This is a genomic window from Brenneria sp. L3-3C-1 (assembly GCF_016456245.1).
Classification (GTDB): Bacteria; Pseudomonadota; Gammaproteobacteria; order Enterobacterales; family Enterobacteriaceae; genus Brenneria.
This window is the reverse complement of record NZ_JAEMHF010000015.1, coordinates 1-48,988: the sequence shown is the minus strand read 5'-3', so window position 1 is coordinate 48,988 and position 48,988 is coordinate 1. Positions and strand designations below refer to the sequence as shown.

At 56.3% G+C, this 48,988-nt stretch carries 37 protein-coding genes, 1 pseudogene and 1 riboswitch; of the genes and pseudogenes, 25 read left to right on the top strand and 13 right to left on the bottom strand.

The window, feature by feature from the left end; translation table 11 throughout:
- A pseudogene (locus JG725_RS19420) lies at positions 1–110 on the bottom strand (type VI secretion system tube protein Hcp); the annotation flags it as partial.
- 534 nt (positions 111–644) lie between these two features.
- On the opposite strand from JG725_RS19420, the gene JG725_RS19415 reads away from it, so the two are divergent.
- Positions 645–860, top strand: a complete 216-nt coding sequence (locus JG725_RS19415; protein ID WP_172291746.1) for a YfgG family protein — start codon at positions 645–647, stop codon at positions 858–860.
- 377 nt (positions 861–1,237) lie between these two features.
- On the top strand, positions 1,238–2,662 hold the full coding sequence (gene mgtE, locus JG725_RS19410; RefSeq protein WP_172291745.1) for a magnesium transporter: 1,425 nt from the start codon (positions 1,238–1,240) through the stop codon (positions 2,660–2,662).
- A gap of 62 nt (positions 2,663–2,724) precedes the next feature.
- Here mgtE and galK read toward each other — a convergent pair whose 3' ends face one another.
- Together galK and galT are read right to left on the bottom strand one after the other, a co-directional pair.
- Complete coding sequence (gene galK / locus JG725_RS19405) at positions 2,725–3,888, bottom strand: galactokinase (RefSeq protein ID WP_199379516.1); 1,164 nt, start codon at positions 3,886–3,888, stop codon at positions 2,725–2,727.
- 8 nt (positions 3,889–3,896) lie between these two features.
- Complete coding sequence (gene galT, locus JG725_RS19400; protein ID WP_199379518.1) at positions 3,897–4,940, bottom strand: galactose-1-phosphate uridylyltransferase; 1,044 nt, start codon at positions 4,938–4,940, stop codon at positions 3,897–3,899.
- A 131-nt stretch (positions 4,941–5,071) separates the two neighbouring features.
- Between galT and galR the strand changes: the two genes are divergently transcribed.
- Positions 5,072–6,082: an HTH-type transcriptional regulator GalR gene (gene galR, locus JG725_RS19395; RefSeq protein WP_172291743.1), complete on the top strand. Its 1,011-nt coding sequence runs from the start codon at positions 5,072–5,074 to the stop codon at positions 6,080–6,082.
- A 65-nt stretch (positions 6,083–6,147) separates the two neighbouring features.
- On the opposite strand, the gene JG725_RS19390 is transcribed toward galR, so the two are convergent.
- Entirely contained in the window at positions 6,148–7,113 is a 966-nt protein-coding gene (locus JG725_RS19390; protein ID WP_199379514.1) for an aldo/keto reductase, read from the bottom strand.
- A 235-nt stretch (positions 7,114–7,348) separates the two neighbouring features.
- On the opposite strand from JG725_RS19390, the gene JG725_RS19385 reads away from it, so the two are divergent.
- Positions 7,349–8,545: a NupC/NupG family nucleoside CNT transporter gene (locus tag JG725_RS19385; RefSeq protein WP_172291741.1), complete on the top strand. Its 1,197-nt coding sequence runs from the start codon at positions 7,349–7,351 to the stop codon at positions 8,543–8,545.
- Between the two features lie 41 nt (positions 8,546–8,586).
- Here the strand turns inward: JG725_RS19385 and edd are convergent, their stop codons facing one another.
- Positions 8,587–10,398 carry a phosphogluconate dehydratase gene (edd, locus tag JG725_RS19380; RefSeq protein ID WP_199379512.1) on the bottom strand — a complete coding sequence of 604 codons (1,812 nt, stop codon included), beginning with the start codon at positions 10,396–10,398 and terminating at the stop codon, positions 8,587–8,589.
- A gap of 793 nt (positions 10,399–11,191) precedes the next feature.
- Between edd and idnO the strand changes: the two genes are divergently transcribed.
- The 11 genes from idnO to yegS all read left to right on the top strand — a co-directional run bounded on the left by idnO (position 11,192) and on the right by yegS (position 28,175).
- Complete coding sequence (gene idnO / locus JG725_RS19375; RefSeq protein WP_199379510.1) at positions 11,192–11,956, top strand: gluconate 5-dehydrogenase; 765 nt, start codon at positions 11,192–11,194, stop codon at positions 11,954–11,956.
- 34 nt (positions 11,957–11,990) lie between these two features.
- Positions 11,991–12,518, top strand: coding sequence for a gluconokinase (locus JG725_RS19370; RefSeq protein WP_172291738.1), 528 nt, complete (start codon positions 11,991–11,993; stop codon positions 12,516–12,518).
- Between the two features lie 261 nt (positions 12,519–12,779).
- Positions 12,780–14,006 carry an MdtA/MuxA family multidrug efflux RND transporter periplasmic adaptor subunit gene (locus tag JG725_RS19365; RefSeq protein ID WP_199379508.1) on the top strand — a complete coding sequence of 409 codons (1,227 nt, stop codon included), beginning with the start codon at positions 12,780–12,782 and terminating at the stop codon, positions 14,004–14,006.
- Positions 14,006–17,128 (top strand): MdtB/MuxB family multidrug efflux RND transporter permease subunit, encoded by a 3,123-nt coding sequence (locus tag JG725_RS19360; protein WP_172291736.1) that lies wholly within the window; start codon positions 14,006–14,008, stop codon positions 17,126–17,128. Before JG725_RS19365 ends, JG725_RS19360 begins: the two co-directional genes overlap by 1 nt.
- A complete protein-coding gene (gene mdtC / locus JG725_RS19355; RefSeq protein WP_199379506.1) occupies positions 17,125–20,211 on the top strand; it encodes a multidrug efflux RND transporter permease subunit MdtC in 3,087 nt (1,028 codons plus the stop codon). Before JG725_RS19360 ends, mdtC begins: the two co-directional genes overlap by 4 nt.
- Positions 20,212–20,670: 459 nt before the next feature.
- Positions 20,671–22,074 (top strand): MFS transporter, encoded by a 1,404-nt coding sequence (locus JG725_RS19350; RefSeq protein ID WP_199379504.1) that lies wholly within the window; start codon positions 20,671–20,673, stop codon positions 22,072–22,074.
- 7 nt (positions 22,075–22,081) lie between these two features.
- Positions 22,082–23,455: a two-component system sensor histidine kinase BaeS gene (baeS, locus tag JG725_RS19345; protein WP_199379503.1), complete on the top strand. Its 1,374-nt coding sequence runs from the start codon at positions 22,082–22,084 to the stop codon at positions 23,453–23,455.
- An 11-nt stretch (positions 23,456–23,466) separates the two neighbouring features.
- On the top strand, positions 23,467–24,189 hold the full coding sequence (gene baeR, locus JG725_RS19340) for a two-component system response regulator BaeR (protein ID WP_172291732.1): 723 nt from the start codon (positions 23,467–23,469) through the stop codon (positions 24,187–24,189).
- Positions 24,190–24,309: 120 nt separating this feature from the next.
- A complete protein-coding gene (locus JG725_RS19335) occupies positions 24,310–25,275 on the top strand; it encodes a glutathione S-transferase family protein (protein ID WP_172291731.1) in 966 nt (321 codons plus the stop codon).
- Positions 25,276–25,431: 156 nt separating this feature from the next.
- Positions 25,432–26,793: a tRNA 5-hydroxyuridine modification protein YegQ gene (gene yegQ / locus JG725_RS19330; RefSeq protein ID WP_172291730.1), complete on the top strand. Its 1,362-nt coding sequence runs from the start codon at positions 25,432–25,434 to the stop codon at positions 26,791–26,793.
- A 482-nt stretch (positions 26,794–27,275) separates the two neighbouring features.
- Positions 27,276–28,175, top strand: a complete 900-nt coding sequence (gene yegS, locus JG725_RS19325) for a lipid kinase YegS (RefSeq protein WP_172291729.1) — start codon at positions 27,276–27,278, stop codon at positions 28,173–28,175.
- A gap of 47 nt (positions 28,176–28,222) precedes the next feature.
- Here the strand turns inward: yegS and psiE are convergent, their stop codons facing one another.
- The 3 genes from psiE to thiM form a co-directional block, all read right to left on the bottom strand.
- Positions 28,223–28,630 carry a phosphate-starvation-inducible protein PsiE gene (gene psiE / locus JG725_RS19320; RefSeq protein WP_172291728.1) on the bottom strand — a complete coding sequence of 136 codons (408 nt, stop codon included), beginning with the start codon at positions 28,628–28,630 and terminating at the stop codon, positions 28,223–28,225.
- Positions 28,631–28,811: 181 nt separating this feature from the next.
- The gene (thiD, locus tag JG725_RS19315) at positions 28,812–29,615 is read right to left on the bottom strand and encodes a bifunctional hydroxymethylpyrimidine kinase/phosphomethylpyrimidine kinase (RefSeq protein ID WP_172291727.1); all 804 of its coding nucleotides are present in this window, start codon (positions 29,613–29,615) and stop codon (positions 28,812–28,814) included.
- Positions 29,612–30,406 carry a hydroxyethylthiazole kinase gene (gene thiM / locus JG725_RS19310; RefSeq protein WP_199379501.1) on the bottom strand — a complete coding sequence of 265 codons (795 nt, stop codon included), beginning with the start codon at positions 30,404–30,406 and terminating at the stop codon, positions 29,612–29,614. Before thiM ends, thiD begins: the two co-directional genes overlap by 4 nt.
- Positions 30,407–30,439: 33 nt before the next feature.
- Positions 30,440–30,531: riboswitch (TPP riboswitch) on the bottom strand.
- A gap of 324 nt (positions 30,532–30,855) precedes the next feature.
- Between thiM and cybB the strand changes: the two genes are divergently transcribed.
- The 7 genes from cybB to JG725_RS19275 all read left to right on the top strand — a co-directional run bounded on the left by cybB (position 30,856) and on the right by JG725_RS19275 (position 39,529).
- Entirely contained in the window at positions 30,856–31,410 is a 555-nt protein-coding gene (cybB, locus tag JG725_RS19305; RefSeq protein WP_199379499.1) for a cytochrome b561, read from the top strand.
- A gap of 243 nt (positions 31,411–31,653) precedes the next feature.
- A complete protein-coding gene (locus tag JG725_RS19300; RefSeq protein ID WP_199379497.1) occupies positions 31,654–32,397 on the top strand; it encodes a FadR/GntR family transcriptional regulator in 744 nt (247 codons plus the stop codon).
- Positions 32,398–32,478: 81 nt separating this feature from the next.
- Positions 32,479–33,990 (top strand): ABC transporter substrate-binding protein, encoded by a 1,512-nt coding sequence (locus tag JG725_RS19295; RefSeq protein ID WP_172291723.1) that lies wholly within the window; start codon positions 32,479–32,481, stop codon positions 33,988–33,990.
- Between the two features lie 78 nt (positions 33,991–34,068).
- A complete protein-coding gene (locus JG725_RS19290; protein WP_199379495.1) occupies positions 34,069–35,016 on the top strand; it encodes an ABC transporter permease in 948 nt (315 codons plus the stop codon).
- Complete coding sequence (locus JG725_RS19285; RefSeq protein WP_172291721.1) at positions 35,013–35,885, top strand: ABC transporter permease; 873 nt, start codon at positions 35,013–35,015, stop codon at positions 35,883–35,885. Before JG725_RS19290 ends, JG725_RS19285 begins: the two co-directional genes overlap by 4 nt.
- Positions 35,886–35,906: 21 nt before the next feature.
- Positions 35,907–37,691: a gamma-glutamyltransferase family protein gene (locus JG725_RS19280; RefSeq protein ID WP_199379493.1), complete on the top strand. Its 1,785-nt coding sequence runs from the start codon at positions 35,907–35,909 to the stop codon at positions 37,689–37,691.
- Positions 37,692–37,696: 5 nt separating this feature from the next.
- The gene (locus JG725_RS19275; RefSeq protein ID WP_199379491.1) at positions 37,697–39,529 is read left to right on the top strand and encodes an ABC transporter ATP-binding protein; all 1,833 of its coding nucleotides are present in this window, start codon (positions 37,697–37,699) and stop codon (positions 39,527–39,529) included.
- 26 nt (positions 39,530–39,555) lie between these two features.
- Here JG725_RS19275 and JG725_RS19270 read toward each other — a convergent pair whose 3' ends face one another.
- The 3 genes from JG725_RS19270 to JG725_RS19260 form a co-directional block, all read right to left on the bottom strand.
- Positions 39,556–40,329, bottom strand: a complete 774-nt coding sequence (locus tag JG725_RS19270; protein ID WP_172291719.1) for a DUF3750 domain-containing protein — start codon at positions 40,327–40,329, stop codon at positions 39,556–39,558.
- 210 nt (positions 40,330–40,539) lie between these two features.
- Positions 40,540–42,204, bottom strand: coding sequence for a methyl-accepting chemotaxis protein (locus tag JG725_RS19265; RefSeq protein WP_172291718.1), 1,665 nt, complete (start codon positions 42,202–42,204; stop codon positions 40,540–40,542).
- Between the two features lie 288 nt (positions 42,205–42,492).
- On the bottom strand, positions 42,493–43,389 hold the full coding sequence (locus JG725_RS19260) for a LysR family transcriptional regulator (protein WP_199379489.1): 897 nt from the start codon (positions 43,387–43,389) through the stop codon (positions 42,493–42,495).
- Positions 43,390–43,475: 86 nt separating this feature from the next.
- Between JG725_RS19260 and JG725_RS19255 the strand changes: the two genes are divergently transcribed.
- On the top strand, positions 43,476–44,261 hold the full coding sequence (locus JG725_RS19255) for an NAD(P)H-dependent oxidoreductase (RefSeq protein ID WP_199379487.1): 786 nt from the start codon (positions 43,476–43,478) through the stop codon (positions 44,259–44,261).
- Positions 44,262–44,319: 58 nt separating this feature from the next.
- On the opposite strand, the gene JG725_RS19250 is transcribed toward JG725_RS19255, so the two are convergent.
- Entirely contained in the window at positions 44,320–45,618 is a 1,299-nt protein-coding gene (locus tag JG725_RS19250) for an SGNH/GDSL hydrolase family protein (protein WP_199379486.1), read from the bottom strand.
- A 111-nt stretch (positions 45,619–45,729) separates the two neighbouring features.
- Between JG725_RS19250 and JG725_RS19245 the strand changes: the two genes are divergently transcribed.
- On the top strand, positions 45,730–46,671 hold the full coding sequence (locus JG725_RS19245; protein WP_199379484.1) for a LysR family transcriptional regulator: 942 nt from the start codon (positions 45,730–45,732) through the stop codon (positions 46,669–46,671).
- Positions 46,672–46,851: 180 nt separating this feature from the next.
- Here JG725_RS19245 and JG725_RS19240 read toward each other — a convergent pair whose 3' ends face one another.
- The gene (locus JG725_RS19240; RefSeq protein ID WP_199379483.1) at positions 46,852–47,598 is read right to left on the bottom strand and encodes an SDR family oxidoreductase; all 747 of its coding nucleotides are present in this window, start codon (positions 47,596–47,598) and stop codon (positions 46,852–46,854) included.
- 313 nt (positions 47,599–47,911) lie between these two features.
- Here JG725_RS19240 and JG725_RS20930 point away from each other — a divergent pair, with 313 nt between their 5' ends.
- Complete coding sequence (locus JG725_RS20930; RefSeq protein ID WP_199379481.1) at positions 47,912–48,721, top strand: helix-turn-helix domain-containing protein; 810 nt, start codon at positions 47,912–47,914, stop codon at positions 48,719–48,721.
- The last annotated feature ends 267 nt before the right edge of the window (positions 48,722–48,988 follow it).

Below are 48,988 nucleotides of genomic sequence, written 5' to 3'. Positions count from 1 at the left end.
TCTTCGTGGCCCTGCACGTAGATGTTGCCGACAGAGTCAGAGGTGAAGGCGCCGGCGGTGATATTGCCCTGAGTTTTCCCTTCGATGCTGATATAACATGGGGTTGGCATGGTCTTGCTCCTTGTTGATTAAAAACATTGATTGAACAGGTGCTTGATTGCACCGGCTCGTATAGCAATGACCATGCCAAACTTTATCTTTTTGTTTTTTAAGGAAATTGCCTTAAATCAAATTTTCCCTAAGTCAAATTTGAGCAAAAAGTTGCGCAGACTTCCCATATCGTTTGCAAACATTGCGCAAAAAGTGATTTATGCTGGAAAGTGAGCAAGAAGTTGCGCAGATTTTGCATTTATTCTGAAAGTTTGAGTTAGATATATGAGGGGGTGGTCTTTTTGAAAGGTATTGACGATGAATAATGAAAATATCCACACTAAAACATTCACATCAAGCCGGTCAGCTTGCGCGGCTTCCCCGTAGCCCGCACCTAGTGCGCAATTTACTGGAAAATGAAATCAAACTAATCGCGGGAATGCGAAAACCGTCCGGCATTTAATCTTTTTTCACCCCGACAGATTGACCTCCATCAATGCTTGTGCCTAAATAAACAACAGCGAATGTTCGCTTTCACAGGAGATTTTCCGGTAATGTCCACGCTTACCCATAAACGACGAATATCAATGCGCCCGCGACGAAGTAGTTCACGCATTGCCCGTGCCGTTTTATTAATCAGCTTTATTATCCTCTTAGGTCGTTTCGCCTACTCCACCATCAGCGCGTTTGCCCATCATCAGGACAAACAGCAACAGCGTATCGAACAACCCCTTGCTAGCTCAGATGTGCTAATCAACAAAAAAGAATAGCGCCAGCAGCCTGACTCACTTTCTTTCTGATATCTGATATCGCCGCAAATGCGATAATCTTTGCTTCGTCGTACCGTTTATTCATGGTAAACGCTTTCGTTTATGCTCTATTCCTTCCGCTTCTTTCGCCAGATAATCGCCAGCGCTTGAATTATCCAGCGTCGCTTAGGGCGTCGATCGGCTAATCGTCCTATTCTTAATTCACTGATTTCGCGCTACGTTGATACCTGTCATCGCTCAGATTGCCGGGATTGGCTTCCCTTACCTGGAAATCTATTGGCTATATTCTCAGTTCGTTTAATTGACTGATTGTCCGTATGTGATGAGATACGCGAGATCAAGCCACTATTAAAAAATACACCGAGCATAAGAAACCCATGTCGAATGCAAACAAACTCACCGCTCTGAGACGTCGTATTTCTTTTTTACTTTTAGAAAACAAGGAACTGGTTGCTGATATCCTGAACGCGCAGCCGCGCGACAGCGATACAGACAAAAAAGCGCTGCTCGACCAGACGGCTGAAATCAGCCAGTTAATCACCGAACTGCACGCTGCCGACCTCGCCGATTTGCTGGAGTCTCTGCCGCATGATGAACGTCTGGCGCTCTGGCGGCTGATCCCCATAGACCAACGCGGACGCGTGCTGATCGAAGCCTCCGACAGCATCTCCGGCGATCTCATCGACGATATGCCGAATAGAGAGATCCTGAAGGCCGTCCGCGTATTGGATGTTGATGAGCAGGCCCAGCTTTCACGCCTGCTGCCTCGTCATCTGCTGGGCCGAATACTGACATCGCTGGAACCGAAACAGCGGGCGCAGTTACGCGGAGCGATCAATTATGACGAAGATTGCGTCGGCCACATCATGGATTTCAAACTTATCACCATCCGGGAGGACGTCACGCTTGCCGCCGTCCAACGTTATCTGCGCTATCGAAAAGTCATTCCAGACTCCACCGATAAACTGTTCGTCACCGATCGCAAAAATATGCTGATTGGGGAGCTGTCGCTGGCGAATATCTTGCTTAACGCGCCGGGAACCCCGGTCTCCGCCATTATGGATAAACAGCCCGCCACATTTCAGCCTGAGGGCCAGGTCACGGACGCCGCAGGTGCTTTTGAACGTTATAACTTGATCTCCGCCGCGGTAGTGGATAGCAAAGGGAAACTAATGGGTCGCCTGACGGTGGAAGATATCGTGAATGTCGTTAATAAAGAGAGCGACAGCCACATGCGTCGTTCCGGCGGGCTAACGCCCTCTGAAGATGTGTATGCGCCGGTCTACAAGGCCGTGCGTAACCGCTGGTCCTGGTTGGCGATCAATCTGTGCACCGCGCTGGTGGCGTCACGCGTTATCGGCCTGTTCGAAAACACGCTGTCACACCTGGTGGCGCTGGCTACCTTGATGCCTATCGTGGCGGGAATTGGCGGCAATACCGGCAATCAGACGATTACCATGATTGTGCGCGCCCTGGCGCTGCATCAGTTGGAACACGGCAGGAAATCCTATCTGCTGTTAAAAGAACTGGGGGTCGCGCTGTTCAATGGTTTGATATGGGGCAGCGTCATGGGGCTGATCACTTTCGCGCTCTATGGCAGCGCCGAGATGGGCGGCGTCATGATGTTGGCTATTCTGCTGAACCTGCTGCTGGCGGCGCTGATGGGGGTGCTGATCCCGCTGGTGATGGTAAAGTTCGGTCGCGATCCCGCTATCGGCTCCAGCGTGATGATTACCGCCATCACCGATACCGGCGGATTTTTTATCTTTCTCGGCTTGGCGACGCTATTTCTGCTGCCTTGATCGCCGGCTCCGCCACATTATCGCTATCGCCCCGCCAAATTGACGAAGAAACAGGCGGTGAATCAGGTCAGTCGGCCAGCCCCGTCGGACGGACGGCACAGGTGGATGGACGGCGGCAAGCCGGTGCGCGCCGGGTATTCACGCTCCAGCATCCGGCAAATCTCGCCGGTCATCGCCGCAGGCACCAGCGAAACCACGCAACCGCCGAAACCGCCCCCGGTCATTCTGGCGCCGCCCTGCTCACCCACATATGTCTGGATCAGATCCACCAGCGTATCAATCGGTGCAACCGTGATCGCAAAGTCGTCACGCATTGATACATGTGACTCGGCCATCAGGGTAAACAGCCGTTTGACATCCTGCCGCGCCAGAGCGTCAGCGGCATCCAGCGTACGGCGGTTTTCGGCGATCACATGGCGGGCACGGCGGGCGACCAGCGGATCCAACCCGGTCGCGCCGGCTTCGAATTGCGATAAGGAAACATCGCGCAGCGCCTTAACGCCAAAATGACGCGCCGCCGCCTCACACTGCCGACGGCGGGTATTATACTCGCTGTCCACCAACCCACGGCGCACATTGGAATTAACAATCAGAAGATCGAACCCGTCCGGCATACGAACCGCCCGACCTTCCAGCGAGCGGCAGTCGATCAATAACGCATGTCCTGACTGCCCCTGCGCCGCAATAAATTGATCCATGATGCCGCAGCTACAACCGACAAACTCGTTCTCTGCCTGCTGGCCGACAAGCGCCAGCGTCAGCGGGCTGATATCCAGGTGATTTAGCGTCTTGAACGTTTGCCCGATAGCCACCTCGAGGGAAGCTGAGGAGCTTAACCCCGCGCCCGACGGCACATTGCCCAAAATCACCATATCCATACCGCTGAGCGGCAATCCGCGCGCCTGCAAACATTTTATCGTGCCCCGCACATAGTTTGCCCAGCGGTATTCAGGGTGCGGCGCAATCGCCGTCGTCAGATCAAACGTATCCTGCTGGTTATCAACGGTGGCCGCCACCACCCGTACCAGGCTGTCCTGCCGGACAGCCGCGCCGATCACCGTCTGATAATCAATGGCGCAGGGTAAGACAAAACCATCGTTATAGTCGGTATGTTCGCCGATCAGGTTCACCCGCCCAGGCGCCTGAATCATTGCCTCCGGCGCGTAGCCAAACTCATGCTTAAAGATCGACTCGGCAGCCTGGCGCAGAGAATCAATACGGCTCATCACATGCCTCACATTTGCTCTCGAAAATGGATATCGCTGACGGCACGCAGACGTTCCGCGGCCTGTTCCGCCGTCAGATCGCGCTGGGCTTCCGCCAACATTTCGTAACCGACCATAAACTTACGCACGCTGGCGGAACGCAATAGCGGCGGATAAAAATGGGCATGCAATTGCCAGTGGGGATTCGCCTCTCCGTTAAATGGCGCGCCGTGCCAGCCCATGGAATAGGGAAACGAACACTGAAACAGGTTGTCGTAACGGCTGGTGAGTTTTTTCAACGCCAGCGCCAAATCCTTACGCTGAGGCTCGCTCAACTGCGGCAACCGCCGTACGGCAAACTTCGGCAACAGCAGGGTTTCAAACGGCCAGGATGCCCAATAGGGCACCACCGCCAGCCAGTGTGCGGTTTCCACTACCGACCGGCTGCCGTCCGCCTGCTCACGCCGCACATAATCCAGCAGCAACGGCGCGGCGTAGCGTTCGAAATAAAGACGCTGTTCCCGATCTTCACGCTGCGCTTCGTTGGGTAAAAAGTCGTTGGCCCAGACCTGCCCGTGCGGATGTGGATTAGAACATCCCATCATGGCGCCTTTATTTTCAAAAACCTGTACCCAGGGATAGCGCGCCCCCAAATCCGCTGTCTGCTCGCTCCAGGCATCAATCACCGATTTCAACGCGGGCAGCGAGAGTTCAGGCAGCGTTTTGCCGTGATCTGGCGAAAAGCAGATCACGCGGCTGACGCCTCTGGCGCTTTGTCTGCGAAACAGCGGGTCGTCACCGGTTGATACAGTCGGGGTATCTTCCATCAGCGCCGAAAAGTCATTGGTGAACACAAAAGTTCCCGGGTACGGCGGATTCACATCACCGGAAATGCGCGTATTTCCGGCGCACAGATAACAGCCTGGATCATAGGATGGCGGCGTGCCGCGCGCCGGTTCCTCCTGCTGACCTTGCCACGGACGCCTGGCCCGATGCGGGGAAACCAGCACCCATTCGCCTTTCAGGGGGTTGAAACGGCGATGCGGGTGCTCTGTTGGGTTAAAGGATATCAAGGTCATTTGTTCCGCTCGCCCGATAAGTGTAACCGATTACCCTCAATTTAAACCGCAGGATGACTTTTGGAAAGTGCGACGTTATCCTTGCTGTTGATACCGATCACATAAGCCGTTTTCAGGAACCCTACATGGCTACAATAAAGGATGTCGCTCGTCTGTCGGGCGTATCAGTTGCAACGGTTTCACGGGTAATCAATGATTCGCCCAAAGCCGGCAAGGCCTCACGGGAAGCTGTGCATAAAGCCATGGCTGAATTGCAGTATCATCCTAACGCCAACGCCAGAGCGCTTGCCCATCAGGGCGCCGAAACGCTGGGTCTGGTGGTTGCCGATGTCTCCGATCCTTTCTTTGGCGCGATGGTAAAATCGGTGGAGCAAATCGCTCAGGCGACGGGCAACTTCCTGCTCATCGGCAACGGTTATCACCATGCCGAGCAAGAAAAGAAAGCCATTGAGCAGTTAATCCGTCACCGCTGCGCCGGGTTGGTGGTGCACGCCAAAGTGATTTCAGATCAGGAGTTGGCCGTGTTGATGAGCCACATTCCAGACATGGTGTTGATCAACCGCATGCTGCCGGGCTATGAAACCCGCTGCGTGGCGCTGGACGACCGCTACGGCGCCTGGCTGGCTACCCGCCATTTGATTCAGGAAGGCCATCGGAAGATTGGTTTTCTCTGTTCGAATCACCCGATTTCCGACGCTTTCGATCGGTTGCAGGGCTATAAGGATGCGCTGACTGAGCACGGCCTGCCGGTTGATGCGCGGCGGATTGCCCGAGGCTCCCCGGATGAAGTCGGCGGCGAATCGGCCATGACCGAATTGCTGACGCGCAACGGCGGCCTCACCGCCGTCGTCTGTTACAACGATCCGATGGCGGCGGGCGCGCTGTCGGTACTCAGCGATAACAGCATTAATGTCCCGCAGGATATGTCGGTGGTGGGGTTTGATGATGTGTTGATCGCCCGCTATCTGCGGCCGCGTCTGACCACGGTGCGTTACCCGGTGGCGGCGATGGCGATGCAGGCGGCCGAACTGGCAATCGCGCTGTCTCACGGTAAGCCGTTAAAAGAAACGACCAATATGTTCAGCCCGACGCTGGTTCGCCGCCACTCCGTCAGTCCGCCTGCCCACAAGACGTGACGATCCCCGCTTTGTGAAAACGATTACAATCAACGTGCATCACGCTCGGCATTCAACGCCGGCGTCTAATACGCGCTGGCTTTATTCAGCAATTCAATATCTTCCGGCGGCAGTATCAGTCGCGTCGCGTCAGCCAATTGATTTACCTGCTCCAATGACGTGGCGCTGGCGATAGGGGCGGTGATGCCCGGCCGGGCAATCAACCACGCCAGCGCGACCTGCGATTGCGTGGCCTGATGAATGTTGGCGATACTGTCCAGCGCTTCAAGTATCGTTTTACCCCGCTCATTCAGATACTGTTTGACCACCCCCTGACCGCGCGCGCTTTTTGAGGCATCGGCAGGCTGGCGGTATTTGCCGGATAAAAACCCGCTCGCCAGCGAATAGTAGTTAATCACGCCAAGGCCCTGCTCACGCGCCAACGGCTCCAGTTCAGCTTCATAGCCCTGCCGGTCATACAGGTTGTATTCGGGTTGCAGGGTTTCATAACGCGCCAGGTGGTTATCCGCGCTGACTTTAAGCGCCTGCGCCAGCCGCGGCGCATCGTAGTTCGATGCGCCGATCGCGCGAACTTTCCCCTCTTTAATCAGGGCGTCAAATGTCGCCAGCGTTTCTTCCAGCGGCGTCTCTTTATCATCATCATGCGACTGATAAAGATCGATATAATCCGTTTGCAAACGTTGCAACGACGCTTCCACCGCCTGACGGATATAGCGCGCCGACAGCCCTGTCTTGTTGTCGCCCATGTCCTTACCGACTTTGGTGGCGATAATCACCTTGTCGCGCCGGCCGGTTTTTTTCAGCCAGTTGCCGATAATGGTTTCAGATTCACCGCCTTTATTGCCGGGAACCCAGGTGGAATAGACGTCCGCGGTATCAATAAAATTCAGCCGATGCTCCAGCAAAGCATCAAGAATGCTAAAAGAAGCGGGCTGGTCGATGGTCCAGCCAAACACATTGCCACCGAAGGTCAACAAAGGAACCTTGATCCCTGAGCGACCCAATTCACGGACAGATTCAGACGCGGGCATAACTCACTCTCCTTTTGTTACACAGCCATATGCTGCCAATCGATGAAAATATCGCCGTTAGCCACTGATATCAAAATAATGAATGGATAAAAGTGTAGAGATAACAAGACGCACTGTTTAGTTTAGGCATTTTCTCACGATATAATTACGTTTTTGCGTTCTTCCTCTCATTTTTAGTGTACGCGTTACATAGAATGACGTGGAAAACTTGGCCTGCCTCAAATTTGGAGCACACATGTCCCTTTCCCACATCGCGCAATTCGTATTGGCGCTAGTCGTTGTTATCGCACTGGCGCTAGTTATCTGCCGCGACCGTAAAAGCATCCGTATCCGCTTTATTATTCAACTGTTGGTGATTGAAATCCTGCTTGCCTATTTTTTCCTCTACTCGAATATCGGGTTGGGTGCGGTCACAGGAGTAGCGACGCTGTTTGACAAACTGCTCGGGTTCGCCGGTCAGGGGACGGACTTTGTCTTTGGCGATATGGTCAATAGCGAGAAAAACCTGATTTCTTTCTTTTTTAAAGTGCTCTGCCCCATCGTGTTTATTTCCGCGCTGATCGGGATTTTGCAGTACATCAAGGTATTGCCGATCGTCATCCGTCTGGTGGGTACGGTGCTTTCCAAAGTTAACGGTATGGGTAAACTGGAGTCGTTTAACGCCGTCAGTTCACTGATCCTCGGCCAGTCTGAAAACTTTATCGCCTACAAAGATATCCTCGGCAAAATGTCCGAGAAACGCATGTACACCATGGCGGCTACCGCGATGTCGACCGTTTCCATGTCCATCGTCGGCGCCTATATGTCGATGCTGGACGCCAAATTTGTGGTCGCCGCCCTGATATTGAACATGTTCAGCACCTTTATCGTGCTGTCGCTTATCAACCCTTACAAAGTAAGCGACGAGCCTGAATTGCAGCTCGGTAATCTGCATGAAGGCCAAAGCTTCTTTGAAATGCTGGGAGAATATATTCTGGCGGGCTTTAAGGTGGCGGTCATCGTCGCCGCCATGCTGATTGGTTTCATCGCATTGATTGCCGCCATCAACGCCATCTTCAGCGCGATTTTTGGCGTCAGCTTTCAGGAGATCCTCGGCTACGCGTTCTATCCTTTCGCCTGGATTATGGGAATCCCCTCCCATGAGGCATTGCAGGTGGGCAGCATTATGGCGACCAAACTGGTTTCCAACGAATTTGTCGCCATGCTGGAACTGCAAAAGGTTGCCGCCGAGCTTTCACCGCGCAGCGTGGGGATCCTGTCGGTATTCCTGGTGTCTTTCGCCAACTTCTCCTCTATCGGCATCATTGCCGGCGCCATCAAGGGTCTGAATGAGCATCAGGGTAACGTGGTTTCCCGCTTCGGGCTGAAGCTGGTGTATGGCTCAACGCTGGTGAGTATTCTTTCCGCGTCCATTGCCGGACTGGTGCTGTAACAGGCTGATAAACCGGGAACGGCGTGTTCCCGGTTTTACCTTCAAAACGGAATGCAGCAGGCGCCCTGCTCCGCGCCGGAAAGCCGCTCGCGTAGTGCGGTAAACAGTTCTCTTCCGCATCCCTGATGATAGGGCGTTAAATCGTAAGGTTGCGCGGCGCGGCGCGCCAACTCCGCATCATCAATCAGCAACGCGATTTCTCCCCGACGCCCGTCAACGCGCACTCTGTCGCCGGTACGGACTTTCGCCAGCACACCGCCGTCGCAGGCTTCCGGCGTAACATGTATCGCCGACGGCACTTTCCCCGATGCGCCCGACAGGCGGCCATCGGTCACCAGCGCCACGCGGAATCCCTTATCCATCAGCACGCCAAGCGGGGGCATCAATTTATGCAACTCCGGCATACCTATCGCCTGCGGTCCCTGATAGCGCACCACCACGACACAGTCTTTATCAAGCTCGCCGGCTTCAAACGCCGCGCCGACATCATGCTGGCTGTCAAACACCACCGCCGGCGCTTCAACGATCAATGCGTCATCCGGCACCGCCGAGGTTTTCATCACCGCCCGGCCTAAATTGCCGGACAAGACTTTCAATCCGCCGTGCGGCGCATAAGGCTGGCCGGTCGCGGCAATCACCGCAGGATCCAGCGACGTTTCAGGGCCGACTCGCCACTGTAGACCTTCGTCCGTAAGATGGGGTTCCTGGATATAACGCTGTAATCCCCGTCCGACGACCGTTTCCACATCCTCATGCAACAGACCGCTGCGTAACAATTCGCGCACCAACAGCGATACGCCGCCGGCGGCCTGGAAATGGTTAATATCCGCCGGCCCGTTCGGATAAATTCGACACAGCTGCGGCACCACCTCGGACAACCGTGAAAAGTCATCCCAGTTGATGATAATACCGGCCGCCCGGGCGATGGCGACCATATGCATGGTGAGGTTCGTCGATCCTCCGCTGGCCAGCAACGCCACGATGCCATTGACAATCACCTGCTCGTTTAGCAGATGACCAATCGGCAGATAGCGCCCGGCGCCCTCGGTCATGCGGACGATCTGGCGGGCCGCCGCGTCATTCAGCGCCTGACGCAACGGTGTGTCGGGATGCACAAACGAAGCGCCGGGCAAATGCAGCCCCATTACTTCCATCACCATCTGGTTGGAATTAGCCGTCCCATAAAACGTACAGGTTCCAATGCCATGATAGGACGCGGCTTCAGACTCCAGCAACGCCTGACGATCGACCTTGCCCTCGGCATAAAGCTGCCTTATCCGCACTTTTTCCTTATTGGACAGACCGCTGCTCATCGGCCCGGCGGGAACGAACACCGCCGGCAGATGACCGAACGACAGCGCCGCCATCAGTAAACCGGGCACAATTTTGTCACAGATGCCGAGATACAACGCGCCGTCAAACATGTTGTGCGACAGCCCTACCGCCGCGGACATGGCGATCACATCGCGGCTCATCAGCGACAGCTCCATGCCATCCTGCCCCTGGGTGATGCCGTCGCACATGGCGGGAACGCCCCCGGCGACCTGCCCCACCGCGCCTACCTTACGCAAGGCCGCTTTTAGCCGCTCAGGGTAGTTTTCGTAAGGCTGGTGAGCGGAAAGCATATCGTTATAGGCGGTGATAATCGCAATGTCGCTGTGAACCATATTTTTGAGCGCCGCTTTATCATCCGGCGTGCAGGCGGCAAAACCGTGCGCCAGATTACCGCAGGCCAGCTGCGAACGATGCACCTTACTGTCCCTGGCGGCATCGATCCGCTTAAGATAGGCCCGGCGCGAGGCGGCTGAACGTGCAATAATCTGCTGTGTGACCTGTAATACAACCGGGTTCATACTGCCTCCTGGGTCTGAGTCAACGTTGACCTGTAATGAAAAGCGCCATCAAGAACGGCATAAGGGGAACGACGACACGTCACCCGCGAGCATGGAGGATGTTATTTTTTCCACACTGAATGCGCCCTTTCTGAATAAAACACCCCCCTCCCCTGTTAATTAAAAAAACAGAAGCGTGTGTTGGTAAAAATTTAATAACAAGCTGCGGCGGTATTAAATTTTCTGACGCCATCTTAACGCATTTTAAATGATGTTAACAAAAAATGTTACCGGTAACGTGATCGCTTCGACATTTCATCGTGATGATGAGATTCAGCACCTTACTCGCAGCGTAAAACCGCGCTTTTGCTCAAAACCCGGCGGGCGAACAGGCATGATGTTACCGGTAACTAAAAAAGCAGCGGCGACGCCAAAGTAAAAAATAATCACCATAAATATCATATAATTAAATTTTAATTTCCGCATTTCCCCTACGATTCCCTTCCGCCATCGGACGGATACCCTCCAATATTGGGCGGATGGACGTCACGTAATCTGTAACAGCTTGCAGTAACATAGTTTAAAGTGATCTTCATCACAGTTTTACCCGGCATAAAACGGTTTCATAGCCCCACGTCATTTACGCTGATATGTCGTTATTGCGCCGAGCGGAATACATTAAAAAAACCATTCTGTTATTTTTCAGTATGGCCGAGAGAAGCGATCGATTATTTATTATCTCCGTCGTCAATGACGCCAGGAAATATAACGACCTTTTATAAAAACATTAGAAGGCAGCCATCAGGAATTATTTATGAAAAATATTTTTTCACTGTCCCACAAGAAAGTGCTGATTACAGGTTCCGCACAAGGCATCGGTTTTCTGCTGGCTAAAGGTTTATCTGAATTTGGCGCGGAGATTATCGTTAATGACATTACCGCTGAACGCGCGGAGAAAGCCGTTGGGCAATTACGCGCTGCGGGTTTTCAAGCCTATGCGGCGGCATTTGATGTTACCGACCATGATGCTGTTCAGGAATCGATTCACCATATTGAAGAAAATATCGGCGCCATTGATGTATTAATTAATAACGCCGGGATCCAGCGCCGCCATCCGTTTACCGAGTTTCCGGAAAAAGAGTGGGATGACGTGATTAATGTTAATCAAAAATCGGTGTTTTTGGTTTCCCAAGCCGTGTCGCGATATATGGTCAAACGTCAGCGCGGAAAAATCATCAATATCTGTTCCATGCAGAGCGAACTAGGCCGGGACACCATCACCCCGTATGCCGCCTCCAAAGGCGCGGTAAAAATGCTGACCCGCGGCATGTGTGTGGAACTTGCGCGTTATAACATTCAGGTCAACGGTATCGCCCCCGGCTATTTTAAAACCGACATGACCAAAGCCTTGGTGGATGACCAGGCGTTTACCGACTGGTTATGCAAACGCACTCCCGCCGCCCGCTGGGGCGATCCGGAAGAGTTAATCGGCGCGGCCGTCTACCTCTCATCCAAAGCATCAGACTTTGTCAACGGGCACCTGCTGTTCGTTGACGGCGGCATGCTGGTCGCGGTGTGACGAACACCGCCAACTGACTCTGAAAGGGGATATTATGTCCGGTAAATGCATTATTATCATGGGCGTATCCGGCACCGGGAAATCCAGTGTCGGCGAAGCGTTAGCCAGCCGCCTCAACGCCAAATTCATCGACGGAGATGACCTGCACCCGCGCGCCAACATTCAGAAAATGGCCTCCGGCCGTCCATTAAACGACGACGATCGGCAGCCCTGGCTTGAACGCCTGAGCGATGTGGCCTATAGCCTACAGCAAAAAAACGAAACCGGCTTTCTGGTCTGCTCCGCATTGAAAAAGCGCTACCGCGACCGGCTGAGAACCGGGAGCGGCAATCTGATCTTCCTGTGGCTGAACGGCGACTACCAACTGGTATTAAATCGTATGCAACAGCGCGTGGGTCATTTTATGCCGGAAAGCCTGCTGAAAAGTCAGTTTGCCGCGCTAGAGTCCCCCGATACGCAGGAAACCGACGTGATCCCGATTGATATCTCCACATCATTCGACGGCGTGGTCAACCGCTGCATCGGCGCACTGCATCAGGAACTGACGCCGCAATGCGCCTGACCGGACACCGGTTCGATCGCGCGCGATAACGCTACGCTTTACCCATGCCGCCTTGCTATCTACCCTGCCGGAACAAGGCGGCATTTTTGTTACTCGCCCCCCGTTTTTGTCAATAACTTCCGCTCCGGCCGACAATCCCTGACATATCTTCCATATTTCCTTCATTTTTGCCCTGCATACGCTGCTTAAACTAGTATGATAAACACCTTGTTTCAGTAACCTGCCTTGTGTCCGCGTGATCTGGAGATTTACCCCATTACCATGAATGCCAAACTCGTCTTACGGTTGTTGATCTTCGTCGCCGTCATTGCCGTCGCCTTGTTGCTCTGGCGCCATTTTTTTTCTCCATCGTCTACCGCTTCCGGCCCGAGTGGAACCGCTCATTCCCAGCCGTCGCGGGCGGGCGGCGAAAGCGGCCGTCGTGCGGCCATGAACGCCTTGTCTCCCGTACAGGCCGCGCAGACGCAATCCGTGTCCGTTCCCTACTATCTGTCCGGGCTGGGAACCGTCACGGCAGCCGGCACCGTGACTATCCGCAGCCGGGTTAACGGCGAACTGATGGCGCTGCATTTTCAGGAAGGGCAACAGGTCAACGCGGGCGATCTGCTGGCGGAAATCGATCCCCGTCCTTATCAGGTCGAACTGACTCAGGCTCAAGGGCAACTGGCGAAAGATCAGGCGATACTCGCCAACGCCCGGCAGGATTTGGCCCGCTATCAGCAGTTGGTGAAAACCAATCTGATCTCCCGTCAGGAACTGGATGCGCAGACGGCGCTGGTACGGCAGGCGGAAGGCAGCATCAAAGCCGATCAAGGCGCGGTGGCCAGCGCTGAACTACAGCTGGCCTACAGCAAAATTACCGCCCCGATCAGCGGCCGGGTCGGTTTAAAACAGGTTGATATAGGGAATTACATCACCAGCGGCGATACCGACGGTCTCGTGGTTATCACCCAAACGCACCCGATCGATGTGGTTTTTACCGTACCTGAAGACGAAATTGCCACCATCCTTAAGGCGCAGAAATCAGATCAGTCACCGGTGGTTGAAGCCTGGGATCGCGCCAATCAGCAGAAGCTGTCGCAGGGCAGCCTGCTCAGTATGGATAACCAGATCGACGTCACCACCGGCACCATCAGGCTTAAGGCCCGTTTCGAAAATAGCGACGACGCGTTGTTCCCCAATCAGTTCGTCAATATTCGTATGAAGGTCGATACGCTGCAAAATGCGGTCGTCGCTCCCGTCGCCGCCGTGCAAATGGGCAATGAAGGCCACTTTGTCTGGATACTGAATGATAAACATGAGGTCAGTAAACGCCAGATCACCACCGGTATTCAGTACGGTCAGCAAGTGGTGATTACCGCGGGCCTTAGCCCCGACGTCATGGTGGTCACCGACGGTATCGATCGTCTGACCGAAGGGGTCAAGGTTGAGGTGCTGCCCTCTGCCGCGACGGAGAAAACACCGGTCACCACCGGGGAGAAACCCTGATGCAGGATACCGTTCCAGCCAACGGCGGCGGGCCATCGCGGCTTTTCATACTGCGTCCGGTGGCGACCACGCTGTTAATGGTCGCCATCCTGCTGGCGGGTATTATCGGCTACCGCGCGCTACCGGTTGCCGCGCTGCCGGAGGTGGACTATCCCACCATTCAGGTGATCACGCTCTATCCCGGCGCCAGCCCGGAAGTGGTGACGTCGGCGATTACCGCGCCATTGGAACGCCAGTTCGGACAGATGTCCGGGCTGAAACAGATGTCGGCCCAAAGCTCCGGCGGCGCATCGGTGATTACCTTGCAATTCCAGCTCGAACTCTCGCTGGATATTGCCGAACAGGACGTACAGGCGGCCATCAACGCCGCCGCCAATCTGTTGCCGAGCGATCTGCCCTATCCGCCGACCTACAGTAAGGTCAACCCCGCCGACCCGCCGATTATGACGCTGGCCGTTACCTCCAGCGCCATGCCGATGACGCAGGTTCAGGATCTGGCCGATAACCGCATCGCGCAGAAAATTTCGCAGGTGGCGGGCGTCGGTCTGGTTTCGCTGGCCGGCGGCCAACGCCCGGCCGTGCGAGTCAAACTGAATGCGCCGGCGCTGGCGGCTTACGGGCTGACCGGCGAAACGATCCGCAGCGCCATTACCGCCGCCAACGTCAATTCGGCCAAAGGCAGCCTCGACGGCCCGACCCGCTCGGTGATCCTGTCCGCCAACGATCAAATGAAATCCGCGGAGGATTATCGTCAGTTGATCGTCGCCTGGCGTAATGACGCCCCGGTACGCCTGCGCGATGTCGCCACCATTGAACAGGCGGCGGAAAATACCTATCTGGCCGCCTGGGCGAATCGTCAGCAGGCGATCATTATCAACGTTCAGCGCCAGCCGGGCGCCAACGTGATCACCACCACCGACAGCATTCGCCAGATGTTGCCCGGCTTAACCGCCAGCCTGCCGAAATCGGTTGAAGTCTCCACGCTGACCGATCGCACCGTCAGCATCCGGGCATCGGTAAAGGACGTGCAGTTTGAATTGCTGCTGGCCATCGCGCTGGTGGTCATGGTGATTTACCTGTTTCTGCGTAATGCCGTCGCGACGTTGATCCCCAGCATCGCCGTGCCGCTTTCGCTAATCGGCACCTTTGCGGTCATGTATTTCCTGGGTTTCTCCATCAATAACCTGACGCTAATGGCGCTGACCATCGCCACCGGGTTTGTGGTGGATGATGCGATCGTGGTGATTGAAAATATCTCCCGTTATATCGAAAAGGGAGAAAAACCGCTCAATGCCGCGCTGAAAGGCGCCGGGGAAATTGGTTTTACCATTATTTCACTGACTTTTTCACTGATTGCCGTGCTGATCCCGCTGCTGTTTATGGGCGATATCATCGGGCGGCTGTTCCGCGAGTTCGCCATTACCCTGGCCGTCGCCATTCTGATTTCGGCGGTCGTCTCGCTCACGCTGACGCCAATGATGTGCGCCCGGATGCTCAGCCACCGGTCGCTGAATAAACAGAACCGTTTTACTCGCGCCAGCGAACGCTTTTTTACCCGTGTGGTAGAGGGTTACGGCGTCTGGTTGCGCAAGGTGCTGAACCACCCGTGGCTGACGCTGAGCGTGGCGTTAGGCACGCTAGTGCTGACCGTGCTGCTGTATCTGTGGATCCCCAAAGGATTCTTCCCGGTGCAGGACAACAGCATTATTCAGGGAACGGTGCAGGCCCCGCAGTCGGTATCATTCAGCAATATGGCCGAGCGTCAGCAGCAGGTTGCTTCCATCATCATGAAAGATCCGGCGGTACAGAGCGTGTCCTCTTTCGTCGGGGTCGACGGCACCAACGCCGCGCTTAACAGCGGCCGGCTGCAAATCAATCTGAAACCGCTCAGTGAACGCAGCGAGCGCATTCCTGAAATCATCGCCCGACTGCAACAGCAAACCGCGCAGCTCCCCGGCATTCAGCTTTATCTGCAACCGGTGCAGGATCTTACTATTGATACGCAGGTCAGCCGGACGCAATATCAGTTCACATTACAGGCGATGTCGCTGGATGAACTGAGCCGGTGGGTGCCGGAATTGATGACCGGGCTACAGAAATTGCCGCAGTTGGAGGATGTCAGCAGCGACTGGCAGGACAAAGCCGCGATCGCTTATGTGAACGTCAACCGCGACAGCGCCAGCCGTCTGGGCATCAGCATGGCGGAGGTGGACAGCGCGCTATATAACGCTTTCGGTCAGCGCCTGATCTCCACCATCTATACTCAGGCCAGCCAGTATCGCGTGGTGCTTGAACACGACACCGCCCACAATAACGGGCTGGATGCGCTGAACGATATCCGCTTACTCAGCAGCGACGGCGGGAGCATTCCGCTGAGCAGCATCGCCAGCGTCGAGGAGCGTCAGGGGCCGCTGGCGATCAATCATCTCGATCAGTTCCCCTCGACCACAATCTCCTTCAACGTCGCCGACGGCTATTCGCTGGGCGAGGCGGTGGACGCCATCACCCAGGCAGAGCGGCAAATGAACCTGCCGGCGGATATCACCACTCGTTTCCAGGGAAGTACGCTGGCATTCCAGTCTTCTCTGGGCAACACGGTGTGGCTGATTGTCGCCGCGGTTGTCGCCATGTACATCGTCCTCGGCGTGCTGTACGAGAGCTTTATTCATCCGGTGACCATCCTGTCGACGTTGCCTACCGCCGGGGTCGGGGCGCTGCTGGCGCTGATGATGGCCGGCAACGAGCTGGATGTGATCGCCATTATCGGCATCATTTTGCTGATCGGTATCGTGAAGAAGAACGCCATCATGATGATCGACTTCGCGCTGGCCGCCGAACGCGGGCAAGGCATGAAACCGTATGATGCTATCTATCAGGCCTGTTTGTTGCGTTTCCGACCGATTCTGATGACCACCATGGCGGCGCTGCTCAGTGCACTGCCGCTGATGTTGAGCACCGGGGTCGGCGCGGAATTGCGGCAGCCGCTGGGGATCTGTATGGTCGGCGGTCTGATTATGAGCCAGATACTGACGCTGTTTACCACCCCGGTCATTTATCTGCTGTTTGACCGGCTGGCGCAGCGCTTCCGTCGCCTCCCGCGGCAGGAGGAAGAAACCGAGTGAAGTTCTTCGCCCTGTTTATCCATCGGCCGGTCGCCACCATTCTGCTGACCCTGGCTATCACCCTGTGCGGCGCCATTGGCTTTCGCCTGCTGCCGGTGTCGCCCCTGCCGCAGGTGGATTTCCCGGCGATCGTGGTCAGCGCCTCGCTGTCCGGCGCGTCGCCGGAAACCATGGCTTCGTCGGTCGCCACCCCGCTGGAACGGGCGTTAGGCAGGATCGCCGGCGTCAGTGAAATGACCTCCATGAGTTCGCTGGGCAGCACGCGCATTATTCTGATCTTTAATCTCGACCGGGATATCAACGGCGCGGCACGTGACGTGCAGGCCGCCATCAATGCCGCACAGCATCTGCTGCCGTCGGGCATGCCCAGCCGCCCGACCTATCGGAAGGTGAATCCTTCCGATGCCCCGATCATGATCCTGACGCTGACATCGGAGACCTACGATCAGGGGCAGTTGTATGACTATGCCTCCACCCGGCTGGCGCAGAAAATTTCCCAGATGGAAGGCGTGGGCGATGTCTCCGTCGGCGGCAGTTCGCTGCCGGCGGTACGCGTGGCGCTTAATCCGCAAGCGTTGTTTAATCAAGGCATTTCGTTGGATGAGGTGCGGCAGGCCATCAGTCAGGCCAACGTGCGTCAACCGCTCGGCAACGTTGAAAGCCGTCAGCAACGCTGGCAGATAAAAACCAATGACGAGTTGAAAACCGCTGCCGCCTATGAACCGCTGATTATTCGCTATAACAACGGGGCGGCCGTGCGACTGAGCGACGTGGCGACGGTGCGGGATTCGGTGCAAAACTCGCGTAACGCCGGGATGACTAACGCCAAACCTGCCGTTCTGGTGGTGATCAGCCGCGCCCCCGGCGCCAATATTATTACCACCGTGGACAGTATCCGCGCCGCCTTGCCCGATCTGCGGGGCAGCCTGCCGGCAGCCATTCAGCTTGCCGTCGCCCAGGATCGTTCGCCGACTATCCGCGCCTCGCTGGCTGAAGTGGAACAATCGCTGGTGATAGCCGTGGCGCTGGTGATTCTGGTGGTTTTCCTGTTCCTGCGCTCAGGACGCGCGACCTTAATCCCCGCGGTAGCGGTGCCGGTTTCACTCATCGGCACCTTTGCCGCCATGTATTTGTGCGGTTTCAGCCTGAATAATCTGTCGCTGATGGCGCTAACCATCGCCACCGGTTTCGTGGTGGATGACGCCATCGTGGTGCTGGAAAATATTTCACGTCATATTGAGGCGGGCATGAAGCCCTTGCAGGCCTCGCTACAGGGGGTGCGCGAAGTCGGTTTCACCGTGCTGTCGATGAGTCTCTCGCTGGTGGCGGTGTTCATCCCGCTGCTGTTGATGGAAGGACTGCCGGGGAGGTTGTTTCGTGAATTCGCCGTTACCTTGTCGGTGGCCATCATTATCTCACTGCTGGTTTCGCTCACCCTGACGCCCATGATGTGCGCCCGGTTATTGCGCGCCGTGCCGAAGCGCAGCCAGCCGCGGTTGCGTGGTTTCAGCCGCGTCCTGCTGGCAATGCAGCAAGGCTACGGGCGTTCGCTGAAGTGGGTGCTCAACCACGCCCGTTGGGTGCTGGTGGTGTTGCTGGCGACCATCGCCCTCAATGTCTGGCTGTATATCAGCATCCCGAAAACGTTTTTCCCGGAGCAGGATACCGGCAGGCTGACCGGGTTTATTCAGGCCGACCAAAGTATTTCGTTCCAGGCCATGAAGCTGAAACTACAGAACTTCATGACCATCGTACGCAGCGATCCGGCGGTGGACAACGTCACCGGCTTTACCGGCGGATCGCGAACCAACAGCGGTTCGATGTTTATTTCACTCAAGCCGCTATCGGAACGGGACGTCAGCGCCCAGCAGGTGATCGCCCGCCTGCGCGCCAAACTGTCGAAAGAACCGGGGGCGACGCTGTTCTTAATGCCGGTACAAGATATTCGCATCGGCGGGCGTGAAGCCAATGCCAGTTATCAGTACACGCTGTTGTCCGACGATCTTGATGAGCTGCGCGTCTGGGAGCCGAAAATCCGTGAAGCGCTGAGCAAATTGCCCCAACTGGCCGACGTCAATTCCGATCAACAGGATAAAGGGTCGGAAATGGCGCTGACCTACGATCGCGATGCCATGGCCCGACTGGGGATCGATGTCGCCAGCGCCAACGACTTACTGAACAATGCTTTCGGTCAACGACAGATTTCGACGATTTACCAGCCGTTAAACCAGTACAAAGTGGTGATGGAAGTGGACGCCGCCTACACGCAGGATGTCAGCGCGCTGGACAAAATGTTTGTCATCAACGGCGAAAGCAAACCCATCCCGTTGGCCTACTTTGCCCGCTGGCAGCCGGTGAACGCGCCGCTGTCGGTCAATCATCAGGGACTGTCCGCCGCATCAACCATCTCCTTTAACCTGCCGCCAGGGTCAACGCTTTCCGACGCCACTGTGGCGGTGGAAAGAGCCATGACCTCGCTGGGCGTGCCGTCAACGGTGCGCGGCCAGTTCTCTGGAACGGCGCAGGCATTCCAGCAGTCGCAAACATCACAGCTGTTATTGATTCTGGCGGCGATTATTACCGTGTATATCGTGCTGGGCGTGTTGTACGAAAGCTACGTGCATCCGTTGACCATTCTTTCCACCCTGCCCTCTGCCGGCGTGGGCGCCTTACTGGCGCTGGAATGGTTTGGCGCGCCGTTCAGCTTGATTGCGCTAATCGGCATCATGTTGCTGATTGGCATTGTGAAAAAAAATGCCATTATGATGGTCGACTTTGCGCTGGTGGCGCAGCGTACCGGCGGGCTCAGCGCCAGAGACGCCATATTTCAGGCCAGCCTGTTGCGTTTTCGCCCGATTATGATGACCACGCTGGCGGCGCTGTTCGGCGCATTGCCGTTGGTGATCACCAGCGGCGACGGCGCGGAGCTGCGCCAGCCGCTCGGCATCACCATCGTCGGCGGGCTGGTGATGAGTCAACTTCTTACACTGTATACCACGCCGGTGGTGTATTTGTTTTTCGACAAACTGCGGAACGTGCGGCGCACCGCGCCGGCGCGGCGAATAATAGAAACGAAAAGCTAACGGGTAACTTGCCGGTCAGTTATGCCAGTTGGCGTAAATTGCAAAACATATTGGTTTCCGTAAGAGGAACATGTCATCTCAGGGGAAAGTTTCGTGCGCGAAAGACGCAATATTTTTCTGTTAGCCCCCCATACGCGCCCGACCAAGGGCGGTTCAATCGCCGTCGCCCTTGAAACCCTGGCTTTTGGCGGGAAATTGTGCCGCCGCGCGGTACTTTCGGGAAAAGCATCCTCTTTTCGGACCGCCGCTGACGCGGGATACTCGCCCCATCCATGGGGCTCGCCCTTACGGGCCAGCGCAAGACAAAAACGTTCTAGACGTTTTTGTCTTGCGCGGCATACATGCCGCTTATCCGGAAGGTCTGCGTTTCCCTCAGCACAATTTACGCCACAGGGTGTCAACCTATATATTTACTCACTATCTACAAATTACCTTATCCGCTCAGGAGCATCCTGAAACATGCTGACTCAGCCCGCCTCCGTTCGCTGGCAGTTGTGGATTGTCGCCTTTGGCTTTTTTATGCAGACGCTGGATACCACTATTGTGAATACCGCGCTGCCGTCGATGGCCGCCAGCCTGAACGAAAACCCGCTGCATATGCACTCGGTGATTGTTTCCTATGTGCTGACCGTCGCCATCATGCTGCCCGCCAGCGGTTGGCTGGCGGATCGTATCGGGGTCAAAAATATCTTCTTCTCCGCCATCCTGCTGTTCACGCTGGGATCGCTGCTGTGCGCGCGTTCGGAAACCCTGAATGAACTGCTGATTTCCCGCGTCATTCAGGGGATTGGCGGCGCCATGATGGTGCCGGTCGGGCGTCTGACGGTAATGAAAATCGTGCCGCGCAATCAGTATATGGCCGCCATGACTTTCGTGACCTTGCCCGGCCAGATCGGGCCGTTGCTGGGGCCGGCCCTCGGGGGTTTTCTGGTGGAGTACGCCAGTTGGCACTGGATTTTTCTCATCAACCTGCCGGTGGGTATTGCCGGGGCAATCGCCACCTGGCTGCTGATGCCCAATTACACCATGCAAACCCAGCGCTTTGATATGCGTGGTTTTTTATGGCTCGCCGTGGCGATGGCCACCCTGACGCTGGCGCTGGACGGACACAACAATCTTGGCATCCCGCCGCTAGTGATTTTCACCCTGATCGCCGCGGGGCTGATTTCCCTGCTGAGTTACTGCCTGCATGCCCGTAATAACCGCCGCGCCCTGTTCAATCTGCGTTTGTTCAATACCCCGACCTTTTCCGTCGGGTTAAGCGGCAGTTTCCTGGCGCGCATCGGCAGCGGCATGTTGCCTTTTATGACCCCGTTATTTTTGCAGTTAGGCATGGGATTTTCGCCGTTTCACGCCGGGATGATGATGATCCCCATGGTGCTGGGCAGTATGGGGATCAAGCGGGTGGTGGTGCAGATTGTCAACCGCTTTGACTACCGCCGGGTGCTGATCGCCTCAACGCTGCTGCTGGCGCTGGTGACCCTGTTGTTTGCGCTGGTGGCGATGATGAATTGGGTCTGGCTGATGCCTGTGGTGCTGTTTTTCCTCGGCACCGTAAACTCAATCCGTTTTTCCACCATGAATACGCTGACGCTTAAAGATCTTCCCGATGACCTCGCCAGCGGCGGCAACAGTCTGCTGTCAATGACGATGCAGTTGTCCATGAGCGTGGGGGTCAGTATTTCGGGGATATTGCTGGGGATATTTTCACAACCGCACCTGACGATGGGATTCGAGGAAACACACTCTATGTTCCTTTATAGCTATCTCGCCATGTCGGTCATTATTGCGTTGCCCGCGTTAATCTTTAATCGCGTGCCGCCGGACACCGTTAAACAATCGACGCTTCCCCGTCGGTCATGAGGCTACTATGAGATTCGGCATCACCGCTAAATTGTTTCTGGCGATTTTCGCCACCTGTATGCTGGTGCTGATTACCATGCACTGGGGCATGCGCGTCAGCTTTGAGCGCGGATTTATCGACTACCTCAAACAGGGTAACGAACAACAAGTGGTGCAGTTGAGCGACGCCCTGGCGGAGCAATACCAGCAGAACGGAGACTGGACTTTTTTGCGCAGCAACGGACGTCTGGTCGCCAAGATATTGCATTCGATGGAGCAAAACAGCGACCGTGGCGCCAATAACGCCCTGCACGGCTGGCGGGTTCGTACCTGGGTGCTGGACGCCGACAAACACCAGTTGTTCGGCCCCCCGGCGTTGGCCCCGGCGGAAGGAATATGGCAGGCGATTACTGTGCAAAATCACACCGTCGGCTGGGTGGTCGCCTCCCCTGTCGAACGCCTGACCCGCAATGCCGATATCAATTTCGACCGGCAACAACAGCGAACCAGTTGGCTTATCGTGGCGTTGTCCACCCTGCTGGCGATCCTTGCCACCTGGCTGACCTCGCGCGGCCTGCTGGCGCCGGTTAAACGGCTGGTCAATGGCATACATCGTCTGGCGGCGGGCGATTTCAGCGCCCGCGTCACCGCGACGACACACGATGAACTGGGCCGATTGGCACAGGATTTTAACCAGTTGGCCTGCGCATTGGAAAAAAACGATCAATCACGTCGTGCCTTTATGGCTGATGTCTCGCATGAATTACGCACGCCGCTGGCGATATTGCGCGGCGAACTGGAAGCTCTACAGGACGGCGTACGTCAGCCCGATGCCGGCTCGTTGCAGTCGTTACAAGCGGAAGTAGCCATCATGACCCAGTTGGTGGACGACCTTCACCAGTTGTCTTTATCCGATCGGGGAACGCTGACCTATCGCAAGGTAGGCGTGGATGCCGTACGGCTGTTGCGCATCGCCATTGCCGCTTTCCATGAACGCTATCAGAAAAAACAGATTACCCTGACGGCAGATTTCCCGCCGCAGGCCAGCCTGTTCGGCGATCCCGATCGTTTAAGTCAGCTATTCAAAAACCTACTGGAAAACAGTTTGCGCTACACCGATGAAAAGGGAACGCTGGACATACGGGCGGAAATTCAGCGCCAACAACTGGTCATTAGCTGGCAGGACAGCGCGCCGGGCGTCACCGACGAGCAGCTTACGCTGATTTTTGAACGTTTTTACCGGGCGGAAAGCTCGCGCAATCGCGCCAGCGGCGGTTCAGGTTTGGGACTGGCTATCTGTAATAATATCGTTGAGGCGCATGGCGGACGACTGTATGCTGAACATTCCCCATCGGGTGGTCTGCTGATTACCGTCGAGCTTCCCTTACATGCGCCAGAATAGAACACGGAATAATGACAACTGAAGCTGCTTTCGACAATCCTCTGTCTATTTTAATCGTCGAAGATGAACCCAAGCTGGGGCAATTACTGGTTGACTATCTACAGGCGGCGAATTATCAGACACACTGGATAACCAACGGAAACAGGGTGATCCCCTGGGTTCAGCAACAAGCCCCGGCGCTGATCCTGCTGGATCTGATGCTGCCCGGCACCGACGGCCTGACGCTGTGCCGCGCTATTCGCCTGTTTTCCAATGTGCCGATCATTATGGTCACCGCCCGCAGCGAAGAAATCGATCGTTTGCTGGGGCTGGAAATCGGCGCGGACGATTACATCTGTAAACCCTTCAGCCCGCGCGAGGTGGTGGTGAGGGTTAGAACCTTGCTGCGCCGCTGCGGCTGGCAGACGGACGCGCACAAACCGGCGGATGAAGCCGCGCTGCTGATTGACAAAGACAGTTTTCAGGCCAGCTATCTGGGGCAAAACCTCGATCTGACGCCGGCGGAACTCCGCTTGCTCAGGACGCTGTCGACCGAGCCGGGTAAAGTGTTTTCCCGTGAAGAGCTACTGGACAAACTGTATGACGACTACCGGGTCGTAACCGATCGCACCATCGACAGTCATATCAAAAATCTGCGCCGCAAGCTGGAACAGTTTGACGGGGATACCTCGTTTATCCGTACCGTGTACGGCATCGGATATCGCTGGGAAGCCGCGCCCTGCAAACTAATGTAGCGTTGGCGGTGAAAGCGTATCCGGTCAAAAAATCTGTCTGACTTAGTTAAAAATTTATCATTTTTTCTTTACCCCAGGCTGCTAGGCTTACCGAAACGCAATAAAATCGGGAGAGGCGTAATGTCAGGTTTAGTAGACGGAAAATGGGTTAACGGCGATGTGGCGGCGGAAGAAATAAAGAACGGTGCATTCCATCGTCAGGCGACCACATTCCGCCAGACCGGGATCGTCGCGGAAAAAGGCCGTTACCAACTGTTTGTCTCTTATCTCTGCCCCTGGGCCTCGCGCACCTTAATCCTGCGCAAACTGAAAGGGTTGGAAGCGATCATTCCGCTCGCGGTTGCCGAACCGCGCATCGCGGATAACGGCTGGGAATTCGCCACCCCACAGGACGCCGGCGAGCATGTCGGCCCGATCCGTTTTCTCCATCAGTTGTATACCGCGACGGATAAACACTACACCGGGAAGGTCTCGGTTCCGGTATTATGGGATCGTCTGGAAGGCCGGATCATCAATAACGAGTCGGCGGATATCATCCGTATTCTGAATAACGGTTTTAATGATTTGACCGGCAATCGCCTCGACTTTTATCCCCCGGCGCTGCGCGGCGAGATCGACCGCTGGAACGAAACCCTTTATCACCATGTGAACAACGGCGTATATAAAACCGGGTTTGCCAAAACGCAGGACAGCTACAATCAGTCCGTCACGGCGTTGTTTTCCACGCTGGATGAACTGGAAAAGCACCTGGCGACGCATCGTTATATCGCCGGCAATACGCTGACCGAAGCCGACTGGCGCCTGTTTGTCACTCTGGTGCGCTTCGACGTCGCTTATCATGGCGCGTTCAAATGCAATCTCCGCCGTATCGCCGATTATCCCCATCTGTCGAACTACCTGCGCGAGCTTTACCAATGGCCTGGCGTACCCGAGACCGTCAATATCGACCACATTAAAACCGGTTACTACGGCATTCTATGGCTGAACCCGACGGGTATTGTTCCCGTGGGGCCGGTTGTTGATTTACATCGCCCGCATAACCGCGAAGCGTTGGGCCAGTCGGTGGTGGCCGTGGCCGCCTTCTGAGCGCCGCCGCCATCCCGTCGTCACGCACAAACGGCACGCAATAGACCTACTTTTTGTGGGCCGTCTGCTGCTTTTTCCGTTCATAAGCGCTAGAATCCCCGCCTTTACTGCTCCCGCCGGGGGCAGCCTGACTTGTGATCAGAATCGAGAGATACCATGTTTAAACCGGAATTACTTTCTCCGGCCGGTACGCTTAAAAATATGCGTTACGCTTTCGCCTATGGCGCGGATGCGATTTATGCCGGTCAACCTCGTTACAGCCTGCGGGTGCGTAATAACGAATTCAACCATCAGACGCTGGCGCAGGCTATCAATGAAGCCCATGAACTGGGTAAGAAATTCTATGTGGTGGTGAATATCGCGCCGCATAACGCCAAGCTGAAAACCTTCCTGCGTGACTTGCAACCGGTGATTGAAATGGGGCCGGATGCGTTGATTATGTCCGATCCCGGGCTGATTATGCTGGTCAGAGAAAACTTCCCGCACATGCCGGTTCATCTGTCCGTCCAGGCCAATGCCGTGAACTGGGCAACGGTGAAATTCTGGCAACAGATGGGGCTGAGCCGCGTTATTCTGTCCCGCGAGCTGTCGCTGGAGGAGATCGCCGAAATCCGCAGCCAGGTGCCGGAAATGGAACTGGAGATCTTTGTGCATGGAGCGCTGTGCATGGCGTATTCGGGCCGCTGCCTGCTATCCGGCTATATCAACAAGCGCGACCCCAATCAGGGAACCTGCACCAACGCCTGCCGCTGGGAGTACAACGTACAGGAAGGCAAGGAAGATGAGGTCGGTAATATCGTCCACCAGCATGAGCCCATCGCGGTAAAAAATGTGGAACCCACCCTGGGCATTGGCGCGCCCACCGACAAAGTGTTCATGCTGGAAGAAAACCAGCGTCCCGGCGAATACATGAGCGCCTTTGAAGACGAACACGGGACTTACATCATGAACTCACGCGACTTACGCGCCATTCAGCACGTAGAACGCCTGACGCAGATGCAGGTTCACTCGCTGAAAATCGAAGGCCGCACCAAGTCATTCTATTACTGTGCGCGTACCGCCCAGGTATACCGTCGGGCTATCGATGACGCCGCGGCGGGAAAACCGTTTGATCCGACTCTGCTGCAAACGCTGGAAGGGCTGGCTCACCGCGGCTATACCGAAGGGTTTCTGCGCCGCCATGTGCATGAAGATTATCAGAATTACGACTATGGTTATTCGGTGTCCGATCGGCAGCAGTTCGTCGGCGAATTCACCGGCGTGCGCCGCGACGGGCTGGCGGAAGTGGCGGTGAAAAACAAATTTTCCTGCGGCGACAGCGTGGAAATGATGACGCCGGGCGGCAATATCCAGTTCACCATTGAGGCGATGCAAAACGCCAAAGGGCAGGCTACCGACGTCGCGCCGGGCAACGGACACATCGTCTACTTGCCGGTTCCGGAAGAGATCGCGCTGGAATTTGCGCTGCTGCTGCGCAATTTGCCGGGCACCACGACACGAAATCCAAACGCAAAGTAGCAGAATGCTCCACAAAAGATGGGGCTTTTGACAAATATTAGAATCAGATCACATCAATGGACGGGGCTTCTGGTTACTATTGCAACGCTGAGAAAATATAGAACGAAAAATAAGCGTAGTGATACTACTAGGAACCACCTCCTTGGCCAGCTCAATCTCCCTTGAGCTGGCTTTTTCTTTTCTGGTTGGTCAATCCCCCTTCTTTAGCTATCTATACACTAAATACTTCAAGTTGCAGGAAAGCCAACGCACCTGCAACTTGAAGTATGACGGGTATATACTTTAAATAATGCGAGTTGCAGGACGACGGCAAACAAAGGACTCATTCGTCGGGAACGAATTTGACCAGCCAACGCACCGGCGACTTGCAGAATGACAAATATATTCACCGAATCTTCCGATACCCGCCGGCATATTCACTGACTATTATTAGAGGACATTGCGCATCCGGCCGTCCTGAAATACCGAATATGGAGAACACTATGGTTCAACCCCCTGCCACTCTGCTAATTCTGAATGGAAAAAGTGCAGGTAATGAGGAGCTTCGTCAGGCAGTCGAGCAGTTACGTCAGGACGGATACGTACTGCATGTCAGAGTGACCTGGGAGTTTGGTGATGCGCGGCGCTATGTAGAAGAAGCGGTGCGGTTAAAAGTCGGCAATATCATCGCCGCCGGAGGCGACGGCACCATCAATGAAGTGGCCGGCACGTTGGCGGTTCAACCTGAGGCGATGCGCCCGTGTCTGGGCATTATTCCGCTGGGCACCGCCAATGATTTCGCCACCAGCTGTCAGATTCCGGTTGAAATTCACCGTGCGCTGACGCTGGCCATCAAAGGCAGGCCGACCGCCATTGATTTAGCCGTCGTCAATAACGAACACTATTTCATCAACATGGCGACCGGCGGATTCGCTACCCGCATTACCACAGAAACCCCGGCAAAAATGAAAGCCGCGCTGGGCGGCGCATCTTATATTCTGCACGCGCTGCTGCGTATGGATATGCTGCAAGCCGAACGCTGTGAAATCCGCGGCCCGGATTTTAGCTGGTCGGGCGATACGCTGGTCATCGCGGTGGGTAACGGCCGCCAGGCCGGCGGCGGTCAACTGCTTTGCCCGGAGGCCTTGGTAAATGACGGCCTGTTGGAACTGAGCGTGTTGTCGGCGCAAGAACTGTTGCCCAATATGTTACAGGCGTGGTTTACCGGCAATAAAAACCAGAATATGATTTCGGCCACTCTGCCCTGGCTGGAAATTACCGCCCCGGACGATATGACGTTCAATCTGGACGGCGAACCGCTGAAGGCAAAACGTTTTCATATCGAAATTGTCCCGGCGGCCATCCAGTGCCGTTTACCGCCGCAGTGCGCGTTACTGGGATGAGTCGGCCCAGCCGGCCCCCTTTAGCAAGGGGAAAGTTGGCGGGTCAGCTATTCGCGCTTCAGACGATTGCTGTTCGCCAGATACAACGTCACCACCAGCAAGAGAATCGAAGCGGCATAAATCAGCGTATCCAGCGGATTTTTGTGATCGACGATAATCAGCCGGATAATCGCCGTGATGCCGATATAAACGAAATAACGCAGCGGGAAATGATAACCCGACTGAAAATACTTCACGATCAACGCAATAAACTCAAAATACAGAAAGTAAATAACGATACTTTCAATCATCTGATAAGACGACTCTTTCTCGCTGGTAATCAACAGCAATTTCGCCAGATGATAGGTTTCCTTCCCCAGAAAGATCACCAGAATGGTGGCCAATATCAGCAATCCAATATTGAGTATCGTCTGGAGTCCGTTTGAAACCTTAATGCTACGTGTTGAACCCGCCATACTCACTCCCTTACGCCCGATAGGCGACCCTAAGGCCCGTTGCCATGTTTTGCTGCCGACAGGTTATCACCCTTATCCCTGATGAGGGAGACAACCTGCTTATTAGTAAGCAAATTTACCGGGCCGACGCCAGCATATCGGCGTCCTTTTCCTCCCTGGCTTTAGACGCCGACAACATGACTCACCACCAGCGATGGAAATGATGTACCGGCCCGATACCCTGCCCCACTTCCAGCGAATCAGCCTGCTGTAATGCCTGTTGCAGATAATCTTTCGCTGCTTTCACCGTGCTCTCCCACGAATCATGTCGCGGCCGCAAAGCGGCCAGCGCGGCGGATAACGTGCACCCGGTGCCGTGCGTATGCCGGGTTTTGACGCGAGGAGAAGTAAAACGGCGCGGCGCGGCGTTTTGGCTGAACAGCCAGTCCGGGCTTTCCTCCTCGCTCAAGTGCCCGCCTTTCATCAACACCGCCTGACACCCCATCGCCAACAGCGCCTCACCCTGCTGGCGCATTTCCCGTTCGTTATCTGCCGGCGCGCAGTCAAGCAGGGCCGCCGCTTCCGGTAGATTGGGGGTAATGATGGAGACCCGCGGCAACAGTAAACGGCGGATCGACGCCACCGCATCAGGCGACAACAGCGGATCGCCGCTTTTCGCCAGCATTACCGTATCCAGCACCACATAAGGCACTGCGTAATGACCTAAACGCTCGGCCACCGCCTCGACAATATCAGCCTGCGCCAACATCCCAATCTTGGCGCTGTCGATACGCACATCGCTCAATACCGAATCCAGTTGAGCCGTCACAAACGCCGGTTCAATCCGGTAGACCGACTGAACGCCCCGCGTATTTTGCGCCACCAGCGCGGTAATCACCGTAGTGCCGTAGGCTTCCAGCGCCGAGAACGTTTTCAGGTCGGCCTGAATTCCCGCCCCGCCGCTGGGATCGGTGCCGGCAATCGTTAACGCATTGATTCGCTTCATGCCAGATCCTCCGCGCGCAGATGATAGAGTTGGTCAAGAAACGCGGGGATAAAACTACCCGGCCCCTGAGACTGTCTTGATGCCTGTTCGCCCGCTCGCGACATCACACGGCAGGCCGTCGCCACATGCTGTAGCCGGTCGCCGTTCAGCGCGCAGAAAGCGGCAACCACGGCGGATAAGGCACAGCCGGTTCCCACCACGCGGGTCATGATGCTATCCCCGCCGCTAATCGCCCAGTCACGCTCACCATCCGTGACGTAGTCCACCTCGCCGGTGACCGCAACCACCGTAGCGATACGGCGCGCCAGCTCACGCGCCGCCGACAGCGCCGTAAACGAATCATTGGTGCTGTCCACGCCTCGCCCCTGCGTATTCAGCCCGGACAACGCCATAATTTCTGACGCATTACCGCGGATGGCCGCCGGTTTAAGCCGCAGCAGTTCACGGGCAAATTCAGTACGAAACGTCAGTCCGCCAACCGCAACCGGATCGAGCACCCACGGCGTCCCCGCCTGATTGGCGCTATTCACGGCCGCCAACATGGCCTTTGCGCGATCGCGCTCCAGCGTGCCGACGTTAATCAGCAGCGCATCGGCCAACGCGCTGAACTGTGCGGCTTCCGCGGGATCCACGACCATTGCCGGAGAGGCGCCTAACGCCAGTAAGACATTCGCCGTAAATGACTGTACGACATCGTTGGTCAGGCAGTGTACTAAAGGAGACGACACATAAAATTGCGTCAGCGACGCCGCCGCATGAGCAGCGGGTAAAGCGACAGGTTGAACGTTCATGATCCCCCCAACCGGCGAAGAAGACGGCAACCGGTCGGCGTACCGTGACTTCCCTCCGCTGGCATTATCCAGTTCAGGTAATACGGGTAATTTCTCAGCCCCAACGGGCACCCCGAGTCATTGATATCAAAATATTAACGCGCACAGACGGCACGGCCATCTGTCAGACACAGTATGTCCAACAAAGCGGGAAACAACAATCCATCCCCGGAGGCTTTTTTCGCCATCAGGCTGTTTTAGCCGCCCAGACAGGCAGCTACCTATCCACCGCTTCCCGCCAGAAACTAACAAATAACCGGGTAAATACCGGTAAAAAACAGGTGTACTCACCAGCGGGCAACCCCCCAATAAGTTTCTTAATCATTAAATTAATGTAAATGTTTTGGTTTCCCCCAGAAACAACAGGGTATTGTGATAGCGTTCACAGACTTTTAGAGATATTTGGAAGCATGAAAAAATCGGATCGTTTTTCGAATGTTCAAATAGCACTGCACTGGGGAGTATTTCTCCTGGTTATCGTCACCTATGCCACGATAGAGTTGCGTGGTCTGGCCCCGAGGGGATCGCTGGCCCGTCAGATTGTTATAGGCGCGCATTTCAGTTGCGGCTTTGCCATTTTGTTGTTGATGGTCGCCAGGCTGATTTATAAATTTACCCATCCGGCGCCAGCCATTGTGCCGCCGCCGGCCCTCTGGCAGCGTTACCTTGCCAACCTGTCACATTTTCTAATCTATGCGCTTTTTCTGGTCTTGCCGGTGCTGGGGTTATTATCACGCTATCTGCGCGGCAACGACTGGGCTATTTTTGGCATTGGTATGCCGGTCGCGTCGCCCGCCAATATCGAACTGGCGCGAAGCTTGATCGATCTTCACGAAACGCTGGCCCCGCTGGGATATTGGCTGATCGGATTACATGCGGCGGCAGCGTTGTTCCACCATTATTTCTTACGTGACAATACGTTGCTAAGAATGATGCCGGCCAAAAAAGATCGCTCCGCCACATAACCGTTTTGTTCGTCCGATATCCGCCAGGGCAACCTCGGCGGATACAAACCACGCCACTCGCTCCCTAATCCCGGAATGCAACCGCCGCCCCGACTACCGCTGGGTTTCCGCGATCTTTGCTTTCAATCCTTAACCGCGCGTTCTCCGTGTCTCCCCACCCACTCGTCCCGCCGTTATCAAAACGTCTTGACTTGATTGTCACAACATGATTTCTTTGAACCAATTTCAGATTGGAACGAACCAATGAATAAAACGTTAGAAAAAAAAGCGACAGAGAATTCAAATTACGCGCTGGAGCGACTGCGCGAACTGCTGAGCGAGAGCGCCATTGAACCCGATGGGAAACTGCCGACGGAGCGGGCGCTTTCGGAACGCTGGGGCGTTGGCCGTCGAGAAGTGCGGCGAGCGCTGGAGGTTGTCGAAGCGGAAGGACTGATCTGGCGCAAGCAGGGGGCCGGCACGTTTCTCGGCCAGCGGCCGGACAGTTGGGGGGCGCATGCGGCAAACCTGGTCGAAGGAACCAATTTCATGGAAATCATGGAGGTAAGGCTGCGTATCGAACCGCAACTGGCGCAACTGGCGGCGCTGCGCGCCAAACCGAGCGACATTGAACGCATGCGCGCACTCCGGGACAAGATTTACCAGCGTACCGACGCCGACTGGCGCGAACTGTGGGATGGTTCACTCCATCGCCTGATTGCGCAAAGCGCCGGCAACCAGCTTTTTCTGTCACTGTTCGACGTCGTCAACAGTGTTCGACAAGATCCGGCCTGGCAGGCGATACGCGAGCGGGCGCGCAAACAGAGCACGTCTCCCATGGACTCGCACAGCCACCATACCGAGATCATTGAAGCTATCGCCGCACGCGACCCGCAACGGGCCGGCGAAGCGATGCGCCAGCATCTGCTGATCCTTGAGGAACGATTAATACGCCAGACGTCGATAGGCTATTTCGTTCCGGCGACTCAGGGAGACGCAGCAAGCTGAGAAATTCAGCAGGCCCTGCCTGCCATGATGACAACAACGCCGGAAACTCGGCCAGCAGCAACCGACCAGAGGAATGACAACATGAACCGATTAACGCGACAAACCGGGCTCTTGCTGGCCGGTACTTTGATGGCATCCACGGCGTTTTCAGCGGAATTGCGAATTGGCTTGCAGGACGACGCCGACGTACTCGACCCCGCCCAGTCCCGCACTTTCGTCGGGCGTATCGTTTATACCAGCCTGTGCGACAAGCTGGTTGATGTCGACAACACCTTGTCGATCGTGCCTCAGTTGGCGACCAAATGGGAATGGGGCGCGGACGGCGGCACGCTGGTCATGGATCTGCGCGAAGGGGTGGTGTTCCACGACGGCACGCCTTTCAACGCCGAGGCGGCCGTCTATAATATCGAACGTTACCAGACGATGCCGGAATCACGCCGCAAGAGCGAACTGGCATCCGTCTCCAAGGTTGAGGCGACCGGCGAATACCAGATCACATTCACCCTCACCAACCCGGACGCCAGCCTGCTGGCCCAGCTATCGGATCGCGCCGGCATGATGATTTCGCCCAAAGCCGGCAAGGAGCTGGGCGCCAATTTCGGATCTAACCCGGTTTGCTCCGGCGCCTTCAAGTTTGTTCAGCGCATTCAGCAGGATCGCATCGTACTGGAGAAGTTCGCCGACTACTGGAATGCCGACAATATCTTTATCGACAAGGTGACTTTCCTCCCTATTCCGGATACCACGGTACGCCTCGCCAACCTGCAATCCGGCGATCTCGATCTTGCCGAACGCATTTCCGCATCCGACACCGCCGCCGTGCAGAGAAACGCCAATCTGGTTTATGGCAAAGTCGTGGGGCCGGGCTACATGGCGATGTATGTCAACATCGGCAACGGCCCGCGGGCGGATAACCCTTTCGGCAAGGATAAGCGTCTGCGGCAGGCGTTTTCGCTTTCCATCGATCGTGAAGCCATCAATCAGGTGGTATTTGAGGGAACCGCCTTAGCCGGCAACCAGCCGTGGCCGTCAACCAGCCCGTGGTACAACAAAGATATCCCGGTGTCGGCCCGCGATGTGCCGAAAGCTAAAGCACTGATGAAAGAAGCCGGTTTCGAAAAATACGATATCGAACTTCAGCATGCCAACAACACCACGCAAACGCAGATGATGCAGGTTGTTCAGTCGATGGCGGCCGAAGCGGGCTTTAACGTCAGGCTGAAGGCCACCGAGTTCGCCACCCTGCTGGCCGAGCAGACGGCGGGGAATTATGTGCTGTCGCGTTCCGACTGGTCCGGCCGGCCCGATCCGGACGGCAATATCCACCAGTTCGTCACCTGCCAGGGCGGCATCAACGACGCCAAATATTGCAACCCGGAAGTCGACAAACTGCTTAATGAAGCGCGCGCTTCGACGGACAACGCCGTGCGCAAGGCGAAATACGATGCCGCGACCCGCATACTGAATGACGATCTGCCGATCATCTATCTCGGTCATCAGTCCTATCTTTATGCCTACGCCAAAAGCATCGCCGGCTTCACGCCGTCGGCTGACGGCATGATCCGCCTGACGGGCGTCAGGAAAGGCAACTAAGCCCGCCCTGTCAACATCCCGGGGCGCGCCTGATGCCCCGGATATCCGGTCGACGTATTGCAATGAGGACTCGCTTTCATGCACATCTATATCGGCAAACGGCTGCTGGTAGCCATACCGACGCTGTTGATCATCTCCATTTTCGTCTTTTCGCTGCAAAAGCTGCTGCCGGGGGATCCGATCCTGGCGATGGCGGGCGAAGAGCGCGATCCGGCGGTCGTTGAATTACTGCGCGAAAAATACCGCATGAACGATCCCTTGGTTTATCAATATTTCTACTGGCTCGGCGACGTCGTCCAGGGTGATTTCGGCGTTTCGCTGCGCACCAATCAGCCGGTGCTGGAGCTGATTGGCGAAAAACTGCCGGTGACGATTCAACTGGCGGTGATGTCGATGTTCTTCGCGCTGATTATCGGCGTACCGATCGGTATTCTGGCGGCGATTAAGCAGAATACGGCGATAGATTACCTCGCTAACATCCTGGCGTTGTCCGGCCTGTCAGTGCCCAATTTTTGGCTCGGCATCATGCTGATCCTGCTGGTTTCCGTGCAGTTGGGGTGGTTGCCCGCCTCGGGCTACGAATCGGTGTTCGTCGATCCGCTGCGTTCGCTACAGACCACCATCATGCCCGCCTTCGTACTCGGCACGGCGCTGGCGGCGACGCTAATGCGCCACACCCGCTCGGCGATGCTGTCGGTGCTGAAATCGGATTATATCCGCACGGCGCGCGCCAAAGGACTCTCCAATCGGGAAGTGGTGCTCAGCCACGCTTTCCGCAATGCGCTGTCCCCGGTCATTACGCTGACCGCGCTGCTGTTTGGCGAACTGCTGGCCGGGGCGGTGCTGACCGAGCAAATCTTCACCATTCCCGGTTTCGGCAAACTGATCGTCGATGCGGTGTTTAACCGCGACTATGCGGTGGTTCAGGGCGTGGTGCTCTGCACCGCGGTGGGCTTTATTTTCATGAATCTGCTGGCCGACGTGGTTGCCGTTCTGCTTAATCCGCGGATGAGGAGCGCGCTATGAGCGTTTCCGAACCGCAATTGGCCGCGCCGCAGGCCGCGCGGGAGAATCGCGCCTGGAAGAAGATGAAGCGCAATCGCAGCTCGATTGCCGGACTGATCATCATCGTTTTTTTCACCCTGCTGGCGCTACTGGCGCCCGTTCTGCCGCTGGCCGATCCTTATGCCACCAGTTGGAGCGCGATCCGCCAGGCGCCCTCCGCCGCCCATTGGTTCGGCACCGACGATATCGGCCGCGATATGCTCTCGCGCATGGTCTGGGGCGCACAGGCCTCGCTGATGGCCGGCGTGATCTCGGTCGCCATCGCCGTGCTGACCGGCGTGCCGTTGGGCCTGCTTTCCGGTTATTTCGGCGGCTGGCTCGATCAAACGATCTCGCGTATCACCGAAGCGTTTCTCGCTATGCCTTTCCTTATCATGGCGATTGCGCTTGCCGCCTTTCTGGGGCCGAGCCTGACCAACGCCATGATCGCCATCGGCCTCTCCGCCATGCCGATCTTCGTGCGCCTGACGCGTTCACAGGTGCTGGCGGTGAAAACCGAAGACTATATCGAAGGGGCGCGATCCATCGGCCTGGGCCACGGCGATATCCTGCTGCGTTACATTCTGCCTAATATCCTGCCGCCGATTATCGTACAGGCGACGCTGACGGTGGCGACCGCCATTATCGCCGAGGCCAGCCTTTCTTTCCTCGGTCTCGGTCAGCAGGCGCCCGCCGCCAGTTGGGGTTCCATGCTCAATGTCGCCAAGAATTTCCTGACGCAGGCGCCCTGGATGGCGATGTGGCCGGGCGTGGCGATTTTTCTGGTGGTTATCGGCTTCAATCTGCTTGGCGATGGTCTGCGCGATGCGCTCGATCCGCGCGAAAATTAAACAAGACAAAAGGATATCGTAATGAACGCTTTTACCACACGTCCCGAAATCCTGGGCACATTCGGCGTCGTAACCTCCACCCACTGGATTGCCTCGGCGGTCGGCATGAGCATACTGGAAAAAGGCGGCAATGCCTTTGATGCCGCTGTGGCGACGGGCTTTGTGCTACAGGTCGTCGAACCGCATCTGAACGGCCCCGGCGGCGATATGCCCGCCATCCTGTATTCCAGCAAGAAAAACAAGGTAGAAGTCATCTGCGCGCAGGGAACGGCGCCGGCGGGCGCCACCATCGAGCATTATACCGCCGAAGGTCTCGATCTGATCCCCGGCGATGGCCTGCTTGCCACCGTGATCCCCGGCGCTTTTGACGGCTGGATGCTGATGCTGCGCGATTACGGCACCATGACGGTGCGCGAGGTGCTGGAGCCGGCCATCCACTACCTGGAAAACGGCCATCCGATGCTGCCGCGCGTCGCCGCCACCATTAACGAACTGGCCGAATTCTTCCGGACGGAGTGGCCGACTTCCTATGACACCTGGTTGCCGGGCGGCGTGGCGCCGGCCGCGCAGTCGAACTTCAAGAACCCGGTTCTGGCCGCGACCTGGCGGCGGATCATTAGTGAAGCTGAAGCGCGGCCGGGCCGCGAGGCGGGCATTGAGGCGGCGCGAGACGCCTTTTACCGCGGCTTTGTCGCCGAGGCGATCGACGACTACTTACGCACGGCCGAGGTCATGGATGCCAGCGGCCGGCGCCACAAGGGGGTATTGACCGCCGGGGATATGGCCAACTGGCGCGCGACCATCGAAGAACCCACCACCTACGACTATCACGGCTGGACTATCGCCAAAACCGGCGCCTGGGGACAAGGACCGGTTCTGCTGCAATCGCTGGCGTTGTTAAAGGGCATCGATATCGGCGCGATGGATCCGGTTGGGGTCGAATTCGTCCACACCGTGGTGGAGGCCATGAAGCTCGCCTATGCGGATCGCGAGGTCTATTACGGCGATCCCCAATTCGCGTCGGTGCCGATGCAAACCTTGCTTGCTGATGATTATAACCAGGCGCGCCGCAGGCTGATTACCGCACAGGCGTCGATGGATCTGCGCCCGGGCCGGGTATCCGGCTATGAGGCGCAGTACGATCTGACTATGCAGATGCTCGCCGCGATGCGCGCCCGCGGCTCCGTTTACGAGCCCACCATGTCGCACCTCACCGAGAAACGCGGCGACACCGTGCATATCGATGTGATCGATCGCCAGGGCAACATGGTGTCGGTCACGCCGTCGGGTGGCTGGCTGCAATCGTCGCCCGTCATCCCCGGGCTGGGTTTCTGCCTCAATTCCCGCGCCCAGATGTTCTGGCTGAAACCCGGTCTGCCCACCTCGCTGGCCCCCGGCAAGCGTCCGCGCACCACCCTCACCCCGTCGCTGGCCCTGTATCTGGGCAAACCGACGCTGGCCTTCGGCACCCCGGGCGGCGACCAGCAGGATCAGTGGCAACTGTCGTTCTTCCTGCGTTACGCGCATTTTGGCATCAACCTGCAACAGGCGATTGACCTGCCGCTGTTCCATACCACGCATTTCCCGGGTTCGTTCTATCCGCGTACCCGCCAGCCGGGCCATCTGATGATCGAAAGCAGCATCGGTGAAGCGACCCTGTCGGCGCTGAAAGCCCGGGGCCACGATATTTCAGTGGCCGATCCGTGGACGGTGGGGCGCTTGACCGCGGCCCGCCGCGATGCCGACGGCCTGTTGCGCGCCGCCGCCACCCCCCGCCTGATGCAGGCATACGCTATCGGAAGGTGACCATCATGACTATAAACGCGATAAAGCCGGCGCCTGAAACCCTGCTTGCGGTGCAAAACCTCACCACCTCCTTCCTGACGGACGGACAATGGCACCCCGTGGTGCGCGATATTTCCTTCGAGGTGAAGGCCGGGGAAACCGTTGCCGTTGTCGGCGAGAGCGGATCCGGCAAAAGCGTCACCTCGCTTTCCGTGATGCGCCTGCTCGATCCCCGTTCGAGCCGCATTGAAGGCCGAATCATACTGAACGGCAAGGATATTCTCTCCCTTTCGGAACAGCAGATGCGCGGCGTGCGCGGCAATGACGCGGCAATGATCTTTCAGGAGCCGATGACCTCGCTCAACCCGGTCTTTACCATCGGCAGGCAGATTTCAGAGGTGCTGACGCGTCACAAGGGCATGAGCAAGACAGACGCGCGGGCGGAAACCGTCCGTCTGCTGGAAAAGGTGCGCATTCCAAACGCCGCGAACCGTTTCAACGAGTATCCCCATCAGTTTTCCGGCGGCATGCGCCAGCGGGTGATGATCGCCATGGCGCTGGCGTCACGCCCCAAATTACTGATCGCCGATGAGCCGACCACCGCCCTGGACGTCACCATTCAGGGCCAGATACTCGATCTCATCAAACAGTTGCAGGAAGAGGACGGGATGGCCGTGCTGTTTATCACCCACGACATGGGCGTGGTGGCGGAAATTGCCGACCGTACCCTCGTCATGTTTCGCGGCGATCAGGTGGAAACCGGCAACACCGCCGATGTCTTCCACCACGGAAAACATCCCTACACCCGGGCATTGCTGGCGGCGGTGCCGAAACTGGGTTCGATGGAGGGGCGAGCCTGGCCGCTGCGCTTCCCGCGCGTGGATATGGCAAGCGGAGAAATCTTCGCCGCCAACGAGGTGGCGGACACGGTCGAACGCGGCAAAACCCCCGTGCTGTCGGTGAAAAATCTGGTGACCAGGTTTGATATTCGCTCCGGTCTGCTGGGGCGCGCCAGCGGCGCGGTACATGCGGTGGAGGATGTTTCGTTCGATCTGTTTCAGGGAGAAACTCTGTCGCTGGTGGGCGAGTCCGGCTGCGGCAAATCGACCACCGGTCGTTCGATTACCCGCCTGATCGAACCGCGCAGCGGAGACATCATGCTCGATGGTTACGACGTCATGGCGCTCGACCTGCTCGGGCTGCGGACGATGCGCCGCAGCGTACAGATGATCTTTCAGGATCCGTTCTCCAGCCTCAACCCCCGTATGACCGTGGGCGCCGCCGTCGCCGAACCGATGATCAAACATCGGCTGGCGTCCCATTCCGAAGCGCGGCAGAAAGTCGCCGAACTGCTGGAACGGGTCGGGCTATCGCCGGCGATGATGGATCGCTATCCGCATGAGTTTTCCGGCGGTCAACGCCAGCGCGTGGCGATTGCCCGCGCACTGGCGCTTAACCCGAAAGTGATCATCGCCGACGAGAGCGTTTCCGCGCTGGATGTGTCGATCAAGGCGCAAGTGTGCAATCTGCTGCTCGATCTACAGGAACAGTTCAGAATCGCGTTTCTGTTCATTTCCCATGATATGGCGGTAGTGGAGCGCGTCAGCCACCGGGTGGCGGTGATGTGTCTGGGCGAAATCGTCGAGATCGGCCCGCGCGAGGCGATATTCGCCAATCCGCAGCATCCCTACACCAAAAAGCTGATTGCGGCGGTGCCGGTGCCCGATCCGGCGCGCAGAGGGCTGCGGAGAAATGCGGCGATAGAAGAGTTGAAAAGCCCCGTCCGGCCGCTCGGCTATGTTCATCCGCCCCGCAGATTTATCGAGGTATCCCCGGGACACCGGGTGCTGGAGCCGTGAACCCTGTTACCGTCAATGCCGCTAGTCTAGCTTTCATTCTTTTCCGCATTGTCATAGCCAAGGCGGCCGATAAACGGCAAACGCAGCGCCGGGGGGTTAATATCCACCCCCAGATTGACGCCTAAAATATTGGCCTCAATGCCTTCTTCCACCCCCACGGTCACCCCCAGTACGCCCAGCAGCGAGACCTGTAATCCCCTGCCCGACGGGGGTAGCCCAATCGGATGCGCCAGCGAGCGGTAATCCTTGCCGATGGCGTTAGCCGGTAAATCCAGCCTCAGTTCAGGCACTTCCCTGCCGATATGGGCGATAAAGGTATTGCTGTTAGGGCCGGGCCAGGCGCGGTAGGTGCGCGGCCAGGGGTAATTTTTGATTGCGGCTTCTATCTGCGGGATCATCGCCTCGGCATCGGCGCCGCGATGCTCCACCAGGAGTTTGGGTACGGCGCCGAACCAGAACCCATCGGCGCTCATATAGTTACGGCGCACCACATTATCGCTGCCCCACCTGACGACCTCATAGCGGCTATAGCGGGTTTCGCCCGCTTTCTTGAAAATGATCCACGGATGAACCGCCACCAGACCGCGCCAGCCATAGGTAGGCGCGACATAAACCTGAACGATCGCCGTACCGCTCGAAGCGACCGGATCCGGCGCAACCCCGGCGGAACCGCGCTGGGCCGACCACCAGTTCTGGCCGCTGAATATTTCTCCGCTGCGCGTAGCCGTCGCCAGACTCTGCCCGAATGACAACAGCGACACGCCGATAAAACCGATAGCCAACACTTTGAAATAGCGCATATATTCAGTTAACCCAATGAAAAAACAACGTTGACGACATCGCGATTACGCCTGCTCTATTAATAACCTCATCCCTCCCATCCGGCAACCTCTTCCAATGCGCCGTCCTCTGCGGAGCGGCATAAAAAAATGCCAGACAGGTAACCCTGACTGGCATTCGTCGTCCCAAAGGGCGCGTTTATTTATTGCCGGAAAGCGGCGTAAAATCAGTTAAAACGTTTCCCAATTGGCTTGATCGTTGCTGATTTTCTTTGACGTTGTCGGTAACAACGCCTGCTGCGGTTTTCCTGGCGTTCTTGCCGGCGATTTATCGGCTGACTCGGCAAGCTGGAAAATAGAGACGATCTCCGTCAGACGGCGGGCCTGTTCTTCAAGCGAGGCGGACGCGGCGGTTGATTGTTCAACCAGCGCGGCATTCTGCTGGGTTACGCTATCCATCTCGACCACAGCCTGTCCAACCTGGGTAATGCCTTTGCTTTGTTCGTTGGAAGCAGAGGCGATTTCGCCCATAATATCCGTCACGTTTGTCACGGCTTTAACAATATTCTCCATGGCCTCGCCGGCGAACGATACCTGCTCGGAGCCTGTTTTCACATTATCTACGGATTCCGCAATTAACCCTTCGATTTCTTTTGCCGCCTGCGCGCTGCGTTGCGCCAAACTGCGCACCTCGCTGGCGACAACGGCGAATCCCCGTCCTTGTTCCCCGGCCCGCGCGGCTTCAACGGCGGCATTCAGCGCCAGAATATTGGTCTGGAAAGCAATGCTGTTGATGACGTTGATGATATCGGCGATTTTCTGAGAACTGCCGGTTATTTTGCCCATGGTCTTGATGACGTCGCCGACGATTTCACCGCCGTTATTGGCGGTTTTCGAGGCGTTCTGAGCCAGTACGCTGGCCTGATTGGCATTGTCTGCGTTTTGCTTCACCACCGCGCTTAATTGCTCCATGCTGGCCGCCGTTTGTTCCAGAGCCGATGCCTGTTCTTCGGTACGGGAAGACAAATCCGTATTACCAGAAGAGATCTCGGCAGAACCGCGATAAATCGCCTCCGCGCTACCGCGAATTTCAGACACGGTTTTTACCCAGTTGGCCTGCATTTTCTGCACGAAGGGAATAAGCTGCCCCACGCAGTTTTTACCTATATCCCGCATTTGGGTATGCAAATGCCCCAGCGCCAGTACCTGAAGATGTTGTTTAATCAACTCCAGCGGCCTGACGACGAACACCGCCAGATAGCGATCGGTGAGAAGAACAATAATCAGCCCGATAGCCAGCGCCAGCATCAGGATCCGTTGACACCAGCTAACCCAGATATCAATTCTGCCTTGCGCTTCATTTTTTAATTGCGAAATCACGATGTTGTACTTGTCGATAGCCGTGGTGAAATTTTGGCGCAACGGGCGATATACAAAGGTGGATTGCTGCGTAAAATCATCAAGACGATCGGCCTTTACCGATTCATACATCGGGACCATGGCTTCGCTAAACAAACGATAGGAGCTGTTGTAAATATCATCAATCGTTAAGGGATCGATATTCGCATGGTCGATCTCCTTAAACTGCGCCAGCCCGGCTTTAAGATTCTCTAACTCTTTCGCCACAATCCCAAGTTCCGAATCCGCTTCCGCGGTTTCATTCTTTTGTTTTGCGCGCACGGCCCGATCGAGGGCGCTCATGGTCCGATAATACTGGCCGTTCGCCCCATTAATAATGTCGCCATTGCTTTGCTGAACATTGGTCAACGCCAGTTCTGAAGTAAGTTGACTGAGTGAATACAGCGCAAATGCCGATACACCGCCCCATAACAAGGAAAATAGGATAAGAATCAGAATCATCATAGTTCTGATTTTAATATTGCGAATAACGTTCATGATGTAAACCCTGGTGAGAAATGGTGTGGCTCTTAATCCTAAAAACAGGATCGCTATTAGCGTGTCCTTTCAAATGCCCGCCTCTGTAGCCGATTGTCGGCAGGCAGGTCTATATCCCTGCGGTAAACTGCTTCCATTGTGGTTATCGGCATGTGAACAATAGGCTTCACCTATAGAATGAATTATTTTTTATAAAAAAGTGTATTTAAATGTTTTCTCAGGCACGAAGCCGGCAACCCATTGAATAATAGTTAGTTAAAAATCCCAGACGTGCGCCTTAATCAACGGTTATTGCATGGCATCCGCAATAAACTCCCGCAGCCACTGATGCGCGGGATCGCGGTGAGAGCGTTCATGCCACAACATACACATTTCAAAACCGGGGACCTCAATCGGCGGCTCGACAATCTGTAATGCCGGATTATTGCTTACCAGACGCCAGGGCAGCATCGCCACAAGATCGGTACGTTCCAGGGCGGACAGCGCCAACATGAAGTGCGGAACGGAAAGCGCCACCCGACGCGTTAAGCCGCTTTTCAGCAGGACATCATCCGTGATGCCATGAAACCCGCCGCCATCCGGCGATACGATCGCATACTCCAACGCGTTGAATGTCGCCAGCGTCAGCGGTTTTTTTAATCGCGGATGTTCCGCTCGCCCCGTCAGCACATAGCGTTCCTTAAAAAGCATCCGCCGACGCAACCCTGTCGGGGCATCGGCGCTGATGTGAAATGCCAAATCGATCTCCCTCCGTTCCGCCTGCCCGGCAATATCGGCGGGCACCATGGCAAGGCTCGCCAGTCGGGTTCCCGGGGCGACACGGCGCAGGCGGTTTACGAGCGGCAACAGAATGGTCGCGGCGCTGTAATCAGAGGCGGCAATATTCCAGGTGTTCGTCGCCAAAGCCGGATTAAACGGACTGGCGGGCAACACGGCCAGCTCAAGGGACGCCAGCGCTTTTCGCAACGGTTCGCGAAGCGCGTCCGCTCTGGCGGTGGGTTGCATCCCGCGCGCGCCCGGCAGCAATAGCGGATCATTAAAAAACGCTCTCAGCTTTGCCAATTGTACGCTGACGGTAGGCTGAGAAAGATGTAAACGCTGTGCCGCCCGAGTCACATTATGTTCGGTCAGCAGCACATCAAGAGTCAGTAACAGATTGAGATCCAACTGCCTTAAATTACTCATGGCAATACCTGATATTTTAGTAATTCATTTCAATTATACCTTACCGCACCCTACTCTGAATCTCTCACTTAATGGAGATTCCAACGATGAACGTTCTTATTGTTTATGCACACCCTGAACCCGCATCCCTGAACGGTTCGCTAAAAGATGCCGCTATCCAACATCTTGAGAAATCCGGTCATACCGTTCAATTATCCGATCTGTACGCCATGCAGTGGAAAGCGACGCTCGATGCGGATGACCGCACGGAAGAGCGCGGAAATGCGCCCTTTAATCCTTCGATTGATTCAAAACATGCCTATGAGACCGGGACGCAAAGCGTCGATATCGTCCGCGAACAGGAAAAATTACGCTGGGCTGATGCCGTTATTTTTCAGTTTCCGCTCTGGTGGTTCTCCATGCCGGCGATCCTCAAAGGCTGGGTGGAGCGCACTTATGCCTGTGGGTTTGCCTATGGTGTCGGCGAACACTCTGATACCCATTGGGGAGATCGATACGGCGAGGGCAGCATGGCGGGAAAACGCGCCATGCTGATCGTCACGGCAGGTGGGTGGGAATCGCATTACGGCCCGCGCGGCGTCAATGGCCCGATAGACGACCTGCTCTTTCCGATTCATCATGGAATACTGTACTACCCCGGCTTTGACGTTCTGCCCCCGTTGGTGATCTATCGAGCCGGTCGCATGGACAGCGCGCGGTTTGCGCAAATTTGCGGCACCCTCGCCCAACGTCTGGATAATCTTTGGAACACGCCGCCTATCCCCTTCCGCCCGCAGAACAAAGGGAACTATGCCATTCCGCAATGCACATTAAAGCCGGAGATAGCGCCCGACCGCATCGGATTCTCGGCGCATATTGATGACCAGCGGTGACGTTCGGCGGCATAAGCAAACCCAACGAGTCCATATCATAAGGAGTGAACGGCATAATCTACCGCTCCGGCGCAACGTCAGCCGCCACATCGAGATTTGGCAGTAACGCGTTAAGATCGACGGCTTCAGCCATAGCACGATTGCCCTCATCGCCGGGATGCAGACGATCCCCGGAATCAAACCGCGTCCCGAGACGGGTGGGATGCGCCGGATCGCGCAGTATGGCGTCAAAATCGATTACCGCATCAAACGCGCCGCTGCGCCGTATCCAGTCATTAACCTGCCGGCGTAACGCATCCTTGTCCGGGTGGTAGTAGTTATCCAGCGGCGTATCGGGCAAGGCGCCTTCAAACGGGGTCAGCGTAGCGCCAATTACCCGTATGCCGCGGCTATGCGCCTGCGCAATCAGTTGGCGATATCCCGCCGTCAGCGCCTCCAACGTAGGCCGGGGACTTGTCGGCGCAAAGGCCGTTCCCGGCCAGGAAATATCGTTAATGCCCAGCATCACAATGACGCTTTGCACGCCCGGCTGCGCCAGCACATCGCGCTCCAACCGCGCCAGCGCATTAACGCCCATGCCGTCGGACAGCAGGCGACCGCCGGAAATACCGGCATTGACGACGGCCACGCTATGCGAAGCCAGACGGACGGCGAGAAAGTCCGGCCAGCGCGTGTTCTTATCCAGGCTGGCGGTAGCGCCGTCGGTAATGGAGTCGCCTATGACCGCGACCACGCGCGCCGGTGGCGGCGTTTCGACCTGTATTCCCGACAATAGCAGGCGTGCCGTGATGCTCTGCGCCGATCCATGGCCGCGATTCAGTTCCCGGGCGGTGGCGCGATCGTCGGGTACGATCCAGCCGGTCTGGCGGCCGTCCCAGTGAAAGGTGTTTACCGGCGTGGCTTCCGGCAAATACAGACTTACGGCGACCTGCCCCAGCGCCGGGATGGGCAACGCAACCGGATCGCTGACCAAGGATGCGCCGGGCAGGAGAGTCGCCGTTTCCCGGCCGCTAAAGGTCACGATGCGCAGACTGTCGGCAACGACCGCGCCATTGGTCGTCGGTAACGCGACCGTCGCCTTACCCAGGGCAATCGGCTGCCGGCCATAGGCGTTGGACAAAACGATGCGCATACGCGGCCCGCCCAGACTGACGCGCGCCACCTGCCGTACCGTCTGCTTATGCAGAACCGTCGGCGCGTTGGTCGGAAACAGGAAATCGGCGCCCCAGACCGGTTGGGGACTGGCGCTCCATGTCGCCACCCAGGAAGGCGCGGTGGCAACCGCCTGAAAGGCAGCAACGGACGTTAAAACAAGCGTTAATATGGCTGTGGCTGAGATATTAAATAAGTTGTTCATATTAGTGAATTCAATAGCAACATGAATCCGAATAATGAATTCAACGACACAAATAGACTAGACTGTATTTGGGAACAACATTTATGACCTCAGGTCATCAAGGAGGCCGGTATGGCTCGTCTGGAAGTCAACCGTTCCGGCGAACTGGAAGTTTTTATACAGGTCATCGAACAGGGTGGATTCTCCGCCGCCGCGCGCGCCTGCGGCATGACGCCCTCCGCCGTAAGCAAGCTGATCGCCCGTCTTGAGCACCGCCTGGGCACGCGGCTGGTGAACCGTTCCACGCGCCAACTGCAACTCACCCCTGAAGGCTGCGCCCTTTATGAGCGCGGGGTACGGATACTGGCCGATCTGGACGATGCGGAGCGCTGCGCCAGCGCGCATTCGGCGCCGCGCGGACGGCTGAGGGTCAATGCGAATGTGCCGTTCGGTCATCACTTTCTGCTGCCCCTCGCCACGGAATTCCTGGAACGCCACCCCGGCATCACGCTAGATATTGTATTGACCGATGAAGTCATCGATATTCTGGAGCAACGCACCGATGTGGCCGTGCGCGCAGGCCCGCTCAAAAGTTCTAATCTGGTGGCGCGCAAGCTCGGTCAGACACGCATGATCATCGTCGCCGCGCCCGACTATCTGGCGCGCCACGGTACGCCGTCCACGCCGGACGATCTGGCGCGGCATAATCTTCTGGGCGCCAACTATGCGCGCGCTCGCCCCGGCTGGCCGTTGCGATACGCGGACGCGGACATTGTGGTTCCGGTAACCGGCAATGCACAGGCCAGCGACGGCGACGCGCTGCACCGTCTGGCGCTCGCCGGGTTGGGGCTGGCCCGGCTGGCGGCTTTCCAGGTACGCGAGGATATTACCGCCGGCCGCCTGCTGCCGGTGCTTGAAGACTTCAACCCGGGCGATGTCGAAGAAATCCATACCGTCTTCGTCGGACAAGGCGGCTATCTGCCGCTGCGGGTACGCGCCTTTCTGGACTTCCTCGTCGAACGAGTAAGGATTGACGCGGATTACCGGGATACTGACAAAACGACCGTTTGTTGAAACGCCCTTCCCGCATCTTGGCCCCCAATGGGGATCGGCAAGCGGCCTCAGAATCCGCCCCAGTTCCGCGGGCATCTCGGCGATTCGAGTCTGGCAGTTGCTGCGCTTGAACGACGAAAAACGCAGCCTCATGCCATTTCATCTTTACTCATCGCCAAAGACATTACGTCTCAACTGAACTTACCAACCCTGTTCGGTAGGCAATACGAACAGCTCCGCCACATTCATGTGTTCGGGCGCTTTCAACGCGAACAAGATGGTATCGGCAATATCCTCACCTTCAAGAAAAGTCATTGAAGCCGCCAGATCGTCCATCTGTTTTCGGTAGTTCGCATCCGTGATCTGCTCGTAAAGTTCCGACTTAACCGCGCCCGGTTGGATGCAGGTGACGCGGACATTGTGCTTCGGCCCAATTTCCATTCTCAGCCCATCGGAGAAAGCCGCGACCGCCGCTTTGGTTGCGCAATAGACGGTCAGACCAGTGAAGACCTTGCGCCCGGCGATTGAGGACATGTTGAAGATATGGCCCGAATGCTGCGCGATCATCTGCGGCAGAACAGCGGCTGTGGCGTTGAGTACACCTGACACATTGACATTCACCATACGCTGCCATTCATCGACTTTGAAATTGTCCACATCCGAAAGCGGCATCAGCCCGGCATTATTGATCAGCACATCGATCCGCCCGAACTGCGCAACCAGTTCTTCGGCTGCGGTTTTGCAGGACGCGGGATCGGTGACGTCGGTCTCCAACGCCAGGGCCTGACCACCAGCAGAGACAATTTCCATCACCAGCCTGTCCAGCCGCGCCTTGCGCCGTGCCGCAAGCCCGACGATAATTCCTTCTGCCGCAAGTTTGCGGGCGGTCGACGCGCCGATACCACTGGACGCACCGGTAATGAGGGCGACTTTGTTTTTAATATCCATAATGTTCTCCGTCTTATGCCCCTAACAGGGCGGTTATGATGACAAAGAGGAGTGTAGATTTTGCAGGAAATAATCTCGCTTGGGGTTTTGTTGCGACTATCGTGATTTTGCGGAAAAATGCCGATATGGCTATCGAAGCCCACTCTCTTGCTTGCGGTTAGAAGGTTCAGCAAGGGGTCTTTATCACTCGCCAAAGGTTTTCTGTTCAATGTCGGACTTTGCTCAATCCTCTCTGCACGCATCCGGACATGCTCTAGAGCAGTATATTCGCGGCCGCAAGATCGTTCAGAGTGCGGGTGATGCATGGAAGGATGTGGAGGCGCAAATATTCCGCCGTGCGCCCAGCGAAGAAAATGTACTGGTTCCCGCTGTCGCCGAGCCATTACTCGTCTGGGTGATGTCTGGTGAAGCGAAAGTAGAAGAACGCGAACTCAATGGCGAATGGCGCGGGGGAAACGTAGCGTCGGGATCATTCTACCTGACCCAGACGGAGGCGCCGTACCTTATGCGCTGGCAGGCCAGTCTGGATACCCCTTTCGAAGTCATGCATCTCTATCTCGGTTTTGACCTGGTTAGCCGTACCGCGCGGTCTTTAGGACTCAATCCGGCGCGCTTGCGTATGCGCGACGTCTCGGACGGGCGCGACACCCTGATATCCGGTCTGCTTACCGGGCTGGCGGACGAATTGCAAACCGAGCAGCCGGCAAGCGCCTTATTCGTGAAAGGGCTCGTCGAGAGTCTCACCATCTATCTTCTGCGCAATTACGCCGATGTGCAGGCCGCCTCCAGGCGCAAGCCGGCGAAACTCCCCGCGTGGAAGTTGCGCAAAGTGCTTGATCATATGGATGAGTTTCTGGCCGAGCCATTCGATTTGAACCAGCTCGCCGCTATCTGCGCAATGAGTCGATTTCACTTCAGCCGCGCTTTCCACAATACGGTAGGCCAAAACCCGTCAAGCTGGTTTATCCGCCGTCGCGCGGAACGGGCAAAGAAAATGCTGCTCGAAACGGATATGCCGATCATCAACATCGCCCTGGCCGTTGGCTACGACAGCCCCAGCCATTTTGCACACGTTTTTCGAAGAGAAACCGGCGTCAGCCCCAGAGAATACCGATCAATGTAAGAAGCCTTGGTCAGCATCGCGCTTTTCCTCCTGTTCAATGACGGTTTTTACCGTCAGGGGTCAGGAAGTCTGAAGATGCCCCGAAAGCCGCATTGTAAGCATACCCGTTTTAGTTCCACACACTTTTTGAGATTTCCGGGTTTTTGACCTCCTCCCATATCCTGACCCAGGATCAATTAGAGGATCTGTCTTTTTTGGTGACTTCGGATAAATTCTGCCGGAGTCAGATCATTTAATGAAGAATGTGTCCTGTCATGGTTATATTCT

Coding starts and splice junctions, on each gene's coding strand:
- JG725_RS19415 (WP_172291746.1), top strand. CDS start 645: ATGTCCACGCTTACCCATAAACGACGAATATCAATGCGCCCGCGACGA.
- thiD (WP_172291727.1), bottom strand. CDS start 29,615: ATGAAGCGAATCAATGCGTTAACGATTGCCGGCACCGATCCCAGCGGC.
- edd (WP_199379512.1), bottom strand. CDS start 10,398: ATGAACCCGGTTGTATTACAGGTCACACAGCAGATTATTGCACGTTCA.
- idnO (WP_199379510.1), top strand. CDS start 11,192: ATGAAAAATATTTTTTCACTGTCCCACAAGAAAGTGCTGATTACAGGT.
- JG725_RS19240 (WP_199379483.1), bottom strand. CDS start 47,598: ATGGATATTAAAAACAAAGTCGCCCTCATTACCGGTGCGTCCAGTGGT.
- JG725_RS19260 (WP_199379489.1), bottom strand. CDS start 43,389: ATGAGTAATTTAAGGCAGTTGGATCTCAATCTGTTACTGACTCTTGAT.
- yegQ (WP_172291730.1), top strand. CDS start 25,432: ATGTTTAAACCGGAATTACTTTCTCCGGCCGGTACGCTTAAAAATATG.
- JG725_RS19370 (WP_172291738.1), top strand. CDS start 11,991: ATGTCCGGTAAATGCATTATTATCATGGGCGTATCCGGCACCGGGAAA.
- JG725_RS19255 (WP_199379487.1), top strand. CDS start 43,476: ATGAACGTTCTTATTGTTTATGCACACCCTGAACCCGCATCCCTGAAC.
- JG725_RS19365 (WP_199379508.1), top strand. CDS start 12,780: ATGAATGCCAAACTCGTCTTACGGTTGTTGATCTTCGTCGCCGTCATT.
- JG725_RS19270 (WP_172291719.1), bottom strand. CDS start 40,329: ATGCGCTATTTCAAAGTGTTGGCTATCGGTTTTATCGGCGTGTCGCTG.
- cybB (WP_199379499.1), top strand. CDS start 30,856: ATGAAAAAATCGGATCGTTTTTCGAATGTTCAAATAGCACTGCACTGG.
- JG725_RS19350 (WP_199379504.1), top strand. CDS start 20,671: ATGCTGACTCAGCCCGCCTCCGTTCGCTGGCAGTTGTGGATTGTCGCC.
- JG725_RS19275 (WP_199379491.1), top strand. CDS start 37,697: ATGACTATAAACGCGATAAAGCCGGCGCCTGAAACCCTGCTTGCGGTG.
- JG725_RS19390 (WP_199379514.1), bottom strand. CDS start 7,113: ATGCCCGCGTCTGAATCTGTCCGTGAATTGGGTCGCTCAGGGATCAAG.
- baeR (WP_172291732.1), top strand. CDS start 23,467: ATGACAACTGAAGCTGCTTTCGACAATCCTCTGTCTATTTTAATCGTC.
- JG725_RS19300 (WP_199379497.1), top strand. CDS start 31,654: ATGAATAAAACGTTAGAAAAAAAAGCGACAGAGAATTCAAATTACGCG.
- JG725_RS19290 (WP_199379495.1), top strand. CDS start 34,069: ATGCACATCTATATCGGCAAACGGCTGCTGGTAGCCATACCGACGCTG.
- yegS (WP_172291729.1), top strand. CDS start 27,276: ATGGTTCAACCCCCTGCCACTCTGCTAATTCTGAATGGAAAAAGTGCA.
- galK (WP_199379516.1), bottom strand. CDS start 3,888: ATGAGCCGTATTGATTCTCTGCGCCAGGCTGCCGAGTCGATCTTTAAG.
- JG725_RS19295 (WP_172291723.1), top strand. CDS start 32,479: ATGAACCGATTAACGCGACAAACCGGGCTCTTGCTGGCCGGTACTTTG.
- mgtE (WP_172291745.1), top strand. CDS start 1,238: ATGTCGAATGCAAACAAACTCACCGCTCTGAGACGTCGTATTTCTTTT.
- baeS (WP_199379503.1), top strand. CDS start 22,082: ATGAGATTCGGCATCACCGCTAAATTGTTTCTGGCGATTTTCGCCACC.
- JG725_RS19285 (WP_172291721.1), top strand. CDS start 35,013: ATGAGCGTTTCCGAACCGCAATTGGCCGCGCCGCAGGCCGCGCGGGAG.
- JG725_RS19360 (WP_172291736.1), top strand. CDS start 14,006: ATGCAGGATACCGTTCCAGCCAACGGCGGCGGGCCATCGCGGCTTTTC.
- JG725_RS19250 (WP_199379486.1), bottom strand. CDS start 45,618: ATGAACAACTTATTTAATATCTCAGCCACAGCCATATTAACGCTTGTT.
- JG725_RS19265 (WP_172291718.1), bottom strand. CDS start 42,204: ATGAACGTTATTCGCAATATTAAAATCAGAACTATGATGATTCTGATT.
- psiE (WP_172291728.1), bottom strand. CDS start 28,630: ATGGCGGGTTCAACACGTAGCATTAAGGTTTCAAACGGACTCCAGACG.
- JG725_RS19280 (WP_199379493.1), top strand. CDS start 35,907: ATGAACGCTTTTACCACACGTCCCGAAATCCTGGGCACATTCGGCGTC.
- galR (WP_172291743.1), top strand. CDS start 5,072: ATGGCTACAATAAAGGATGTCGCTCGTCTGTCGGGCGTATCAGTTGCA.
- JG725_RS19385 (WP_172291741.1), top strand. CDS start 7,349: ATGTCCCTTTCCCACATCGCGCAATTCGTATTGGCGCTAGTCGTTGTT.
- thiM (WP_199379501.1), bottom strand. CDS start 30,406: ATGAACGTTCAACCTGTCGCTTTACCCGCTGCTCATGCGGCGGCGTCG.
- JG725_RS19245 (WP_199379484.1), top strand. CDS start 45,730: ATGGCTCGTCTGGAAGTCAACCGTTCCGGCGAACTGGAAGTTTTTATA.
- JG725_RS19335 (WP_172291731.1), top strand. CDS start 24,310: ATGTCAGGTTTAGTAGACGGAAAATGGGTTAACGGCGATGTGGCGGCG.